We start from the raw sequence: 57,671 nt of genomic DNA on the forward strand, positions 1-57,671 counted from the left end.
GAACCTGCTCAACCAGCACAATTGCCAGCAGAGTCAGAAGAAGGTCAAACGGCGAATGTGGTTGAACTCGATACGGCGAACGAGCAGGCTCAGCCAGAGCAGCCTGTGATCGCTCAGCCAGCACCAGTGCAATACGACTTGATCTATAAGTGGAAGGCGCCTGTGCGTACTCAAGCTGAGCCAGTAGAGGAAGAGTCAGAAATCGCGCCAGTGCTAGAAACAGACGTGGTTGAAGATCATCTGACTTAACTCGTGTTCAATAAAAAACGAACAAAAAAGAGTCGCCTAGTGCGACTCTTTTTATGTATGTACCGTCCTAAATAAGGTAGCTACATTTCCAACATTACATTGGTGAATATCATGCAGACACTGAAGCTGGATGTCTCTGAGCTTATTACTTATTACTTATTACTTATTACTTATTGAACTTCGCTTTCTCTTCTTTCTCAACTTGAGACAAGCGTTTTAGCTTCAAACCTAATTCTTTACCTCGTGCTCGTGCAAACAGGATATTGCCGACGAAGCCAAGTGAGGTAAGCGCTAACTCCACAACGGCTAACCATCGCTCACCGCCATCAACATACAGAATCGTTAGGGCGTGCAAGAAGTAAAGCATTAAGACGAAGTTTGCCCACGCGTGCGTGTAAGGCTTGCCCGCAAGGATACCCGGAAGCGGCAATAATAGAGGGATACACCACGCAATCGCCAGCGTAGTGCTGCTTAGATGCGGGTGAGGGGAAAGGGCTAGTTGCCAAATTGCGACCCAAGCCAATAACGCCAAATTGCCAAATAGTGCCATGTAGCGATAGGTTTGGGTGCGTGTGCTGAGAGGTGGTTGGTCGATAATGTCAGACATCGATTTACTTATCCTTGAGCTTACTGACTTCCTTTGAGCTTTTGCGCTGCGGTTGCCAGTCGTTTTCCTAATTGTTGTGCGAGACGAATCTCTTCTGCAGTAAGGCTTGGTTCGTGTCCTACACTGCTTGCCCCGTAAGGCGTACCACCAGACTTTGTGGTGTGCAGTTCGGGCTCTGAGTAAGGAATACCCAACACCATCATGCCGTGATGCAGAAGTGGGGTCATCATGCTCTGCAGCGTCGTCTCTTGACCACCGTGCATTGAAGACGATGAGGTAAACACACAGGCTGGTTTATCGATAAGGTCGCCATTCACCCACAAAGGTGTGGTTTGATCCCAAAAGTGCTTGAGCGGCGCTGCCATATTGCCAAACCATACTGGGCTGCCAAACGCGAGACCATCGCACTGCTTCAATTCATCTAGAGTAACAATTGGATCAGAAGGGGTATGTGAGTGAGGTGACAATTCTTCAACTGTACGCAAAATCGCTTCGCAATGAGGAGTCGATTCGACCCCTCTTGCTATCTGTCTTGCCAGCTGTTTTGTTGAGCCATGACGGCTGAAATACAAAATGAGGATCTGGCAATCCATTTACAGAATTTCCAACACTTGCTCTGGTGGACGACCGATCTTCGCTTTCCCGTTTGCAACCACAACAGGGCGCTCGAACAGTTTAGGGTTTTGCGCCATTGCATGGAAAAGCTGCTCATCAGTCACTGAGGCGTCACCAAGTGCTAGCTCTTTGTAAATGTCTTCTTTGGTACGCATCATTTCGCGTACTGAAGAAAAACCAAGTTGAGCGTAAAGTGCTTTCAGTTGTTCAACATTAAGCGGTGTATCTAGGTATTTAACCACTTCCGGTGTTACACCATTTTGCTCAAGCAGTTCGAGAGTTTGACGGCTCTTCGAGCAACGAGGGTTGTGATAAATCACGACTGACATGGTTTTCTCCATTTCGTTATTGTAATGCCATGAATCGATCTCTTTGGATCATCAGTTGGTCGATACGAGCATCATATCGAGCTTGTTTCAAGCTGCCCAACTCAGCAATTTTACTTGCTTCACTATAATACTGGATCGCTTTGTTCCAGTTTGCTCGCAATGCCAAAATTTCGGCACGTGCGGCGAGTTCTTCATCATTGTTGCCCAGAGCGTGGTTGCCTTTTGAAAGCAGGTGCCAACCATTGGTATCTTCTGGGTTATCGTGAGTGTAGCGCTGCAGAATACGTACTGCTTCTTCGTCTTTCTTCGCCTCAAGTAATGCGTTGGCATAGTTGATGGTTAGGACGTTGTTTTGCGGATTACGTTTTAGTGCGCTGCTCAGCATATCGACCGCTTTTTGTGGCTTTTTCTGCGCAATGTACAAATCTGTCATTGCGTCTAAGTAGAATGGGTTGCCAGGGTCTTGTTGTAGCAGCTTTTTCAGCAGCGGTTCTGCTTCGCTCAGGCGTTTGTTATCTAAGTGAACCAGCGCACGTCCATAATCAAACGATGGCATGATTTCTGGTGAGGCTTTTTTCTGAGTACGTTTAAACCACCCCATCGCAGCTTGTCCATCGATACCTGCGTAACGCGCAACGATACGAGCTCGCGTCAAATGGTAGTCAATCGAAGGCATGATGCGCATTGGCGGGTAAGCTCGGGCACGTGCTCGGCTATCGGTAATACGGTCTTCTGGTAATGGGTGAGTCAGCAGCATTGGTGGTGGCTTGCTGGCGTAGCGATATTCATCCGCTAGGCGACCAAAAAAACGTGGCATTGCTTGTGCGTCAAAGCCTGCTTTTGCCAGTGTCGCGATACCAAAACGGTCGGCTTCTTTTTCGTTTGAGCGGGTGTAGTTGATTTGGCTTTGCATGTTGCCCGCGGTTGCTGCCGTTACGGCTGCCATGCCTGCTTCTGGGGCGGCAATGGCGAGTAACAGCGCGCCAGCTAATGCAGCCATCGTTGCCGGAGAACGACGTGCTTGCTCTTCCATGCTTCGTGCGAGGTGGCGCTGTGTGACGTGCGCGATTTCGTGCGCGACAACAGAGGCCAGTTCACTTTCGGTACGAGCATGTAAAAACAGACCCGAGTGCAGAGCAACGTAACCGCCAAAGAAGGCGAATGCGTTGATGTTGCGATCTCGAATCATGAAAAAATGAAACGGAGTTTTTACGTCATTCGCATTCGCGACCAAACGGTGACCGAGGGTGTCAATGTATTCATTGATGACAGGGTCGCTAACAATAGGACTGCTTGATCGAAGCATACGCATGTAGGCGTCGCCGTAAATCAACTCTTGATCGATTGTTAGCGTGCCCCCAGCTGCCGTACCAATATCAGGGAGGTCGAGACTATTGGCGTAAATCGGCGCAGGTGTACTCAATGCAGCAGCAAGGCATAAACAAACTAGCGAGCGAGTGCGTTTTAACATACGGTTTAAAGATTCTCCAAAATACCGAGTCTGTGCTTGAGAGATGAATTCCTTTCAACGTCAGCACAGGCTTTATGGTCATCCGTGTCGGATGAATATGCTAGCAATAAGACCGAAGATAAACGAATTGGTTTCGTAAATTGTCATACACATAACTTTAAATTGTTAATTTAGAAGTCATTGTCGTCTACGCTTAAATCACTAGCACCAGCTCAAAAAGCCGTTACAATACAACCCTATCACAAGTGCAGAGCAATACAATGGAATCCATGTTACTCGATTTGCGTGAGCAACGCTGCCCTATGGCACTGTTACTTGCTAAGCGTCACGCTGCAGATGTGTTTCAGGGAGAAACACCGCAATATCATCAGCTTGTCATTCAAGTGGTGGACAAAAGCTCTAAACACGACATCGTGAAGTATTTGCGTCACCAAGGTTATACGGTGGATTGCCAAGCTTCGCCAGAACACTTCACTTTGACAGTATTCAATAAGGAACCTTCATAAGATGCTTGAATGGTAAGTCGTTGGTATAAGCGACGCTTTTCTGACCCACATGCAGTGAGCCTAGTGGCGATCTTGCTGTTCGGTTTTATCACTATTTACTTCTTCGGGCATTTGATTGCGCCATTGTTGGTGGCGATCGTTCTTGCATACCTACTTGAATGGCCAGTGACACAAATGTGCCGTTTGGGTATTCCTCGTACCTTCTCTGTGATTACCGTCATTCTCATCTTTATTGGTTTGATGCTGATTGCCGTATTTGGTTTAGTGCCGACCATTTGGACTCAGGTCGGAAACTTAATCAACGACATCCCGAATATGTATGCGGGGCTGCAAAAGTTTATTGCAACTTTGCCACAGCGCTACCCTGAGTTAGCAAACTTACAAATTGTCGAAACCGTCGTGACTAACGCGAAGAACCAAGCGATTGGCTTGGGTGAGAGTGTTGTGAAGGGCTCACTGGCTTCTTTGGTTAGTTTGGCAACGTTAGCGGTTTACCTGATCCTTGTTCCGCTGTTGGTGTTCTTCTTGTTGAAAGACAAAGAAGAGATGATGAGCATGGCAAGTGGCATTCTGCCGAAAAACCGTAAGCTAGCGAACAAAGTGTGGCATGAGATGAACGAGCAAATCTCTAACTACATTCGCGGTAAAGTCTTAGAAATCCTTATCGTAGGTGGCGTGAGCTACGTGACGTTTGCGATTCTAGACCTGCGCTACTCTGCATTACTTGCTGTTGCGGTGGGTTTGTCAGTACTGATCCCATACATCGGTGCGGCTGCGGTGACTGTGCCTGTTGCGATTGTCGGTTTGTTCCAATGGGGTCTTACACCACAGTTCTACTGGTTATTGGTCGCTTACGGCATTATTCAGGCACTAGACGGTAATGTATTAGTCCCTGTGCTTTTCTCAGAAGCGGTAAACCTTCACCCTGTTGCTATTATCGTTGCTGTACTGGTATTTGGTGGATTGTGGGGATTCTGGGGTGTGTTCTTTGCGATTCCATTGGCAACGCTAGTGAAGGCGGTATGGAACGCCTTGCCAAGCACCGAAGAAAACGAGCCGATACAAGACTAGAAATGAATTCCAATAAAAAGCCCAGCGATTGCTGGGCTTTTTGATATGCGGATGAAAACTAAAGCTTACGCGTTTTCTTTTAAGTAGTTCACAACCACTTCATGGTGGTCTTTAGTTTTGAACTTGTTGAACACGTGTTCAATCACGCCTTCTTCGTTGATCAGGAAGCTGATACGGTGAAGACCATCGTACACCTTGCCCATGAACTTTTTCTCGCCCCATACGCCGAACTGGTCAGCAACCGCATGGTCTTCGTCAGAAAGTAGAGTGAAGTTCAGCTCATCACGTTCGATGAATTTACCAAGGCGTTTTACTGGATCGATACTAACGCCCAATACCACAACGTTGTGTGCGTCTAGCTCTGCTTTTACATCACGCAGACCTTTCGCCTGAGTGGTACAACCCGGCGTCATTGCTTTCGGGTAGAAGTAAAACAGAACTTTTTTACCTTTGAAGTCACCGAGAGAAACGGTGTTGCCATCTTGGTCGAGCAAAGAGAAGGCTGGCGCTGGCGAGCCTGCTGTCAGCGTATTCATGGTTATGTCCTTTACTTATAGATTATTTTTAATGAAATTCAGAGAACCTTGTACGTTGAGCGTGTTACAAAGTTCATCGAAATCTTCTTGTAATTGCATCAGATTGCAGTCAGCGCTCACTGAAGCGGTGATCGCGATGTGGAACTGATCCGCATCCAATTGGATTTTAGATTTACTGATGGTTTGCGCACTAAGAGAATGTAGGCCAATCTGTTTATCGGCGAAGAACTGTGTGAACTTTTCAGTTAGGCCGATGCGATCTTCAGATTCAATGAACACTTCCATCGTGTAGCTGTTGTCGAGCAACTCATGTGCTGACGTGCGTTTCATGATGGTAATGAGGTCGTGTTCTTGCCCAAGAAGTGGCAATTGTGTCTCGACGCGAGTGACATTACTGGCGTTCCCAGTAAGCAGCATGATAAGCGTAAATTCGTTACCAAAGATAGCGATACGGCTATCGACAATGTTACAGCCAGCTTGTGTGACGAGCTTAACCACTTGGTTACATATGCCCGGACGATCCTTTCCAACCGCTGTAAGTACCAGATGTTGCTTCATAAATGAGCTTCTTGTCCTTTCTTTCAATAGAGAGATGGTAGCACAGATACAGCACAGAAATGTCGAGTCAGTTCTTTTTTTAAACTTGTTAAAACGCTTTGTTGATTAAGTGAACAGTTTGCTTGCGAGGCGTTCTATTAATTCACTCAACGCTGACTTGAGCCTCATGACGAGAGAGTATATTCCGCGCCTAATTTAAAGTGGCGAGCTCAGCTTGCTCACGGCGTATCGCCATTAAACACAATTATCAGAATGGCTAGGATTGAGAACAAAATTCACATTTTAGTTGCGAGACCTCTAACAACTGATAATTATTCATTCATTTGTACTTTGTAAGCGAGTTTACGCTCTTGTGTTTGTCAATCGCATTACAGTACCATGCAGAAAGAGTAAAATGAGGGAGATAAACATGTTTTCAGGAAGTATCGTAGCGCTGATTACACCACTAAAAGCAGATGGTGAAGTAGACTTTGATAGTTTACAAAAGCTTGTTGAGTACCATGTTGAAGCAGGTACAGACGGTATTGTCGCAGTTGGCACCACAGGTGAGTCAGCGACTCTAACCATTGAAGAGCATGTAAAGGTCGTAAATAAAACCGTTGAGTTTGCAAACGGTCGTATCCCAGTGATTGCTGGTACGGGTGCAAATGCGACCCACGAAGCAGTTACATTCAGCAAATTATTGGCTGATTCTGGTATCTCTGGCTTCCTGAGCGTAACACCTTACTACAACAAACCAACTCAAGAAGGTTTGTTCCTACACTACAAAGCAATCGCAGAAGCGAGTGACGTACCTCTAATTTTGTACAATGTACCGGGTCGTACTGCAGTAGATATGTCTCCTGAGACAGTGGCACGCTTGTCAAAGCTTGATAATATCGTGGCACTGAAAGACGCGACAGGCGATTTGAGCCGAATTGCACTTCACCGTGAACTTTGTGGCGAAGATTTTATCTTACTAAGTGGTGATGATGCGACTGGCCTAGAATTTGTTAAACTTGGCGGTCACGGCGTTATCTCGGTAACGAACAATATCGCAGCGAAAGACATGGCAGACATGTTCCATTTGGCAAGTGAAGGTAAATTCGACGAAGCAGAAGTGATCAACGAACGTTTGATGACTCTGCATAAAAACCTATTCGTGGAATCAAGCCCAATCCCAGTAAAATGGGCAGCACACAAGCTTGGTTTAATTGAAGAGGGTGAATTGCGTCTTCCTTTGACCCCACTTTCTGAAAAATCGCAGCCAGTCGTGGAACAGGCGCTAACAGACGCCGGTATTTATTAAGATTGAGTTGCTAGGATTGAAGTTCATGCTGGGGGCAAGTAGGCCCTCAGTGTTTTAGGAGTATAAATGAAGCTTTCAAGCCAGTTAGTGTTAAGTTCACTAGCTGTATTCGTATTGACTGCCTGTTCAGGTGGTGCCAACCAGCGTCGTCAAGCAAAGGACGACTTCGAGTATTTGAACACACCAGCTCTGGAAGAGTGGAGTGTACCGGCAGGTGCTCAACCTCAGTTTTACCCTAACTACCGTATTCCTCAAGGAAACTATGCGGGTGGTACCGGTAAAGAAGTTGATATTCGTCCGCCTCAGCAAGTATTGGAATTGATCCCTGGTGCTCGCCTAGACCGCAGCAACGACGGTGAAGTGACACTATGGCTGCTTCGCAAGGATGAACTGGATAAAGTTTGGCAAACCGTTCAAGAGATGGTTTCAGAGAACAAGATCCCGGTAGAGAACCAAACGGACAATCGTATCGAGACAGGTTGGGTCACTTGGAACTCACCTGATGAAGACATGGAAATCGGTAGCCGCTACGAAATTACTCGTGGTGAGATGAACGGTCGCCATGGCTTTAAAGTAAGCTTGATTGATTGGCGTGAAGGCAACCAAGTGAAAGAAGTAACACGTACTAACCGTGAGCGTTACAACGTGTTTATGACTAACTTGGTGACGGCTCGTTACGACCAACATGTCCGCGAAGAAGCCCAGCGTAAAGCACAAGAGCTCGTGAAACACATCCCAATTACTATGGGTAAAGACCGCAGCGGTCTGCCAGTTATCATTGCTCGTGCTCAGTACAATGTGGTTTGGAACCGTCTACCAGATACGCTACCTAAGATGGGCTTCAAGATTGAAGAACGCAGCCAATCTCAAGGCACTGTGACTGCGAAGTACGCATCACCAGATGACGCGTTCTGGAATGACATAGGCGTGAAGCCAGTCGACCTAGCTCCTGGCAAGTACACCTTCCTACTTGGTGACTTGGGTAACCGTACTTCTATCAACATTACTGACTCTGCTGGTAAGCCAGTAGAAGAAGAGTTCTTGAAGTCACTGGCGCCAGTACTTGCTGCTGTTGTGAAAGAGTAATTGCTCTCTACAACTAAGTAGTCAGACACAGACAAACAAAAGGGACCTCAATGGTCCCTTTTTGCTGTTTGCTTTAACGAGAATGCTCGACGGGGTAGAGCGCCTGAAGTGTTATCAAGCTTGTCTTGAATTCACAGAGAGGTTAACGAGATTCGTCTTTCTTCTCTCCGTTTTCATCGTAGCGCTCTTTATCCAGTTCGTTCAGTTTGTCTAAATCGTTCTTGCGACCTTTATCCATCTGACCGAACTTCATTTTGGCGGTGTACTTGAGAGCAGCGATATTACCTACCACGATGCTGAGCACTATGATGATAATGACCCAAGGGTTGGTTAGTAATTCGATCATAGAGCCTCCGGCGGCGTGATATTGTGAATGAATTTGGTAACGACCTTATCCAAATTATTCAATATGACGTCGATCCCTGCAATGCTGTCGATCTGATTTTGCTCAATTAACTGATTTCTCAGCACTTCGGGCGTCAGATGAGTTAAGCATTGTAGCCCAACCGATTTATGACTGATGTGCCAAGGTTCAATCGCCACGCCACCCAAATCTTGGCGGTAAGGGAAGAAAAAACCAAAGCTATCTAGGTTGGCTTCCAACCATTGATAGAACGCCAACTGATGACCTTCTAAGTATTCCCACGGCTCCAATTGTAATTGCGTGCCTGGTGGTAACAAGTTGCGCGCGTAGACATCAAAATCACAACCCCAATGATGTCGGCTACCGCCGGGTAGGGCTGACCAGCGCAGGATCGCCATCAGCTTTTCTTCATCACTGAGCTTCGCTTTGTCTAAAGGTTGGGAGTGGGAATCTAAGATTGTTAAGTCACCGGCAAACTTACCGTTCCAGATGGCTTTTTGGCGATGAAAATCGCGAAAGCCGCTGGCGATTTCCATCTTAAAGCCAGCTTCGGTTGCGGCTTCAATCATCTTCAACAAACCATCGACGACTTCTGGATGAAGCATAAACGCCTTTTGACCCACTAACGTGGATTGAAGATGCGAATCGGTGATTCCGGTAAGTTGCTCTGGTGTCATGGTGTTCTCGTTAAATACTACTTGCTGCACTCGCAGGCGCTATTTTGCCAATAAGTGCTTTAGCGTGTTCTCGTACATGTCGGTCAATTTCTCTAGGTCATCGACTTTCACACACTCGTTCACTTTATGAATCGTCGCGTTTACTGGACCAAGCTCAACCACTTGGCCGCCCATGCGTGCGATAAAGCGGCCATCAGACGTACCACCTGTGGTCAGAAGTGCAGGCTTAGTGCTGTTCACCTCATCAACCGCCGCAACGACGGCATCAAGTAGCGCACCTGTATCGGTTAGGAACGGGTCGCCATTGAATGTCCACTTTAGATCGTAGTCTAGCTCGTGTTTATCCAGCGTTTCGGTGATGCGTTGAACAATCACTTCATTGCTCAATTCAGTACTGAAACGAAGGTTAAATTGAACGTTAAACTCACCCGGAATCACGTTAGACGCGCCAGTACCTGCCGAAACATTCGGGATCTGGAAGCTAGTCGGAGGGAAGTAGTCGTTACCTTGGTCCCACTCTGTGGTGGCAAGTTCATGGATAGCCATTAGAGACTGGTGAACTGGGTTGTTTGCAAGATGAGGGTAGGCCACGTGGCCTTGCGTACCTTTCACAGTTAGATCGCCGGTGATTGAGCCACGGCGGCCATTCTTCACGACATCACCAACCACTTCAGTACTTGAAGGTTCGCCAACGATACACATATCGATGTTCTCGCCGCGATCCATTAGCGTTTCAACCACGCGAACCGTACCGTTGATGAACGGGCCTTCTTCGTCTGACGTGATCAAGAAGCCGATCGAGCCTTTGTGGTCTGGGTTTTCTGCAATAAAGCGCTCAACCGCCACGACCATACATGCTAGCGAGCCTTTCATGTCTGCGGCGCCACGACCGTGAAGGTAACCATCGATAATAGTCGGCTCAAATGGGTGGGTGTCCCATTGTTCTAGCTTGCCTGCTGGTACGACATCGGTGTGACCGGCAAAAGCAAACAGTGGTGCTTCTGTACCACGGCGAGCCCAGAAGTTAGTGGTGTCCTCAAACACCATCACTTCGATTTCAAAACCAAGCGCCTTTAATCGCTCGATCATTACATCCTGACAGCCTGCATCTTCAGGCGTTACGGACTGGCGGCTGATCAGGTCTTTAGCGAGTGCCAGTACTGGACTGTCTGTCATCCTTGAGTGTTCCTTTAATTAAGAGTTAAAAATGGTCGCGTATTGGTCTGCTTTGAAACCAATATGAAGTTGGTCTTCAACTTTCAAGATAGGGCGCTTAATCATCGCTGGGTTTTCTACTAACAGCGCGATTGCATTTTCTTCGTTAAGAGCATCTTTTTGTTCTTGAGTCAGCTGACGGAAAGTCGTGCCACGCTTGTTCAGAACCTGCTCCCAACCTAGTGCGTTACAAAATTCAGTCACCATTGCCGCATCGATACCTTGTTTGCGGTAGTCGTGAAAATCAAAAGCAACGTTTTCCGCTTCTAGCCATTTCTTGGCTTTTTTAATCGTGTCGCAGTTTGGGATGCCGAACATGGTGATCGTCATATTATTTCCTTTTCTCTTTGTGCTTTACTTATCGGTTTGCGCTATGGAACGCCCGATTTTGCATTGTTTTTGGCTATTCAAGCATCCTATCAAGAAGCAACCACTGTGACAAAATCATGCGGCGAATATTTCACAGGTCAGTGCTCTATTGGGCCGTGCCCAGTCGCTCATTCCTCCACCAAACAGCGATAAGAATGATAAAAAACTTGGCTAAATAGCACGGAAAAGTCGAGTTATTGATCAAACGCAACATCTTGCTGAGCAAAAAAGAAATAATGAATCAGCACAATTTTAGGAGGTGTCAATGGAATTGAGTCCTGTTTTTGCAAGGCGGCTATATTTGGCCTTGTTGGTGGAAAACCTAGAAAGGCCAAATGTACCAAAATTGATCGAAAGAACGGGGTGGCCTCGTCGTACTATTCAAGATGTACTCAAGGCATTACCGGGGATCGGCATCGAACTCATCTTCGTTCAAGATGGCCGACGTCATAACGACGGCTATTACCAACTTTCGGATTGGGGACCTTTTGACAGTCAATGGGTTCTTGAGCGAGAGGGAGATATTGCTAGCAGTCTTGGATTTCGTGCATAAGCCAGCAATTGCTGGCTTTTTTTACGTCTGGAAAACGCTTATTGGCAGCGGTAGGCAGTACCTAGTACGCTGAAAGAAGTCACAAAGTCTTGTGGGGAGACCATGTAAACGGTGTCGGCCTCGAGCAAAGCGGCGTTGTTTTTCAAATCGGCCATCGCACCATGCATCATGGCATCGTTGGTGTAGAACAAGTAACTGTACCAGTGACCTTCGCTGCCCGTGACTTCACCTAAATACTCGCATTGCTCCGGATTGAACTGGCTATCAAAGCGAATCTGAACGCCATTACTTGATGCTGTTGGTAGCGTAGATGGTGACGAACAGCCCATCAAAGCTAGTGCGATGCTTCCTATCATCACATAACGTTGCATATTATTTCCCCATCACGATGTAAGCCACAAAACCAATCCAGCTCAGAACCAATAGTGCCCAAGGTAATACAGCTGGTTTGCTCGTTGGTGCTTCAATATTTATTGATTCTTGTTCAACGACGTCATCACGTTGACGCTGTTTTTCTCTCTGTTGTTTTTTCTTCGCTTTATCGGCTTGTCGATTACGTTCCTTCTGCTGTTTCTTGTACTGAGCGATGCCTTTTTCAATCCCCTGAGCGATCAGTTTCGTCTGCTCTTTGGTTTGCCCAGGCTTTTGGGTTGATTTGGCAATTTTCATTGCTTCAGTTTGGGTTTCTTGAGAAGGAGCGGGTGCTGCTGTGTTTTTCTTTTTCATGCTTTTTTATCGACGTCACTGTAAATCTTAACTTAGTTTACCTGCGTAAGATGACGAAATGAACTTTAGTTCTCATCTTTGCTGGGTTGCAACTCTTAAGCGATCGGTTAAAGTGGCGTTTTTATGAAACTAAGAAGACGATATTGTGCGTTACTCATTTGATCAGTACGACGCTCATGGATTTTTGAAAGCGCCAATTATGTTATGGCTAGGTTGGATGTTCCTAGCACGCTCTTGGGTGGTGTTTGCCATGGCTGGAGTAAGTAGAGACAGCGGTAGCAAGATACTATCGATTGTTTATCCCGACTCTAATACGTTATACCTCGGACTATCGATGGGTATTCCTAGCCTGTTGCTGATGTGGTTGATGGGCTTGCGTCATCCTGACAGAGGCTGGGTGAATCAAATTACCCGACATGGTCGCGCTATGACTTTGATCTTGTGCGGTATTCAATTGGCTCAGACCATGTATCATGTCTACCTCGAACATGGCGTATTCAACTGGGCGAACGCGCTCACAATTACCCTGTTAACTTGGTTTATGATCTATCTTCTAAATGGAAGATGGGTGAAAGACTGCTTCAACGTGCCACAAGTTGAGCACAGAGAAGAACAGCCATCAAAAAATTAAGAACAAAAATTTCCCGTACGGGGCAATAAAGAGGATATCTCAATGTCACAAGCTCAAACGGCGATTGTGCCTGAAGCAGGACCATTTGCACTTTACACTCAGTTAAAGGTGAACCAAAACCGTGAAAACGTACTGGCGAAACTGAAAGCGCTACCTGAGCTAGTAAATGAGCTAAATGCGAGTCAACCAGGTGCAGACCTAACGATTTCTATTGCATTCACTAAGTCTTTTTGGCAGCACCTAAACATGCAAATGCCAGAAGAGTTGATCGACTTCCCTGAGCTAGGTGAAGGCGACGTGATTGCGCCTGCATCTGATGTTGATGTACTGATTCACTGCCACTCAACTCGTCACGATTTGCACTTCTATGTACTGCGTAAATTCCTAGTGGATACAGCAGAAGATGTAACAGTCGTCGACGAAACTTACGGTTACCGTTACCTAGATGCTCGTGACATGACGGATTTCGTAGATGGCACAGAGAACCCGAAAGGTGATGCGCGTGCTGACGTTGCATTGATCAAAGACGGCGCTTTCGCTGGTGGTAGCTACGTGATGGTTCAACGCTTTGAGCACAACCTTCCTGCATGGAACCGTTTGAATGTCTCTGCTCAAGAGAAAGTCATTGGCCGTACTAAACCAGACTCTATCGAGCTAGAAGACGTTCCAGCTGCTTCTCACGTAGGTCGCGTAGACATTAAAGAAGAAGGTAAAGGTCTTAAGATCGTTCGCCACAGCTTGCCATACGGCACAGCGACTGGTGCACATGGTCTGCTGTTCATCTCTTACTGCAACACTATCCACAACATCAAAGTGATGCTTGAAAGCATGTACGGTGTGACAGATGGTAAGACTGACCAACTGCTTCGTTTCACTAAAGCGGTAACAGGCGCGTACTTTTTCGCTCCATCACAAGAAATGCTAGCGGAATTGGCGATTAAGTAATTCTTCGCTAACCCTCCAATGGTTAAAAAGGCAGAGTGATCTGCCTTTTTTGTTTCCCTTCATTCTTGCCTGATAAGACTAACTGACCGTCAGCGGTCTTTTGCCATCAATGGCGCCTTTCTCTAGTTCGTAAAGTGGGCTGGTGCTGTGGCTGCTCCAGCGATGATCTTCGCGTGACTTCTTACGATATTGCGTTGGTGTCACACCAATATAATTCTGAAAAGTCTCATAGAAACGGCTACTCGAGTTAAAACCTACCGTTAAGGCAATGTCCAATATTGTCCGGTCGGTATCACTCAGCAGTGCTCTGGCGTGGTTAATCCGCATCGCCGTTATGTATTGTTTGATGGTCATCTGCATGGTTCGTTGGAATACGTTCATCGCATAATTGGTATGCAGCCCAATATGCTCTGCGATGTCTTTGACCGTAATCGGCTGGTTATGGTGGGTGGCAATGTATTCCAGCATCTGACTGACGTAAAACTGCGAGTGTTTGGAGACGCCTTTTTTGGTCGACTTCTCTTGTCGATTGATGACCAGTTGCTCCCAGCCATCAAGGCACATTCGCTTTAACATGAGTCCGATTTCATCTATCGCTAATTGCTGACGGCTTTCTGAAGGGTGACTAATTTCTTCTGTCCAACGCGCTAACTCAAATTCACTGACCAATGCATTCGAACTGGACTGCAATACACAGCCATGAGTGATCTGATTGACGAAGTCTCGATTTAGCGTCCAAGACATAAAGTGGTGAATCGGAATATTGATGATCCCCATATTATGACTCTTGCCCGGGTCGGTGAGCCTATGAGGCACCGACGCCCAAAACAATCCTATCGAGCCTGCTTTCACCACTATTGGACTGCCGTTAATGATGTACTCGACATCATCCCCGAAAGGAATGTTTACCTCTACTTGTCCGTGCCAGTGATAACCCGGCATAGAGTGGGGCGGCCTGAGCTCAATATCGATATTTTCATAAGATGAGTACAACGACAGAGGGCTCACCGAGACATTGTCGGAGGAATATTTATCCTGAATGACCACTTTCAGTGCATCGGACTCTAACTTAGACATCACCCACCTCTTAGGAAACTGTATAACTCCCTTGTAGCAAATCTGCTAGAGCAAAACTCAGAACAGCCTCAAAAACACGGACTACTCCGTTTTATAAGATTTTATTATGTGACTTAAATCGTTGTGTCCGCTGGGCTCATCGTTAGGTTTCCTCTCTTTTATCCGTGATTTAAACAAAAATGTCCCATTTCCTAAGATTTTTTATTGGTTGATTTTAAATATTAGGAAACAGGAGAGTGATTGGTTTATCTGAGACGAATTCGGTCTTGCGACAGGTGTAACTTGAATGCATCGAAACAAAAGTATGAAAGCAAAAAGGATTCAACTATGAAAAGCCCTAAAATCACATTCATCGGTGCGGGTTCTACGATTTTTGTGAAGAACATTCTTGGTGATGTATTCCACAAACCGGCCTTCAAAGGGGCGCAAATTGCCTTGATGGATATTGATGAAATCCGTTTAGAGGAATCGCACCTTGTAGTGAGTAAGCTGATGGAATCATCGGGTGCTACGGGCACGATCACTTGCCACTTAAACCAAAAAGAAGCACTGCAAGGTGCAGACTTTGTCGTCATCGCGTTCCAAATCGGTGGGTATGAGCCATGTACTGTGACGGACTTTGAGGTTTGTAAGCGTCACGGTTTGGAACAAACCATCGCTGACACGTTAGGCCCTGGCGGCATTATGCGTTCATTGCGCACGATTCCTCACCTTTGGAGCGTGTGTGAAGACATGACGGAAGTGTGTCCAAATGCCACTATGCTCAACTACGTTAACCCAATGGCGATGAACACTTGGGCAATGTACGAGAAATACCCGCATATCAAACAAGTGGGTTTGTGCCATTCAGTGCAAGGCACGGCGGAAGAGCTGGCTCGCGACCTTGATATCGAATATTCAGACCTTCGTTATACCTGTGCGGGCATTAACCACATGGCTTACTACCTGACGCTCGAAAAGAAAAATGAGCAAGGAGAGTATGTTGATATCTACCCTGATCTGTTGGCAGCATTTGAATCTGGTAAAGCGCCGAAGCCGGGTCTGCACCACAATGGCCGTTGTACTAACTTAGTCCGCTACGAGATGTTTAAGAAGTTGGGTTACTTTGTGACTGAATCTTCAGAACATTTTTCTGAATACACACCATATTTCATCAAACCAAATCGCCCAGATTTGATTGAACGTTATAAAGTGCCATTGGATGAATATCCTAAACGCTGTGTAGAACAAATTGCTGACTGGAAAAAAGACCTCGAAGACTTCAAAAACGCGGATCAAATCACCGTCAAAGAGTCACATGAATACGCGAGTACCATCATGAACTCGATTTGGACAGGCACGCCGAGTGTTATCTACGGCAACGTGAAGAACGAAGCGTTAATTGACAACTTGCCACAAGGTTGTTGTGTGGAAGTGGCTTGTTTGGTGGACGCAAACGGCATTCAACCTATCAAAGCAGGACGCTTACCAAATCACTTGGCGGCATTAATGCAGACCAACATTAACGTTCAAACCCTTCTGACAGAAGCCATCTTGACGGAAAACCGCGATCGCATTTATCACGCAGCCATGCTTGACCCTCACACCGCTGCTGTACTCGGATTGGAAGAGATTTATGCACTAGTCGATGACTTGATTGAGGCACATGAAGGCTGGTTGCCAGCGTGGGTGCATCAGTAAATCCAGAATCACAAAATCAATATCAATAAAAAACGACAATAACGTGAATATACTGCGCCTTCTCGATGAGGAGGCGTAAGGAGCAACAAATGAGTATCTCTATGAATACCAAGCTAAGCTACGGCTTTGGCGCATTTGGTAAAGACTTCGCTATCACCATCGTTTACATGTATCTGATGTTCTACTACACCGATGTTGTTGGTATCTCGGCTGCCGCAGTGGGAACCATCTTTTTGGTGGCGCGTATTTGGGATGCGGTCAACGACCCGATTATGGGCTGGATCGTGAATAACACACGCTCTCGCTGGGGCAAATTTAAGCCTTGGATTTTGATCGGTACCATTACCAACTCGGTCGTGTTGTTGATGTTGTTTAGTGCGCATCACATCGAGGGACCATGGCTGCTTGCTTATGCTGCAGTGACTTACATTTTGTGGGGCATGACCTACACCTTAATGGATATCCCTTTCTGGTCACTGGTTCCAACACTGACACTAGACAAGCGCGAGCGTGAAGAGCTGGTTCCATACCCTCGATTCTTCGCCAGTCTTGCATGGATTGTGACGGCAGCTATCGCAATGCCATTCGTGAACTATGTTGGCGGCGACGACAAAGGCTTTGGGTTCCAAGTGTTCGCACTGCTACTTATTGGTTGTTTCCTTGTCTCAACTTACATCACACTACGTAACGTTAAAGAGCGCTATTCGACGGACAAACTGGATACTTCAAAACCTGAAGAAAAAGTCTCACTGAAGAAACTCCTCTCTCTTATCTACAAAAATGACCAGTTAACGAGCGTGCTTTGTATGGCACTGTCATACAACTTGGCCACGAACATCATCACAGCCTTTGCGGTGTATTACTTCACCTATGTGGTCGGTAATGAGGAGCTTTTCCCTTACTACATGGCGTATGCTGGTATTGCTAATCTAATTACTCTGGTTCTTTTCCCTAAACTGGCTCAAATGTTTTCTCGTCGAGTTTTATGGGCGTGCGCATCGAGCTTCCCAATCTTAGGCAGTGCAGTCCTTATCTATGTTGGCATGTACGACAAACAAAGCATCTTGCTGATCTCTACTGCGGGTGTGTTATTGCAGATCGGTACGGCGTTGTTCTGGGTGCTGAACGTCATTATGGTGGCGGATACGGTGGACTATGGTGAATACAAGCTAGGTTCACGCTGTGAGAGTATCGCGTACTCAGTTCAAACGCTGGTGGTGAAAGCGGGTTCTGCTTTTGCGGCCTTCTTCATCGGTATCGCGTTAACTGCGGTGGACTATGTTCCAAACATGGAGCAGAGCCCAGACACAGTATTTGGTATGCAATGCATCATGGTCGGCTTGCCTGCGTTCTTCTTTGCCATCGCTTTAGTAGTGTACTTCCGCTTCTACAAACTCAACGGCGCTTATCATCAGGAGATTCAAGATCATCTGACGGAGAAGTACGACCATATTACTGCGCAAGAGACGCCAAAAGATCTTACGCGCAAACCTGCCGAGCCGGCAGAAGCACTCTAATCCTAAACAGTCAGCGTAAGCTTGTGGCTTATGCTGACTGCATCAAAGACCTCTAATAACAACGATTCAATTCCAATAAAGAGAACAGTATGAAACTTAACGTCCTTGCTTCTGCCGTAGCGTGTGCCATCACACTATCCGCTGGAGCCTACGCACATCAAAACGAAAATCTGATCACCAACCCAACCTTTGAAAATAAAGGATTAGGTTGGAGCTATTGGTTCGCAAATATCAAAAGTGACCGTGTCCATGAGGGGGAATACCGAGGCCGTATCGCCCAAGGACAAAACCACCATATCAGTCAGGTGATCACTGTCCCTGAAACCGGATATTATGATTTGTCTGCTTATCTTATTAGCCCCGCGAGTGATGCTTTTATCGGGTTGAGTAACTTAACAGATGAAGTACTGGTGAAAGCATTTGTTAAACCAAGTGACAAATATAAACGCACTCAGCTAAAGCACATTCCTTTAGAGAAAGGTGAAATGCTGAAAGTGTGGTTCTCTGGCTCTGCACAGGGTGGGGTGAGTGTCGATAGTGTTTCCTTGGTCAAGAGCAATAAGAACAAGCCACTTAGCTTCAATCAAATCATCCAATTTAAAGCCGAGCAGCAGGAGGGCGTCTCCAGCATTGATAAAAACCAACATACACTCTCGTTCCATGTTCCATATGGTACGGACCTGAGTGCTATCAAGATAAGCAACCTTTTGATCTCGGAACAAAGCCGTTCAAATCTTGAGAGTGGTGATGTGGTGGATTTTACTCAGCCTGTTGAAGTGATCGTAACCGATGAAGCGGGCAAGCAAGACAAATGGACGTTTACGGCGATAGAAAAAGAGAAACAGGTCGTGGTCACGTCTTCCAACCAAAAACTGCAAGATTCCTTTGAGTGGGCGATTGATAAGACACGTCGCTTCGTTATGACGGGGCAGCATGATCTGGTTAATCGTGATGAGAACAATAATGATGGCGATGGCACGGCTGATTACATCCCATCTTATTGGGCGGGCTATTTTGACCGTACTGCTTTCTATTCCCGTGACTTCCTTCATCAAGCGAGCGGCGCCAAGATTGCTGGCTTGGATATCGAAAACTTTTCGATGTTTAAGACCTTCGCGAAGCATTCTACGGAATCAAGAAAGTGGTATACCTTGTGGGCGGTTAACTTTGATGGTACCCCGCACACTATTGATTACAAAGACGACAGCTGGTTTGTTCGTGAAGTACCTGCTCAATTTGAGTTCGTAGAAAAAGCCTGGAAACAGTACCAGTGGACAGGAGATGAGCGCTACATCAAAGACCCAGATTTATGGCGTTTCTACACCAAAGTTTTGACGGACTATATCGCGCTTCATGATGATCAAGACCCTAACGGCATTGCCGAAGGTTATGGTGGTATTTTTGAAGGCTCAGCAACTTACAATGAACGTGGTGAATTCCCAATCGAAGCCGGGGATGGTATCGGTTCACAATACCAAGCAACGGTCGCGTATGCAGCGATGCTAGAAGCTCGCGAAGAATACAGTGAGGCCGCAGTATGGCAAGAGAAAGCGCAGCAGCTTAAAACTTACTTTAATAAAGAATGGAGTATCGTGGATCCAAATAAACCGCAGGACAATTACGTGAATATCGTTCAGCGTGATGGCTTCCGAATGAATGACTTCGGCAAAGAAAACAGCTGGTTTATGCCAATGAAGTTGATTACCGAGCCCGGAGAGCGTAACGACCGCTATTTAGACTTCATTGCTGAAAACCTTGGCGATGGGATAGGCAGTACGCCGGAAGCGCCATACAACATTGAGGCTTACACTTATATCCCAGAAACCTACTTCCCTTACAACCGCAATGCGGAAGCGTGGAAGTGGATGCAGTACATCATGGATATTAAAGACGAGCCACATGAGCGTCCAACTCAAGGTACAAATGGTGATTATCCAGAAATCTCCTTTACCTTTATCTCGAATACCATTGAGGGCTTGATGGGCATCAAACCTGATGCGGCAAACCACCGAGTCATAACCGCGTCACATCTAACGACCGATATCGACTGGCTGCAAGTCGAGCAGCTTCCAATGGGAGAGCATGAACTAACCTTGCGTCATGATGGTTTGAATCGCTCTAAGCTTACTAACACTTCAAAGCAAAGCTTAGAGTGGGAAGTGTGGTTCTATGGCGATTACCCGACGCTTATTGTTGATGGGCAGTCTGTTCCTGCTGAGCACAAGCTCGTTAATGGACAACGAGTGAGTTATGTGACAGTTACTCTTGCGGCCAACTCAAGCAGTGAAGTAAGAAAATAATCTGAGTCGCCATTGCTCATAAATGCAAAGCCTAGTGTGCCATCACTAGGCTTTTTGCTATTTGTTGTCCCATCCTGAAATGTGTACCCCGATCTCTTTTTCAATAAAACACTAAACCTTTCTTCAATTTGGTCGATAAGTATTCAAAGCCTTAATTTCAGGACCTTTATTTGTGGCGATCACCGTTAATACCAATGTGGCAGCACTTGTCGCACAGCGTCATTTGACCAGTGCAACTGACATGCTGAACCAATCCATGGAGCGTTTGTCTTCAGGGAAGCGTATTAACAGTGCAAAGGATGACGCTGCGGGTCTGCAAATCTCCAACCGCTTACAGTCGCAAATGCGTGGTTTAGATGTTGCTGTGCGTAACGCGAACGACGGCATTTCCATCATGCAAACCGCAGAAGGGGCAATGAATGAAGTGACCAATATCATGCAACGTATGCGTGATTTGTCGCTCCAGTCTGCTAACGGTTCAAACAGCAAAGCGGAACGCACTGCATTGCAAGAAGAAGTGACGGCACTGAACGATGAGCTAAACCGCATTGCCGAAACCACCTCCTTTGGGGGGCGTAAACTTCTGAATGGCAGCTTTGGTAAGTCGGCATTTCAAATTGGTGCAGCGTCAGGTGAAGCTGTGCAAGTTGAATTAAAGTCGATGCGCAGTGATGGCATTGATATGGGCGGCTTTAGTTACATTGCAAACGGACGCGCAAACTCTGATTGGCAAGTAAAAGACGGTGCGAATGAGCTTAGCATGTCATTTACTAATCGTTTTGGTGAGACGGAAACCATTCAAATTAATGCTAAAGCTGGCGATGATATCGAAGAGCTTGCGACTTATATCAATGGTCAAACTGACAAAGTCACGGCCTCTGTCAACGAAGACGGCCAGTTACAGCTATTTATGGCTGGAGAAGAAACTTCAGGCACTTTATCGTTTTCAGGTGACTTAGCGAGTGAACTTGGGTTGCAGCTAAAAGGTTACGATGCGGTTGATAATATCGACATTACGTCTGTCGGTGGTGCGCAACAAGCTGTGGCTGTCCTAGATACTGCGATGAAGTACGTTGATAGCCATCGTGCTGAGTTAGGTGCGTATCAAAACCGCTTTAATCACGCGATCAATAATCTGGATAATATCCATGAAAACCTAGCGGCTTCGAACAGCCGTATCCAAGATACTGACTACGCCAAAGAAACCACGCAAATGGTGAAGCAGCAGATCTTACAACAAGTCAGCACTTCTATCCTGGCACAAGCAAAACAAGCGCCAAACCTTGCTTTGACGCTGCTTGGTTAATGATTCGTACCACACGAATTCAACGCAAAATCAGCCTTTATCGACAATTCGAAAAGAAGCTTTAGCGAAAAATGAAAGTTTTTTTGCTTTTTTATCCGCTTCGTCACGATTACCCCTCCAAACGAATTATTTTCAAAAAAATCTAAAATTTTTTCTAAAGAAAACAGGGCGTGCGCCGTTAATAAAAGTAACTTTGAGAGAACTACTTGGTTTTCCGAGACGTCGGAAACCGCTACATCGGAAAATCAATTGGAGAAATCACCATGGCAGTGAATGTAAACACAAACGTATCAGCGATGACCGCTCAGCGTTACCTAAACAACGCAAACTCAGCACAACAAACTTCTATGGAGCGTTTGTCTTCAGGTTTCAAAATCAACAGCGCGAAAGATGACGCTGCGGGTCTTCAAATCTCGAACCGCTTGAACGTACAAAGCCGTGGCCTGGATGTGGCTGTTCGTAACGCGAACGACGGTATCTCTATTGCACAAACTGCTGAAGGTGCAATGAACGAGACCACTAACATCCTACAACGTATGCGTGACCTGTCTCTTCAATCAGCAAACGGTTCTAACTCAAAAGCAGAACGTGTTGCGATTCAAGAAGAAGTAACAGCGCTGAACGATGAACTAAACCGTATCGCTGAAACGACCTCTTTCGGTGGTAACAAGCTTCTAAACGGTACTTACGGTACTCAGTCTTTCCAAATCGGTGCAGATAACGGCGAAGCGGTAATGCTGAACCTAAAAGACATGCGCTCTGACAACCAAATGATGGGCGGCGTGAGCTACCAAGCTGAAAACGGCAAAGACAAAAACTGGAACGTTGAAGAAGGCAAAAACGACCTGAAAATCAGCCTGACGGACAGCTTTGGTCAAGAGCAAGAAATCAACATCAGCGCAAAAGCGGGTGACGATATCGAAGAGCTTGCGACTTACATCAACGGTCAAACTGACCTAGTAAAAGCGTCAGTAGACCAAGACGGCAAACTGCAAGTGTTTGCGGGCAACAACAAAGTTGAAGGTGACGTTGAATTCTCAGGCGGCCTATCTGGTGAGCTAGGTCTAAGCGACGGCAATAACGTAACGGTTGATACTATCGACGTGACTTCTGTAGGTGGCGCGCAAGAATCTGTGGCTATCATCGATGCGGCACTGAAATACGTAGACAGCCACCGTGCAGAGCTGGGTGCTTTCCAAAACCGTTTCAACCACGCAATCAGCAACTTGGATAACATCAACGAGAACGTGAACGCGTCGAAGAGCCGTATTAAAGATACTGACTTCGCGAAAGAAACGACTCAAATGACTAAGTCACAAATTCTATCGCAAGCGTCAAGTTCTATCCTTGCGCAAGCGAAACAAGCGCCGAACTCAGCGCTAAGCCTACTAGGTTAATAACCTAAGGCGAGAACCCCATTGGCTCGTGGTGAGAGATGAGCGAGTAAACCCAGCTTCGGCTGGGTTTTTTTATGTCTATTTTTGAGGTTTGGACAAGCTTGAGTTACTTCTAGTTACAATATTAGAGATGCATCACACTTCAGTAAGCCAAAGAAATTAATCGCAAAAAATTGAAAATTTCTCCTAAAGGATATTTATAGGCCGCCGTTAAAGGGACTGAGAGAAATGAGATGTACCTAAGTGAGGTGAGAGACACGACGGTACATCAACTAAAGCCTTAAGGAGATCAACTATGGCGATTAACGTTAATACTAACGTTTCTGCGATGACCGCACAGCGTTACCTAAACCAAGCGGCTGAAGGTCAACAAAAATCAATGGAGCGTTTGTCTTCGGGTTATAAAATCAATAGCGCGAAAGATGATGCTGCAGGTCTACAGATTTCTAACCGTTTGAACGCACAGAGCCGTGGTCTAGACATGGCTGTGAAAAACGCGAACGACGGTATTTCTATTGCACAGGTTGCTGAAGGTGCAATGAATGAATCTACCAACATCCTACAACGTATGCGTGACCTATCGCTTCAATCTGCGAACGGTTCAAACTCGCGTTCTGAGCGTGTAGCGATTCAAGAAGAAGTAACAGCACTTAACGACGAACTAAACCGTATCGCTGAAACAACTTCATTTGGTGGTAACAAGCTTCTTAACGGTACTTACGGTACTCAATCTTTCCAAATCGGTGCGGACTCTGGTGAAGCAGTAATGCTTTCTATGGGTAACCTACGTTCTGATACTTCTGCAATGGGCGGTAAGAGCTACTCAGCAGAAGATGGCAAAGATGCATCTTGGGCAGTAGGTGATAACACTGAACTTAAGATGACTTACACCAACAAGCAAGGTGAAGAGAAAGAGCTGACTATCAACGCGAAACAAGGCGATGATATCGAGCAGCTAGCAACTTACATCAACGGTCAAAGCGAAGATGTAAAAGCATCTGTTGGTGAAGATGGCAAGCTACAAGTATTCGCTGCTACTCAAAAAGTAACAGGCGATGTAGAGTTCTCTGGCAACCTAGCGGGTGAAATCGGCTTCGGCGATGCAAAAGACGTAACGGTTAAAGACATCGACGTAACCACAGTTGCAGGCTCTCAAGAAGCAGTAGCGATCATTGACGGCGCACTAAAATCAGTAGACAGCCAACGTGCGTCTCTTGGTGCATTCCAAAACCGTTTCAACCACGCTATCAGCAACCTAGACAACATTAACGAGAACGTTAACGCGTCTAACAGCCGTATTAAAGATACTGACTACGCGAAGGAAACGACAGCAATGACTAAGTCGCAAATCCTTCAACAAGCAAGTACTTCAATCCTGGCACAAGCGAAGCAGTCACCATCTGCAGCGCTAAGCTTGTTGGGCTAATTGGGTCGACTCAGCCTAGTGATACCATCACCAAAGCGATAGACCTAATCGTTAGCTCATAAGGTGGAAGGGAGATTGTAATGGAAATATCCTCCTACACGTCGAACATCCAGCCTTACGGCACACCGAGTGGCACAAAAGTTGCTAAAGAAAATGGCATAGGCACGCCTAGCACAGCAAGTTCTAACGGCACCGTTCCCGTTGAAAAACCGAACGATGCCGAACGCGAACTCTCTGTTCAAGCTGCTATTGAAATGGCGGAATCTCGCCAAGAGCTGAACAAAGAAGAACGCGAAAAAATGGTCGAGCAAATGAATGAATTTGTGAGCGCCATGAATAAAGGGGTAGCGTTTCGAGTCGATGAAGAATCGGGCCGAGACGTTGTGACGATTTACGAAGCCACAACCGGTGATGTAATTCGTCAGATCCCTGATGAAGAAATGCTCGTGGTATTGCGTCGCCTAGCTGAGCACACAGCTAACCGCGGTTTGTTAGTTGAAAAGGTGTAAGTCGTTTTTGAGGTGATTTGATGAGTTTAGGCCCTTTGGGGATGTCTGGCGGCATGGATATCAATTCCATGGTCAGCAAAATTGTAGATGCCGAGCGTGTGCCAAAGCAGCAACGCATCGACAACGAGCGCGCGACAATTGACGCCAGCATCAGTGCCTATGGGCGACTCAGAGAATCGTTGGATACGATGAAGAATCTCATGACGAACTTTCGTCAGGAGAAGGCGTTTGCCGTTCGTTCTGTAGAGACAACGGACGACGCAGTCGTATCCGCGACCGCAACAACAGACGCTATAGCCGGTAAGTATGCTATCGATGTGTTGCAGCTTGCACAGAGCCATAAAGTGGCTTCTGACGTTTTGCCAGAAGACGCCAAGTTTGGCGCTGGTAAGCTGCAGATTTCTCTTGGTGATGACACCTTCGACGTTAATGTCCGTTCTAGCTCTAAGCTAGTTGATGTCGTTCGTGGAATTAACGGCGCTAAGGATAACCCTGGCGTACGTGCTTCCGTTATTAACGACGTAGAAGGGCCGCGTTTGATCCTTGCTTCGAATCTATCGGGCAAGGACCATCAAATTAAAGTCAGTGTGGATGCCGAAGCCGGCAATCCTCTGAAACATTTCGAATACAAAACTCTGGAAGACCGAGTGAACGCGCTTGAAGAAGCTCGTGAAGCGGCAGAAGCCGTACTTGGCCCCCTTAAAGAACCAGAGTCAAACACCGATGCAGACCAACCTGAACAGGTGGATGCAGACGGAAATCCTATACCTCCTGAAGAACAAAAAGCGGCAGAGAATGCGCAAGATGGCGCAACGGACGAACCGATCTCTGCAGCGGGTGCCGCTGCGGCGAAGGCAGGGCAAGAAGCAATTGATGCTGCCAATAAACGAGCGGGTATGCGTCCGCAAGACAGCATCCCCGGTTGGACAGAAACCGCTTCAGGCACACTTCTCGATTCTTACCGTCCGCCAGAATTAGAGCTGGATGAAGAAGCCATCGCGAAAGCACCAGACGTTCCGGGCTGGAACAATGCAGCCTCAGGTACGCTGACTGACTCTTACGTCACAACCAAAGAAGCTAAACAACAGCTCGAACAAGAGAAAGCGGAAATTGAGCAAAAGATTGCCGATGAAAAGCAAGAGCTTGACCAAAAGGTGGCTCGTGGTGAGCTGACGGAAGAACAAGCGAAGCAAATCCATCGCGCTAAACTAGAGCCAGAAGAGCGTGAGCGTCTTGAGAAAATCGACGTTGCAGAGGCTAAGATCGCAGAAGCACAAAAAGCCTTTGAAGTGTATTCAGGCATGACTGAAGTGCAAGCGGGGCAGGATTCACAAGTGATGCTTGATGGTGTTGCACAGCTTTCGAGCCACAACAACGTGATTGAAGACGCCATTGAGGGGGTGAACCTGACGCTGAAGGGCAAATCGGAACTGGGTAAGCCCCCGGCTGAGATTGGCGTTGAGTATGATCGCCAGAGTGTACGGTCAGATATTGAAAACTTCGTTTCCGCGTACAACTCGTTCTATCAAACCTCTAAAGCACTTGCCAGTGTCGACCCGACGACAGGCCAGAAAGGACCGTTAGCGGGTGACAGTACGGTACGTAACGCTGATGCACGTTTGAAATCGGTCTTTTCAACCTCGATAGAGAAAGCACCGGAAGATCTGAAATCCTTGACTGAGTTCGGTATCACCACTACACGTCAAGGTACGTTAGAAATCAACTATGACATGTTGGATCGCCAATTGAACAACAACTTTAACGAGTTGGAGAAGTTCTTTGGCGGTAACACAGGTTTCGCGAAACGCGTTGAAGACGCAATCCAAGGCATTACCGGTTTTACGGGTAGCATCCGTACGCGAGAGAAGAGCCTAACTGAACAAAACTACCGCCTTGGAGACGACCAAGCGGCATTAGATCGCCGCATGGACAGTTTAGAGAAGCGTACTCACGCTAAGTTCGCCGCGATGCAAGATGCAACGGGTAAGATGCAGGGCCAACTCGGGGCGCTGATGAACGCGTTGGGCCAATAGATGAAAGATGCACTCATAGAAATTAGTGATATTGATCAACTAATTACGCAAGAGCTGGAAAAAGTCGACTTTAATACTGAAGAAATCCTTCACTTGGTCGATATCAGGGAACGGTTATTGCAAAACCTGCTGTCCATTGTTGAGAACAATCCATTGGTGAAGCAGGAAGCAGAGTGGCAAGACTTGCTCACTCGTACCAAAAGTATTGTTGAGCTGATGCAAAACGAAACCACTAACGTCGGTAAAGAGCTTCACAAGTTCCGTTATGGTCAACGTTCGCTTCAGCAGTACAAAAAATTTATATAAAAGAGGAATACTATGCGCGGTTCTTTGCAAGCATACAAAAAGGTATCAGTCGATAGCCAGCTGAGTGCGGCGTCTCCGCACAAAGTCATTCAAATGCTAATGGCAGGTGCAATTGAGCGTCTGATCCAAGGTAAAGCAGCAATGCAAGCAGGCAACATTCCTGCAAAAGGTGAACGCTTGGGTAAGGCGTTGGACATCATCATCGCACTGCGTAGCTGTCTATCTATGGAAGATGGTGGTGACATTGCTTCAAACTTAGATTCACTTTACGAATTTATGATCACTCAGATCTCGGCTGCGAACCACCAGAATGATCCTCAACCAATTGATGATGTTATTGATATTATTCGCGAAATCAAATCGGCTTGGGACCAGATTCCTACTGAGTTCCACAACCTAACGGCAGCAGAAGTCGGCATTTAATCGATAAAACTATACCTTACTTAATGAGTAGGGTATTGTGCCAAATTGCATAGAAATGAGTTAGATAAAGTTACAATAGAGCTCACACCTCTTTATTGCTTGGTTGCCTTATTTTTTTATTCAAATAAAATAGAAGTCATTAGTGGCCCTAAGTTGCTTTTTTTGTTGCTGATTTTCCTATTTTGTCTATCGCTAATTGAGAGTGGTCCCCACTTTCTAACACTCAATTGCGCAAATCAAGGTCTGGCCGCAACAACCCCATAATAAAGGCAATCATTCTTACTTATGCAAGGTTTGGCAAAGCTGCTTGTAATCGATGACGATGCACCAAGTCGTTTGAATATAAGCAATATATTGGAATTTGTTGGAGAAAGTTGCGAAGCGGTCAGTTCTGATCAGCTAGGCGATGTTGACTGGTCAGCCGTTTGGTCAGGCTGCATTGTCGGTAACATCTCTGCGGGTCATTCTGCGACGGCGGTGATGGCTCACCTCAACGAAGCGTACCATATCCCACTTCTCGTCATGGGCTCTTTCCCATTGCCCGTTGATGATTTGCCAAACTTTGTCGGTGAATTAGAGCAACCGCTCAACTACCCGCAACTTAGCGAAGCGTTACGTCATTGCAAAGACTTCCTTGGTCGTAAAGGCGTAAACGTGGTAGCAAGCGCACGCAAAAACACGCTTTTCCGTAGCCTTGTCGGCCAAAGCCGAGGCATTCAAGAAGTTCGTCATTTGATCGAACAAGTATCAGGTACTGAAGCAAACGTACTTATCTTGGGTGAATCTGGTACAGGTAAAGAAGTGGTAGCACGAAACATTCATTACCATTCTGCTTACCGCAATGGTCCGTTTGTGCCTATCAACTGTGGCGCCATTCCCCCAGAACTATTAGAAAGTGAACTGTTTGGTCACGAAAAAGGCGCATTTACTGGCGCTTTAACAGCGCGTAAAGGCCGTTTTGAACTGGCTGAGGGTGGCACTATCTTCCTTGATGAAATTGGCGATATGCCGATGTCGATGCAAGTGAAGTTATTGCGTGTACTGCAAGAGCGTTGCTTCGAGCGTGTTGGTGGTAATACGACGATCAAGGTGAACGTTCGAGTGGTAGCAGCAACACACCGAAACCTAGAAGGGATGATCGACGATGGCACATTCCGTGAAGATCTTTTCTACCGTTTGAATGTCTTCCCAATTGAAATGCCAGCGCTAAAAGCGCGTAAGCAAGACATCCCTTTGTTGCTACAAGAGCTAATGACGCGTTTGGAAGCAGAAGGCGGGCAACCAATTTGCTTCACACCTCGTGCAATCAACTCATTGATGGAGCATAACTGGCCGGGTAACGTCCGCGAGCTTGCTAACCTTGTTGAGCGTATGGTGATCCTGTACCCGAATAGCCTAGTGGACGTGAATCACTTACCCACCAAATACCGTTACAGCGATATCCCAGAATTCCAGCCAGAAGGTAACCCATTCACCTCTGTGGAAGAGCAAGAACGCGATGTGTTCCAAGATATCTTCTCTGAGAACTTCAGCTTTGATGAGCAGAACGATCTGGACCACAACATGAATGCACCTCAAGGATTGCCACCAGAAGGGGTGAACTTGAAAGAGCTGCTTGCGGATATGGAAGTCAACATGATCAGCCAAGCGCTTGAAGCACAGGGTGGTGTGGTAGCAAGAGCTGCAGATATGCTAGGGATGCGACGCACAACACTGGTTGAGAAAATGCGCAAGTACAACCTTCAACGCTAGGGTCACCCTGGCGTTAAAGCGGTTGAATCTCAGGCAACTTGTTATCTTTTCTGACAATAAAACCGCACATTTCTTAGTGTCAACTTCTTGTCGATGACATAACGCTATGATAAATATAGAAAACAGCTTGGTACGCTAATTGCTTGCCAAGCTGTTTTAGTATTTAAATGGCGATATTTCGACAGGCAGTGAATGGACAATAACACCAACCAATCCCATTTAGACTCAGTAGAGAATCAAGTAGAGCGTTATAAGCAGGTTTTGGACGTGATGCCCGCTGGTGTGATCTTACTAGATACCCACGGTGTGGTGCGTGAAGCCAACCCAGAGGCGCACCGCATTCTTGAAATTCCACTGGTCGACGAGAAATGGTTCAACATCATCCAAGCGGTGTTTGATCCGCGCGAAGATGATGGTCATGAAGTCTCACTGCGCAATGGTCGTAAAGTTCGTCTAGCGATCTCGGCATCGGCGACTGGCCAACTCATTTTGATCACCGATCTAACGGAAACGCGTTTACTGCAATCTCGCGTGAGTGACTTACAACGTTTGTCATCGTTAGGCCGTATGGTGGCGTCTTTGGCACACCAAGTCAGAACACCATTATCGAGCGCCATGTTGTATGCATCTAATTTAGCAGCACCAAATCTCCCTCCGGCGACAAAAGATAGATTTCAAAGCAAATTAATGGATCGACTGCACGATTTGGAAAAGCAGGTTAATGATATGCTGCTTTTTGCTAAAGGTGGTGATAATAAAGTCATTAAGCCTTTTAACATTTCTCAGTTAGTTGCTGAATATCAGCCAATGGTCGAAACCGCGCTGAAGAACAACAACATTGACTACTTCCTAGAAGTGGAAGAAGAACACACTGAGCTGTTAGGCAACGCTAACGCCATTGCTTCAGCACTGAGTAACTTAGTGATGAACGCGATTCAGATGTCAGGAAAGGAATCGCAGATAGATGTCTTTTTCCGCCCTGTGAACGGTGAATTGCGCATTTCTGTGCAAGACAGCGGTCCGGGTGTACCAAAAGAACTGCAAGCAAAAATTATGGAGCCATTCTTTACCACGCGTTCTCAAGGAACCGGGTTAGGGCTCGCTGTGGTTCAAATGGTTTGCCGTGCCCATGACGGCCGATTGGAACTTATTTCAGAGCAGGGTGATGGAGCCTGCTTTACCATGTGCATTCCGCTAGAGCGAGTGCAAGCAGAAGCGCAGTAAGTAGCTTTTGTCGATAACAATTACTGGAGAATCATAATGGCGCAAAGCAAAGTGCTGATCGTAGAAGACGATGAAGGTCTTCGTGAAGCCCTAGTGGATACTCTGGCTCTGGCAGGGTACGAGTGGTTAGAAGCCGATTGTGCGGAAGACGCGTTGGTTAAGCTGAAGTCGAACGCGGTAGACATTGTGGTTTCTGACGTGCAAATGGCAGGCATGGGCGGTTTGGCTCTGCTACGCAATATCAAACAGAATTGGCCAAACATGCCAGTTCTTCTTATGACGGCTTACGCAAACATTGAAGACGCTGTGTCGGCAATGAAAGAAGGTGCGATTGATTACATGGCGAAGCCATTTGCACCAGAAGTTTTGCTCAACATGGTGAGTCGTTACGCACCAATCAAAAGTGATGACAATGGTGATGCAGTCGTAGCAGACGAGAAGAGTCTGCGTCTATTGGCTTTGGCTGACAAAGTGGCGCGCACCGATGCTAACGTGATGATCTTGGGCCCAAGCGGCTCGGGCAAAGAAGTCATGTCTCGCTACATTCACAACGCTTCAAACCGTAAAGACGGCCCTTTTGTTGCGATCAACTGTGCAGCGATTCCAGACAACATGCTGGAAGCGACACTATTTGGTTACGAGAAAGGTGCATTTACTGGCGCGGTACAAGCGTGTCCGGGTAAATTCGAACAAGCCCAAGGCGGTACTATTTGCTGGATGAAATCAGTGAGATGGACCTAAACCTACAAGCGAAACTGCTGCGCGTTCTTCAAGAGCGTGAAGTGGAGCGTTTGGGCAGTCGTAAGAGCATCAAACTGGATGTACGTGTATTGGCAACCAGTAACCGTGACCTTAAGCAGTATGTGTCGGAAGGCAACTTCCGTGAAGATTTGTACTACCGCTTGAATGTTTTCCCAATCTCATGGCCTGCACTGTGTGAACGTAAAGGTGACATCTCGCCATTGGCTCAGCACTTAGCAGAACGTCATTGCAGCAAGATGGGCATGCCTGTGCCGAAGTTCTCTCAAGTCGCGTTAGATAAGCTGCTTCAATACCCTTGGCCGGGTAACGTTCGTGAGCTGGATAACGTGGTTCAACGTGCTCTGATTTTGAGCGAAAACGGTGACATTGATGCAGAACACATTTTGCTGGAAGGTGTAGATTGGCAAGATGCGAGCAGCTTGCAATCTGTGGTTCAAAACGCTGAAGTCTTGGTGCCCGACGTTAAGCCTGTAGCACAAGTTGAATCAATCAACCGTGTTGCCGCTGGTGGCGAAGGTCTCGGCGGTGAACTGCGCGATCAAGAATACGCGATCATTTTGGAAACCTTGATCGAGTGTAACGGTCGCCGTAAAGAAATGGCAGAGAAACTGGGCATCAGTCCGCGTACTTTGCGCTACAAACTCGCCAAAATGCGTGACGCTGGTATCGATATTCCGGCTTAGTCTCCACATCAATAGCCATAGGACAAAAGTGTGGGTACACTACGGCACTATTTGTCTTATGGCACATTAATTGCTGTGTCAATAATCAGTTTTAGTTAATAGTCAAACTTTTGGCTTAGAGGTGACAATGAAAGTTGATGGTATTCAAGCAGAAATGCGCGCCATGATGGTAGAAGCGACCAACACCGCGCCTACCGCAACGGGTGCGAAAGTTGGGGCAGATTTTGGCGATCTCCTAACAAAAGCCATCAATAACGTAAACTCACTTCAAAAAGCATCGGGCGATCTGCAAACGCGCTTCGACCGTGGTGATGCCGATGTTTCCCTTTCTGACGTTATGATTGCTCGTAACAAGTCCAGTGTTGCCTTCGACGCCACTGTTCAAATCCGTAATAAGCTCGTTGAGTCCTACAAGGATCTCATGAACATGCCAGTGTAATTTAGGTAATAAGTGTGGCAGAAAAGTCTACAGATTTAACCGTCACTGATGGCGGCGCTGATGGTGCACTGATTGCTGGCTCAGATCTGGATGTGGAAAGCCAAAACCCAGATCTTGAAGAGCGCAGTGCGTCAAAATTCGATATGGCAGTGGGCGACCTCGATTTACTTCGTCAGGTTGTATTAGTGCTGTCTATCTCTATCTGTGTTGCGTTGATCGTGATGCTGTTCTTCTGGGTGAAAGAGCCGGAAATGCGCCCACTTGGTGCATACGAAACGGAAGAACTGATCCCTGTGCTGGATTACCTCGACCAGCAAAAAATCAATTACAAGCTAGATGGCAATACCATTTCGGTTGAATCGAGTGATTACAACTCGATTAAGCTAGGCATGGTGCGTGCAGGTGTCAACCAAGCAACAGCGGCGGGCGATGACATTCTGCTGCAAGACATGGGCTTTGGTGTATCACAGCGCTTGGAACAAGAGCGTTTGAAACTCAGCCGTGAACGTCAACTTGCACAAGCCATCGAAGAGATGAAGCAGGTGCGTAAAGCGCGTGTTCTTCTCGCTCTACCAAAACACAGTGTGTTTGTTCGTCACAACCAAGAAGCGTCTGCTTCGGTATTTTTGACGCTCTCTACAGGCGCAAACCTGAAACAACAAGAAGTGGATTCCATCGTTGATATGGTGGCGAGTGCTGTTCCGGGAATGAAGACTTCTCGTATTACGGTAACCGATCAACACGGTCGTCTACTGAGCTCAGGCTCCCAAGACCCAGCATCTGCTGCGCGTCGTAAAGAGCAAGAGCTAGAACGCAGCCAAGAGCAAGCGCTGCGCGAAAAGATTGATTCAGTACTTCTGCCTATTCTAGGTTTTGGTAACTACACCGCTCAAGTAGATATCCAGATGGATTTCAGCACCGTCGAGCAAACTCGTAAAAACTTCGATCCGAATACGCCGTCTACGCGCAGTGAATATGCGCTGGAAGATTACAACAACGGCAACATGGTTGCGGGCATTCCAGGTGCATTGAGTAACCAACCGCCAGCGGATGCGTCTATTCCTCAAGATGTGGCGCAGATGAAAGACGGCACATTGACTGGTCAAGGCTCAGTACGTAAAGAATCGACGCGTAACTTCGAGCTTGATACCACCATCAGTCATGAACGCAAGCAAACCGGCACGTTGGCTCGTCAGACCGTTTCGGTAGCGATCAAAGACCGTCGCACCGTAAACCCAGATACGGGTGAGGTGACGTACACGCCGCTATCAGAATCTGAAATCAACGCGATTCGCCAGGTGCTGATCGGTACCGTTGGCTTTGATGAGAACCGCGGTGACTTGCTCAATGTACTGAGTGTGAAGTTTGCTGAGCCAGAGCTTGAGCAAATGGTTGATCCACCTATTTGGGAACATCCAAACTTCAACGATTGGGTTCGTTGGTTTGCAAGTGCGCTAGTGATCATCGTGGTTATCTTGGTTCTGGTTCGCCCTGCAATGAAGAAATTGCTCAACCCAGCAAGTGGCGACGAAGACGAAATGTACGGACCAGATGGCTTGCCAATTGGTGCGGATGGCGAAACCAGCTTGATTGGTAGCGACATCGAAAGCGGTGAACTGTTTGAGTTTGGTTCAAGCATTGATCTGCCTAACCTTCACAAAGATGAAGATGTACTCAAAGCAGTACGTGCTCTGGTGGCAAACGAGCCAGAGCTTGCTGCTCAAGTTGTGAAAAACTGGATGAACGAAAATGGCTAACGATATCGTACCTCAAGATGAAAACGGCGCAGGTTTGCCAGCGGAGTTTGATGTCTCTAGCATGACAGGCGAAGAGAAAGCGGCGATTTTGCTGCTGAGCCTGAACGAAAACGACGCGGCTGGCATCATCCGTCACCTAGAACCAAAACAGGTTCAGCGTGTGGGTAGCGCAATGGCGCGAGCGAAAGACCTAAGCCAAGACAAAGTGTCTGGTGTGCATCGCGCGTTTCTAGAAGACATCCAGAAATACACCAACATCGGTATGGGCAGCGAAGACTTTATGCGTAATGCGCTGGTGGCTGCTCTGGGTGAGGACAAAGCAAACAACTTGGTTGACCAAATCCTATTGGGTACTGGCTCGAAAGGTCTGGATTCACTGAAGTGGATGGATCCTCGCCAAGTGGCAAGCATCATTGTCAACGAACACCCTCAAATCCAAACCATCGTACTTTCGTACTTGGAAGCGGACCAATCGGCAGAAATCCTTTCTCAGTTCCCAGAGCGTGTGCGTCTGGATCTGATGATGCGTATTGCCAACCTAGAAGAAGTTCAGCCATCAGCACTGGCAGAGCTGAACGAAATTATGGAGAAGCAGTTCGCGGGTCAAGCGGGTGCACAAGCGGCGAAGATTGGCGGCCTGAAGGCAGCAGCAGAAATCATGAACTACCTAGACAACAACGTCGAAGGTATTTTGATGGAGCAGATTCGCGACCAAGACGAAGACATGGCGACACAAATCCAAGATCTTATGTTCGTATTCGAGAACTTGGTGGAAGTGGACGACCAAGGTATTCAGAAATTGCTGCGTGACGTTCCTCAAGACGTTCTGCAAAGAGCACTTAAAGGTGCCGACGATTCTCTACGTGAGAAAGTGTTCAAGAACATGTCTAAACGTGCCGCTGAGATGATGCGCGACGATATCGAAGCAATGCCTCCGGTTCGCGTAGCAGACGTAGAAGCGGCGCAGAAAGAAATCTTGGCGATTGCTCGTCGTATGGCAGACGCTGGCGAAATCATGCTGTCTGGCGGCGCAGACGAGTTCTTATAATCCTTTCTTGTTCCTCCTGTTTAGGCGGGAGGAGCGCACTTCTGTAGTAATGCACTTTTTCAAAGCACTTTATTTTCAAAATCAATTTCAACATAGACAGATTGTAGGTTAAGCATGGCTGGCGATAGAAAACGTGGATTTATCCGTCCTGATGAAGACGATGCGATGATCGAACCTCAACGCTGGGGTTTGCCTGATTACGGTGAGCCGAAAGCAAAGCAAGCCAAACAAACTGCGTTTAACTACGATCCAGGTTGGGTACCAAACTTTGACGAACCAGAAGAAGAGCAAGTTCTTGAGTTGACAGAAGAACAGATTGAGTTGATCAAGCAAGGTGCTTATCAAGAAGGTCTGTATCAAGGTCAAGAAGCGGGCTTCAAGCAAGGTTACGACAAAGGCAAGGAAGAAGGTATTCAAGCTGGTCATGCAGAAGGTCTCGAACTCGGAAAAGCGGAAGGTGTTACCGCTGGGCAAGAGTACATTCAGCAACAGGTGGAAAGCTTTATGAACTTGGCAAACCAGTTCGCTCAACCTTTGGAGCTGATGAACGCTCAGGTTGAAAAGCAGCTGGTGGACATGGTGCTGTGCCTAGTTAAAGAAGTTGTGCATGTGGAAGTGCAAACCAACCCTCAAATTATTCTCGATACTGTAAAACAATCTGTCGAAGCGCTGCCAATTTCTGGCCATCCAATTACTTTGCACCTGAACCCAGACGATGTGGCGATCATTCGCTCCGCATACGGCGAAGAAGAGCTTGATTGTCGTAATTGGACATTGGTTGCAGAGCCTGCATTAAATCGCGGTGATGTGCAAATTGCTGCTGGCGAATCGAGCATTAACTACCGCATGGAAGAGCGCGTGAAAAGCGTGCTGAACAGCTTCTGTGGCGCAAATCGCCATCAAGGGAGCGAATAATCCATGCAAGCCTTGGCTGACCGTTTAAAGAACTACAAAGTTGAAGGGTTGACCACGCGTCCGGTTGCTTCAGGCAAGCTTGTTCGCGTTGTTGGCTTAACCTTGGAAGCGACAGGTTGTCGTGCTCCGATTGGCAGTTTGTGTTTGGTCGAAACCATGTCCGGTCATATGGAAGCGGAAGTGGTGGGTTTTTCTGGTGATAACCTTTTCTTGATGCCGAGTGAGCAGATCACGGGCATCTTACCGGGCGCGAAAGTGACGCCGTTGACCAGTGAGGCGGGTTTGCCCGTTGGTATGGAGCTACTTGGGCGTGTGATTGACGGTGTGGGTAATCCACTGGATGGCCTTGGCCCGCTTTATACCGATCACCGTGCTTCGTTCAATGCTGAGCCAATTAACCCACTAGCGCGTAAGCCCATTTCTGAGCCACTTGATGTGGGCTTAAAAGCCATCAACGGCTTGTTGACGGTGGGTAAAGGTCAGCGTATCGGTCTGTTTGCCGGTTCTGGTGTGGGTAAATCGGTCACCCTTGGCATGATGACGCGAGGCACGACGGCGCAAGTTGTTGTCGTTGGTCTGATTGGTGAACGTGGACGCGAAGTAAAAGAATTCATCGAAGAAATTTTGGGTGAAGACGGACGCCGCCGTTCTGTGGTGGTGGCTGCACCTGCCGATGCTTCACCTTTGATGCGCTTGAAGGGCTGCCAAACTGCACTGACGATTGCGGAATACTTCCGTGACCAAGGACTAGATGTTCTTCTACTGATGGACTCTTTGACGCGTTTTGCTCAAGCACAGCGTGAAATTGCATTGTCTGTGGGTGAGCCGCCTGCTACCAAAGGTTACCCGCCTTCGGTATTTGCTAAACTGCCAGCGTTGGTAGAGCGAGCGGGTAACGGTGGCGATGATCAAGGTTCGATCACTGCGTTCTTTACCGTTCTGACCGAAGGTGACGATCTGCAAGATCCGATCGCCGATGCATCACGTGCGATCCTTGATGGTCACATTGTCTTGTCTCGTGAAATGGCGGATGCAGGTCACTACCCAGCCATCGATGTCGAGAAATCGGTGAGCCGTGTTATGCCACAAATCACCACAGAAGAGCACGTGTTGATGTCGAAAGCGGTACGTCAGGTATTGTCGATTTGCCGCAAAAACCAAGATTTGGTGTCGATTGGCGCTTATAAACCGGGGACTGACCCTGCTATCGATGGCGCATTTACCCTCAAGCCAAAACTGGACGAATACTTGCAGCAGCGCATGAAAGAGTCTGTGCCTTATGACATGTGCGTCAACATGTTGAAGAGCATCTTGGGTGGGTAATAGCGTATGAATAACGCGATGGAATTCCTACTCGAGCAAGCAAAAGAACGCGAAGACCAAGCGGTGTTGGCGCTCAACAAAGCACGCTCAGAGCTAGATGATTACTACCGCCAAGTAGAGCAAATTGAAAAGTACCGCTTAGATTACTGCCAGCAGTTGGTAGACCGCGGTATGGCGGGACTCACCGCAAGCCAATACGGCCACTTAAACCGCTTCTTAACCCAGCTCGATGAAACGCTTTCCAAGCAAAAACAGGCAGAAAACCACTTTAAAGAGCAGGTGGTGAACTGCCAAGATTACTGGTTAAACATGCGCAAAGAACGGATGTCTTACGAGTGGATGATTGAAAAGCGCGAGAAAGAAAAGCAAATGGCGGAAGCGAAGCGTGAACAAAAACAAATGGATGAGTTTTCTACCTTGCTTTACAGCCGAAACCCGCAACGTTTCTAAGCGTTTCTCATGGTTATATTGCGTTAGTGCTGCTGGTTACATCTCTACTGATTCAAGCAAGGTTACTTTGACGGAGTCTTGCTCTATCAACTCAAACACTTTTGGTCGAATCTCGCTAATCCACCACTCATTGTAAGTCTCTGCGTATATCGTTTGTCGCGCTTGTTCACTGTCGAACTCACGTAACCAGACAAAGTAATCATGCCCATCTTCACCCGTGTGAACATAGGTGTTTAGGACACGCATGCCTTTGGAGCGTTGGTAGGGCAGCAACTCGTCTTTCATCCACGTTAACCATTGTTCAGTTTTGCCAGTTTTAATTTTATATTGGCGGAGTTCTGTGACTTTCAAAGCGATTCCTTATTGGCTGAGCAAGGCTTCTGTTTACTCTCTAACGAACCGCCAGTCAAATTGCAAAGGCCTTTGTGTCTGCTGCAAGTTTGATCTTTGTTCCATCAGTATCCCTGATTCGTACCGTCAGAAAATCCACGCTGAGCGTTGGCGTGATTTTTGCAATTTATCCGTCAGTATCGGGTCTTTTGACCTAAGTTTGCCGCCCATGTGCAATCCGACAGCGACTTGCTCAACGCTGCCGATGACGAGAGTTTCTATATGAATGTGAATTTATCCAATGTTTCTGCAACCAATAAGGCGTCGGTTTCCGATTCTTCAAATAAAGTTGATGCAGAAAACCCTGAAAGCAAAGGTTTTTTTGAAACCTTAGCCGGGGTATTCACTGATTCACAAAAAGCCGAAAAAGCAGTTGCGAAATCTGATGCACCAGACGCTGCTGCAGAAACCTCGGAGGAGGCTGGGAAGGTGGTATCCCAGAACTCACAAGGTGAGAGCCAAGAAAAAGTCGCGCAAGATACAGGCAATGCGACCTCGACAGAATCAACCGATGAGTTGCTTGCTCAAGGGGAAGGGAAACAAGCGACGAGTAGTTCTGTTGAATCTTCAGAAAATGCCGCCTCTTCTAGCAATGTTAAGGCATCAAATTCATCAGACGACACAAGCCTAAGTGAAACGAAAGTGAGTAAAACTGGTGTCTCTGATCAAGCCTCCGATTCTCAAGTAAAAAATGCAATGGGAGAGGGACAGCAGTTATTGGGTCGCATAGAGCAAGCAAACCAAACGCTTAAGCCTAATGAGCAATTAGTTGATAGCGGCAAAGCATTGCCACCAGAGGCAGCCCAAACCCAAGGTGCCTCTCAACAAGTCAAAGACCATCTGGTTACTTCAGATCAACAAGCGGCATCAACCTTCGTGAAATCTGTCGAGCAAGGTGATGTTTTACCAATCCGTGCTGCAGAAAAAGTAGCATTGGATGCAAATGGTAAACCTATTACAACAGCGGTAGAGGTTTCACCAAATGCACAAACAAGCAACGTGGCGCAGAGTACTGCGTCTACACAAATTGACTGGAATTCACCAAGCTCTCAAGCCGCCCATAATGAAGCGATGGTAAATGCTACGACGCAAGCGGCGGTTAACGGCCAAGTTGTGGCACAAGGCGCGCAGGTGTTAGCGGGAACAGAAGCGCTACAATCCGTATTGCCAGCAGATGCACAGACAATGAACACCAAGGTTGCGGACGTAAAGCTTATCTCACTGGATGAGCTGCAAGTTATCGACACTAAACTTGCTCAAGGAAAGCCACTGTCTCAGCAAGAACTTGATGTGATTGAGGGGTTAAAAACGGGTGAGCTGGTGGCTGATATTCCGGTACAAGAATTAGCGCAATTCGTCGCTTTACCAAGTGATGTCAAAGTGGCGATGGCGGAGCATCAAGCTGCCCATAACCAAACTCGTGTCGCCGCTTCAACTGTGGCGGCTCAACAAGCTCATCAGCTAGCCACGCAGGACATGAAGCACGCTGCAGCTCAAGCGAGTGCGCAGGTAGTCGTATCCCCAAATGCTGACAAAGCCGCGTTATCTGCTATGCCAGAAGCGCTAGTGGCAGCGAATTTAAACCCAGCAGCGCAAGCGGCTTCTAGTGCAGAGCTGAGTAAGAAAGTGATGAATGCTGGCCTTGCGGCAGGCGCATTGAAAGGTGCAACGAATAAGCAAGATAAGCCTGACCCACAACATGGTTTGGCGGGACAAATTCAAGCGGCTGCGGGTCAACAAGGCGTGACAGCTCAGCAACAAGCTCGTGTCGATGCTGCCCAGCAAGCACAACTACCGTTGCAACTAACCAAAGAACTGGCCAATGACCAAGTTGCCGAGAAAGTACAAATGATGATGTCGAAGAACTTAAAGAACCTCGATATCCGTCTTGATCCGCCTGAACTTGGTCGTATGCAGATCCGCATGACAATGAACAACGATCTCGCTAACGTTCATTTCACGGTGGCAAACCCACAAGCTCGTGACTTGATTGAACAAACGCTGCCTCGACTAAGAGAAATGTTGGCTCAGCAAGGCATGCAATTGGCAGATTCTTCGGTTCAACAACAAAGCAGTGGTCAGCAACAAAGTGGTTACGCGAATGCGGAACAAAACGGTCAAGGCTCTCAAGGTCGTGGATTTTCTGGTCAGTCAGATGAAAACTTTGATGCCGACACGAATCTTGATTTGAATGTGGTTTCAAAGCGTGATGGAATTAGTTTTTACGCATAAAATAGCGGCCTAAAAACAGAACAATAAGAGACAGTAATGGCAGAAGAACAGCTACAAGGTGCGGATGCACCAAAAGGAAAAAGTAAGTTACTGATCATCATTATCGCAGTGGTGGTTTTGCTCCTCGGTGGTGGTGCAGCAGCCTTCTTTTTGATGGGGTCTGATGAACCTGCGCAAGCCGCACAAGCGGAGCAAACACAAGCGCAAACGGCAGCCGCGCCAATCGCGTATGTGAACATCGCACAACCGTTTATTTTTAACGTGACGGGTGACCGTCGTGACAGACTAGTACAAATCAAAGCCCAGCTGATGGTGCGCGGCAGTGAGAATGAGCAACTAGCTCGTTATCACTCTCCACTGATCGAAAGCTCACTGCTATCGACGTTTGCTTCTGCGACGGTAGAGCAACTGCGTTCACCAACCGGTCGTGTGGAATTGCGAGACCGTGCTTCTGATGACATCAAAGCGGCATTGAACGCTGCGGTGGGTAAGCCAGTGATTGAAAAAGTACTGTTTACAGATTTTGTAATTCAATAGGTATAACGTGACCGATCTATTAAGCCAAGACGAGATTGATGCGCTACTGCACGGGGTTGACGACGTTGATGACGTTGATGAACCCATGGATGCCGGCGACGAGAGTGCCGTCAGTTTCGACTTCTCGTCTCAAGACAGGATTGTCCGTGGTCGGATGCCGACGCTCGAACTTATCAACGAGCGCTTTGCCCGACACATGCGAATCAGCCTGTTTAACATGTTGCGTAAAACCGCTGAGGTGTCGATTAACGGCGTACAGATGATGAAGTTTGGTGAATACCAAAATACGCTGTACGTACCGACAAGTTTGAACATGGTGCGCTTCCGTCCACTAAAAGGCACGGCGCTGATCACCATGGAAGCACGCTTAGTGTTTATTCTGGTAGAGAACTTCTTTGGTGGCGATGGTCGTTTCCACGCCAAAATTGAAGGTCGTGAATTTACCCCAACTGAGCGTCGCATTATCCAGCTTCTGCTGAAAATTGTTTTCGAAGACTACAAAGAAGCGTGGTCGCCAGTGATGGGTGTGGAATTCGAGTATCTCGACTCTGAAGTGAACCCAAGCATGGCTAACATCGTGAGCCCAACCGAAGTGATCGTGGTGAGCTCATTCCATATTGAAGTCGATGGCGGCGGTGGTGATTTCCACGTTGTCATGCCGTACTCAATGGTGGAACCGATCCGTGAATTGCTCGATGCGGGTGTTCAATCTGACAAGATGGAAACCGACGTACGTTGGAGCTCTGCTCTGCGTGAAGAGATCATGGATTGCCCAGTTAACTTCCGTGTGAATCTGCTAGAGAAGGACATCTCACTGCGCGATTTGATGGAGCTGCAACCAGGCGATGTCATCCCGATTGAGATGCCTGAGCACGCGACCATGTTCATCGAAGATTTACCGACTTACCGCGTGAAGATGGGTCGCTCCGAAGATAAGATGGCGGTACAAATCTCCGAAGAGATTGAACGCCCTCACGTGGTAAAAACCGATTTAGCGTTCTTGGGCAAAGACATCATGTCTGAACTTGAGCACGACGACGATAAAGACGATTAAAACCCTTACTCAATACCATCGCCTCGCTTCTGACTCTCAAACAAACGGTCACGAAGTAAGAAATAGGGCGCAAGTAAGGTTTAACACAGGACAGAAAAATGGAACCAAGTGACGATCAAAAGCTAGCAGACGAATGGGCAGCCGCTCTTGGCGAAGACCCGTCTGCACCTTCAATTGATGTTGATGAAGTATTGGCAGCGCCACTGGAAGAGTTGAAAGACACCTCTAGCCCAATCACGGATGATGAGCGTCGTAAGCTCGACACCATCATGGATATTCCAGTGACCATTTCGATGGAAGTGGGCCGTTCACAAATTAGCATCCGTAACCTGCTGCAGTTGAACCAAGGTTCGGTTGTCGAGCTTGACCGCCTTGCGGGTGAATCGCTCGACGTATTGGTGAACGGCACTTTGATTGCACACGGCGAAGTCGTGGTCGTCAACGATAAGTTTGGTATTCGTCTTACCGACGTGATCAGCCAAACTGAACGCATCAAAAAGCTACGTTAATATGAGCAGTTCAATCAAAACTCGATTGAAGCAAATCACAGGAGCACTTGGCTTAACGCTAAGTGCTCCTTATGCATTTGCTGCCGCGCCAAGTAATTTAGATTTGGCGACAACACTGGGTTCTTTAGTGTTGGTTATTGGTGTGATTCTTCTGCTTGCTTGGATGTTGAAACGCATGCAAGTGCCAGCACTAGGTCAGCAAAAAGGGCTGCGCATTGTTAGTCAGCTACCCGTTGGTACGAAAGAACGAATTGCGGTCGTCCAAGTCGGTGAAGAGCAGTTTTTGGTGGGCATCACTAGCCAATCTATTCAAACGCTTGCCAAACTTGAAACGCCATTGAAAGAGGAAGAGTTGGCTTCCGGTGCTTTTGCTAGCCAGTTCAGCCAACTAATAAAAAAACATGACAAAGGATAACTCAATCCGCCTGATGCTCAGCACCTTTGTGTTGCTGATTGGCGTACTGTTTTCTTCGCTTTCGTTTGCTCAAGCAGAGGAATCCGCGCTTCCTGCTAATCTGGCTCAAGGCGATAGCGTGACAGTAAAAGCGATGGAGAACGAGTCGAGTTCCAGCCGCAGCATGTCGGTGGGCAATGGTGGAGGCATTCCGGCCTTTACCATGACGACCAATGCCGACGGCAGCGAAGACTACTCGGTGACGCTGCAAATTCTTGCGTTGATGACCATGCTTGGCTTCTTGCCAGCGATGGTGATTTTGATGACTTCATTCACCCGTATCGTGGTGGTGATGTCCATCTTGCGACAAGCAATGGGTCTGCAACAAACGCCTTCGAACCAAGTCATCATTGGTATTGCACTCTTTCTTACCTTCTTCGTGATGTCGCCGGTTCTGAATGAGATCAATGACAACGCGATTCAGCCTTATTTGAATGAGCAAGTGACGGCGCGCCAAGCGTTCGATGCTGCGCAAGTTCCGATGAAAGCCTTTATGCTTAAGCAGACACGAATCAAAGACCTAGAGACCTTTGTGAACATGTCTGGTGAGCAGGTAACGAACCCAGAAGATGTCTCTATGGCAGTATTGATTCCGGCATTCATTACCTCTGAGCTCAAGACTGCGTTCCAAATCGGCTTCATGTTGTTCCTGCCGTTTTTGATCATCGACTTGGTTGTTGCATCGGTGTTGATGGCGATGGGTATGATGATGCTTTCACCAATGATCGTATCGCTGCCATTTAAGTTGATGTTGTTTGTGCTGGTGGACGGTTGGAATCTGATATTGTCGACACTCGCCGGCAGTTTTGCCCATTAGATTGGCACAGAGAGAAGAGGGTAAGACATGACTCCTGAAATGTTTGTCGAGCTTTTCCGTGATGCACTGTGGATGGTGCTGATCATGGTCTGTGCCATCATTATCCCAAGTTTGCTTATTGGTCTTGTCGTCGCTATTTTCCAAGCGGCAACCTCTATCAACGAACAAACGTTGAGTTTCTTACCACGTTTGATTGTCACCTTGTTGGCACTGATGCTGTTTGGCCACTGGATGACACAGATGTTGATGGAATACTTCTTTGGTTTGATTGAACGTCTGCCACAGGTGCTTTACTAGAGGCGCGTATGGAGTATCCGACCCATATCGTCCTCGACTGGATCGCAAACTACTTTTGGCCCTATACCCGTATCTCTGCCATGTTGATGGTGATGACGGTAACTGGGGCACGCTTCGTCTCGCCTCGAATTCGGCTCTATCTTGGTCTCGCGATTACTTTTGCGGTCGCGCCTGCGATTCCTGCCGTGCCTCAAGACATTGAATTACTCTCTTTCCGTGGTTTTATGACCATTGCAGAGCAAATCGTTATTGGCGTTGCGATGGGCATGGTGACCCAGTTTATGATTCAAACCTTTGTTCTACTTGGTCAGATCTTGGGTATGCAATCGAGCTTGGGTTTTGCCTCGATGGTGGACCCCGCGAACGGTCAAAACACGCCTTTGCTTGGTCAGCTGTTTATGTTTTTGGCGACCATGTTCTTCCTCGCTACCGACGGGCATTTAAAAATGCTGCAATTGGTGGTGTTCAGTTTTAAAACCTTGCCGATTGGGTCCGGCTCGCTCAATGCGGTCGACTTCCGTGAAATGGCAAGTTGGCTTGGCATCATGTTTAAGACGGCACTCAGTATGTCGTTGTCGGGCATTATCGCGCTGCTGACGATTAACTTGTCTTTCGGTGTAATGACACGTGCCGCACCACAGCTGAACATCTTCTCGCTTGGTTTTGCCTTCGCCTTGATGGTGGGCTTGTTACTTTGTTGGTACATCTTGGCTGGTTTATACAGTCATTATGAATTGTTCTGGGCAGTGGGTGAGGAACAGATTTGTAACCTCATTCGCTTGGATTGCTAGGAGGCTGGATTGGCAGAGTCAGACGGTCAGGAACGCACCGAAGAAGCCACGCCCCGACGGTTACAACAAGCCAGAGAGAAGGGGCAGGTTGCTCGGTCTAAAGAGCTCGCATCGGCATCAGTGCTGATCGTGGGCGCTATCGCCTTGATGTGGTTTGGCGAGTCTTTGGCGCGCTCGTTGTTTTCAATTATGAGTCGCTTGTTTGACCTTACTCGTGATGAAATCTTCGATACCGCAAAGCTATTCGATATTGCCTTTGGAGCAATGACGGATCTGCTGTTCCCATTGTTCCTTATTCTTATCACTTTGTTTGTTGCCGCCATGATTGGTGCAGCGGGCGTCGGTGGTATTAGCTTTTCTGCCGAAGCGGCGATGCCAAAGCTCTCCAAGATGAACCCGCTTAGTGGTTTAAAGCGCATGGTAGGGATGCAGAGTTGGGTCGAGCTGATTAAATCAATTCTGAAAGTCGCATTGGTGACGGGGATGGCGATCTATCTGATCCAAGCGTCGCAAGCGGATTTGATTCAGCTAAGCATGGATGTGTACCCGCAAAATATCTTCCACGCTTTGGATATTTTGCTCAACTTCATCCTGCTGATCAGTTGCTCCTTGCTTATCGTCGTGGCGATCGATATTCCGTTCCAGATTTGGCAACATGCTGATCAGCTTAAAATGACCAAACAAGAGATCAAAGACGAATACAAAGAGACCGAAGGTAAGCCGGAAGTTAAAGGTCGTATTCGTATGTTACAGCGAGAAGCGGCTCAACGTCGAATGATGGCCGATGTGCCGCAGGCCGACGTTATTATTACCAACCCGGAGCACTTTTCTGTTGCGTTGCGTTATAAGCAGAAAACCGATCGAGCTCCAGTGGTGATCGCCAAAGGTACCGACCATATGGCGATGAAGATCCGAGAAGTGGCACGTGAACACGACATTACCATTGTGCCAGCTCCGCCATTGGCGCGTGCGCTTTACCACACCACAGAGTTAGAGCAGGAAATTCCAGACGGTTTATTTACTGCCGTTGCACAAGTTCTGGCGTTTGTGTTCCAACTTAAACAGTACCGTAAGCGTGGTGGGCAACGACCGAAAATTCAGGATTACGACTTACCAATCCCACCTGAACATCGTCACTAATGAAAATAATTGCATGGTGTGATTAGACAAAAATTCACATTAGATCAAAGGATTGTGATTTCTTTGAGCAACCAGTCATTATTTTGGCGTTAATCATGGTACACACATTGCTTATATCGTGCTAATCAACAACAATACCTAAACTTTTAGGCGAAAGCCGTCGCGTAATACTAGTGACATGTGTGTACTCACATGCTTCTTTACGTGATGCTCCAGACCGATTGAGACACCTCGCAGTATGAAGTTAAGCCTGCCATTTGCAGATAAATTACCAAGAATTCCACAGCGTTCCATGCCTGCCATTGGTGCGCCTGTTATGGTATTGGCCACCCTTGCAATGGTGGTGCTACCTATACCTGCATTCCTGCTGGATTTATTCTTCACCTTTAACATCGCCTTGGCCATGGTGGTGTTGTTAGTGACCGTTTACACACGTCGTCCACTCGACTTTGCGGCGTTCCCAACCGTTCTGCTTATCGCGACGTTATTACGTTTGGCGCTGAACGTAGCGTCAACCCGTGTCGTACTTCTGTATGGTCATGAAGGGGGCAATGCGGCTGGTAACGTAATCGAAGCCTTCGGTAACGTTGTTATCGGTGGTAACTACGCCGTCGGTCTGGTGGTCTTCCTTATCTTGATGATCATTAACTTCATGGTTGTGACCAAAGGTGCGGGTCGTATTTCTGAGGTAAGTGCTCGCTTTACCTTGGATGCCTTGCCGGGTAAGCAGATGGCGATCGATGCGGACTTGAACGCTGGTTTGATTGACCAAGACCAAGCGCGTTTACGCCGTTTTGAAGTGACCAAAGAAGCGGACTTTTACGGCTCAATGGACGGTGCGTCTAAATTCGTAAAAGGTGATGCGATTGCGGGTATTTTAATCCTGTTCATCAACATCATTGGCGGTCTATCGATTGGTATGGCGCAATACGGTTTGGGCTTCTCTGAAGCAATGCAAATCTACACCTTGCTGACTATCGGTGACGGCTTGGTGGCACAAATTCCATCGCTGTTATTGTCTATCGCGGCTGCGATGATGGTAACGCGTCAAAATACTGATGAAGACATGGGCGAACAGCTGATTTTCCAGATGTTCGACAACCCGAAAGCCCTCATGATCACTGCAGCCATCCTTGGTGTGATGGGTATCGTACCGGGCATGCCTCACTTCTCATTCTTGTCATTAGCTGCTTTAGCTGGTGGTGCAGCTTACTGGCTCGACAAGAAGCAAAAACAAAAAGCCAAAGAACCCGCCTTACCCGCTAAAGCAGAAGATGGCAGTGAACCGATTTCTCAACGCGAATTGTCGTGGGATGACGTACAACCCGTCGATATCATCGGTCTAGAAGTAGGCTATCGCCTGATTCCATTGGTGGATCGTGACCAAGGTGGCGAGCTGCTAGAGCGCGTGAAAGGGGTGCGTAAAAAGCTCTCTCAAGACTTCGGTTTTTTGATTCCTGCGGTGCATATCCGTGACAACCTAGAACTTACACCGAACAGCTACCGCATTACCTTGATGGGGGTTGCCGTGGGTGAGGCAGAAATTCGCCCAGATCAAGAGCTGGCGATTAACCCCGGTCAGGTTTACGGCATGATTGAAGGCGAGCCGACCATGGACCCTGCATTCGGCTTAGAAGCAGTTTGGATTCGTGAAGAGCAACGTGAACATGCTCAAGCATTAGGTTACACCGTGGTGGACTCATCGACGGTACTGGCCACCCATTTGAGCCAACTACTGACCAACAACGCGTCACAATTGATTGGTCATGAAGAAGTACAGAACCTATTGGAAATGCTCGGTCGCAGTGCGCCTAAATTGGTGGAGAACTTTGTTCCTGATCAGTTGCAACTTGGCGTGGTGGTGAAAGTGTTGCAAAACCTGCTTAACGAAGCTATCCCAATTCGCGATATTCGAACCATCGTGCAAACCTTGGCGGAGTACTCGAGTAAGAGTCAAGAACCTGACATTTTGACTGCCGCAGTTCGTATCAGTTTGAAACGTCTAATTGTTCAGGAAATCAATGGTATAGAGCCTGAATTGCCAGTGATAACACTCATTCCTGAACTGGAACAAATCTTGCATCAAACCATGCAGGCTTCAGGCGGCGAATCCGCTGGTATTGAACCGGGATTAGCTGAGCGACTTCAGTCCTCTCTGAGCCAAGCGACACAAGAGCAAGAACTGAAAGGCGAGCCTGCGGTTCTGCTGACATCTGGCGTATTGCGTTCCACATTAGCGAAGTTCGTTAAGAACACAATACCGAACCTCCGCGTACTGTCTTACCAAGAAATACCGGACGAAAAGCAGATCAGAATTGTGCAAGCCGTGGGCAACTAAGCCTGCGCATCATTAATGGATTTATAGTTTGAAAATTAAACGATTTTTTGCCAAAGACATGCGAACAGCGCTGCTCCAAGTGAAAGAAGAGCTTGGTGCAGAAGCGGTGATCATGTCGAACAAGAAAGTGGCAGGCGGTGTAGAGATCGTAGCGGCAATCGATGGTGAGTCGAACGCAGCACCAACTTCGCAAGCACACTCTCTTCCTAATCGTGGCGCAGCTCAACCAAATCGTTATAGCGAACAACGTCAATTGCCGTCATCCGCAGCAGAGCGTTATCAAGATCGCCGTTTGGATGAAGACAGAATTAGCCTAAACGCAAACAGCGAAAAATCAGGCTCAATGACGCAACGTTTCGCCAACATGCTCAAGCAATACAGCGGCGGGGCAGCAGAATCCGATGACCATGTGGCAGAGAACGAAGACTCTTTGTCGGCATTGCTGCAGCGCCAAAATAAGCACCGTGAAAGCTATAACCAAGAGAAGCCAGCGCCCTATCAACCAGACTCGCCATTGGCGAAGCTGATTGCGCAAGATAACCGATTCGACCGCCCAACGCCTAAGTTGGATCCAACGCGCTATGACCGTCGTCGTCCATCGGATGAGCGAGAAGATTCAGAAAGTGAGCTGGAGAACATGCGCGAAGAGATGACGTCGATTCGTCGTCTGTTGGAGCATCAAGTGTCAGGCTTAATGTGGCAAGAGGTAGAGCGTCGTGAGCCATTGCGTGCGATGTTGATTAAGCGTTTGGAACGCATGGGTGTATCACCTGAGCTTGCAGACCAGATGGCTTGCTACATTCCAGAAGATACCAAACCGGCGCGAGCTTGGAAGGCACTGCTTTCTCTCGTGGCGGATCAAATCAGCATTCCAAAACAAGACATCCTCAAGCGTGGCGGTGTGGTTGCACTGCTGGGCCCAACGGGTGTTGGTAAAACGACCACGGTTGCAAAACTTGCAGCGCGTGCGGCGATGGAGTTTGGTGCCGACAATGTGGCCCTTGTGACAACCGACACATATCGCATAGGTGCACATGAGCAGCTCTCAATTTACGGAAGAATTATGGGTTGTCCCGTAAGAGTTGCTAAAGATTCTAACGAGTTAGCCGATGTTATATATCAGCTACGAAACAGAAGACTGATTTTGGTCGATACGGCAGGGATGGGGCAACGAGATGTAAGACTCTCTGAGCAGCTTGATACCCTAATGCAAGAGAGCGGAGAAGTGATTCACAGCTACCTTGTTTTGCCAGCTACCGCACAACGTCGTGTTCTACAAGAAACACTGGATCATTTCCGACGCATTCCGTTGTCGGGCTGTATTTTGACTAAGCTTGATGAATCGTTGAGTTTAGGTGAATTCATCAGCGTGGTGATTCAGAACGCGATGCCAGTGGCCTACATTGCCAATGGTCAGCGCGTGCCAGAAGACATTGTGATAGCACAACCAAAATACATGATTGCGAAAGCAAATGAACTGTTAGAGAAGTCGACAGAGAACGAACCTCACTTTTGGAACAGTGACAGCGAAGGACTCTAGGGCGGCGGACTACTATGACTGAGAATATGATACACGATCAAGCAAGCGGCCTCCGTCGCTTAACACAACCATCATTGACTAAAGTAATTGCTGTTACTGGCGGCAAAGGTGGCGTGGGTAAATCAAACGTAACACTGGGTCTGGCGATCTGTATGGCTCGCCAAGGCAAAAAGGTGATGGTTCTCGATGCTGACCTAGGTCTAGCCAATGTGGACGTTATGCTCGGAATCCGTTCAAAACGTAACCTAGGGCATGTCCTTGCGGGTGAATGTGAGCTAAAAGATGCGATTGTTGAAGGTCCTTATGGTATAAAGATAGTCCCTGCAACTTCTGGCACACAAAGCATGACCGAGCTGTCTCACGCTCAACATGCTGGACTCATCCGTGCATTTGGTAGCCTTGAAGAAGAAATGGACGTCCTGCTGATTGATACAGCAGCGGGCATTTCTGACATGGTGATTAGCTTTTCACGTGCAGCTCAAGATGTTGTGGTTGTTGTCTGCGATGAGCCGACTTCCATCACAGATGCCTACGCATTAATCAAGCTGTTGAGTAAAGAACACCAAGTTCAGCGCTTCAAAGTTGTTGCAAATATGGTCAGAAGCTACCGTGAAGGCAGAGAATTATTCGCAAAGTTGACACTAGTCACAGAGCGCTTCTTGAATGTCAGCCTTGAACTCGTAGCATGTATTCCATTGGATGACAAAGTACGTCAAGCCGTGAAAAGACAGAAGATTGTTGTGGATGCATTCCCTCGTTCTCCTGCGGCTTTAGCGATCAGCTCATTAGCGAACAAAGCTCTGACGTGGCCACTGCCAAAAACACCAAGTGGACACCTAGAGTTTTTTGTCGAAAGACTGTTAAATCGTACTGAATTCACAGAGGACCCTTTTGGTGAATAAAGCGATTACCTATGACCAACATGGCAAATTTAACAGCCAGCAGGCGTTCATTGAACGTTACTCGGTGTTGGTTAAGCGTATTGCTCATCACCTGTTAGGCCGTTTACCGCCGAGTGTTCAGGTAGAAGATTTAATTCAGGCCGGCATGATCGGCCTTATCGAAGCTCAGCAGAATTATGATGGTTCTAAAGGTGCGAGCTTTGAAACTTATGCAGGTATCCGAATTCGCGGTGCAATGTTAGATGACATTCGCAAAGGCGACTGGGTGCCTCGTTCTGTTCATAAGAACAATCGCGAAATTAACCAAGCGATCGCAGAGCTGGAAGGCGTACTAAATCGTGACCCATCGGACTCAGAAGTAGCAGCGCATCTTGGTATGACACTAGACCAATATCATAGTGCACTTACCGACATAAACTGTTCAAAACTGGTGGGAATTGAAGATTTAGGCGTCTCTGATGATGTGATTTCACCGGCTGATGAAACTGATGACAGCAACCCATTTAAGGGCGTTGCTGATGAATCGTTCAAAAAAGCACTGGTTGAATCAATAAAACAACTTCCAGAGCGTGAAGCGCTAGTACTTTCGCTTTATTATGACGAAGAACTCAATTTGAAAGAGATTGGCGACGTGTTGGGTGTAAGCGAATCTCGCGTAAGCCAAATACTGAGTCAAGCGATGCAACGTTTACGCACCAAGCTCAGTGCGTGGACACAAAATGACTAAACACACTGATTTTACGATTCAGTGGAGGCAATTTTGAATAAAAACATGAAGATCCTTATTGTTGATGATTTCTCAACAATGCGCCGTATTGTTAAAAACCTGCTTCGTGACTTGGGTTTCAATAACACTCAGGAAGCGGACGATGGTTTAACCGCATTACCTATGCTGAAAAAAGGTGACTTCGACTTTGTTGTAACTGACTGGAACATGCCAGGTATGCAGGGCATCGACTTGCTGAAACACATCCGTGCCGATGCAGAACTTAAGCACCTACCTGTTCTAATGATCACAGCGGAAGCAAAGCGTGAGCAGATCATCGAAGCAGCTCAAGCAGGCGTTAACGGTTACATCGTTAAGCCATTTACGGCTGCAACGCTAAAAGAAAAACTAGATAAAATCTTCGAACGTTTATAACTCTTTCTTTCTCTTTGTTAACCGAGTCATCACTCCTAATACTTAATACTAAAGGGTGGCTCGTTTGACGCTAAAAAAGCGAAAAGGAAGAACTAAACGTAAAAAAGGGTCTATTCAGGATGATCTCACTAGAGCAGGCGAAGTCGCTCGTTCAGATGCTAGAAAGCGGGGAACAAGATCAAGCGAATGCGCTTGTTGCCTCGATATATGAAAGCGATGGGAATCCGATGTTAAAAGAAATCGGAACATTAACCCGCGACCTTCATGATTCACTTAAGCACTTCAATATTGATCAACGCATGACAGAAATTGCCAGGGCGGAAATCCCTGATGCAAGAGACCGTCTGCAATACGTGATTGATAAAACTGAGTTAGCAGCAAATAAAACGATGGACGCGGTAGAGTGCTGTCTGCCTATCGCCGATAACCTGCATGAGTGCCTTCAACAAGTTCGCCCTCAGTGGAACGAACTCATGCACGGACGCATTGAATTAAGCGATTTTAAAGCGCTTTGCCATCGTATTGACGAGCTGTTAGTTCAGGTCGAAGGTGATAGCACTGAATTGCGCGGTCAGCTGACCGAAATTCTTATGGCACAAGACTTCCAAGACTTAACGGGTCAAATCATTCGTCGCGTGATCACGCTTGTCAATGAAGTGGAAGATCGCCTGGTTGAGATCTTGACCGTCTTTTCTGGCAATAAACCAGAAGAACAGACTCAAGTTTTGCCAGAACCGTCAGATAAAAAGATAAAACAATCAAGCGAAGCAGAAGGCCCAATTCTTAATCCTGAGCAAAGGGAAGATGCGGTCTCGTCGCAGGACGAAGTCGACGACTTGTTGTCCAGTCTTGGATTTTAAAGGTAACGTATGAGCTACGATTTAGACGAAGATATTCTTCAGGACTTTCTCATTGAGGCTGGAGAAATCCTAGAGCTGCTGTCTGAGCAGCTTGTTGAACTGGAAAACAATCCAGAAGACAAAGATCTCCTAAACGCGATTTTCCGCGGCTTCCACACAGTGAAAGGCGGTGCTGGTTTCCTATCATTAGCGGAGCTGGTGGATACTTGTCACGGTGCAGAGAACGTGTTCGACGTGTTGCGAAACGGTCAACGTTCAGTGACGCCAAGCCTGATGGACACCATGCTGAAAGCGCTTGATACGGTTAACCATCAATTCCAAGCGGTACAAGATCGTGAACCTCTAGACGCGGCAGATCCTGCGTTGCTAGAAGAGCTTCACCGCCTATGCAAACCAGAGTCTGAAGACGAAGTGGTCGCTGCAGTTGAAGCGCCAGTCGTAACGCCAGAACCTGTGATTCCTGAGCCTGTCATCGAGCAACCAGCTGCGCTAGTTGAGTCTGCACCTGCATCTTCAAGCGTTGGCTCTGTTGACGAAATCACCCAAGACGAATTTGAAAAGCTATTGGACGAGCTGCACGGTAAAGGTTCTGCTCCGGGTGCGTCTGCACCAGCGCCAGTAGCTCCAGCTGCACCTGTTCAGGCAAGTGCGCCTGCAGCGGACAGCGGCGACATCACTGATGATGAATTTGAACGTCTATTGGACGAGCTGCACGGTGTGGGTAAGAGCCCATCAGCATCAGATGTTGCTCCAGTAGAGCCGCCTAAAGCGCCAGAGCCAGCTGCTCCAGCAATGTCAGCATCCACTGACGGCGATCTGATGACTGACGAAGAGTTTGAAAAGCTGCTCGACGAATTGCATGGTGCGGGTAAAGGTCCATCTATCGAAGAATTAGACTTTGCGACCAAACCAGCATCAGAAAATGTGGTACCTGAAGCGCCAAAACCGGCACCAGTACCTCAGCCAGCTCCAGTAGCGGCTGCGCCTTATCCAGCACCTGCTCCGGCTCCTAAGCCAGAAGCAAAACCGGTTGCGGTAAAAGAAGAAGCAAAAGCACCTGCGGTTAAGAAGCCACAAGCGGAAGCAACGGTACGTGTTGATACTTCGACGTTAGACACCATCATGAACATGGTTGGTGAGCTTGTATTGGTGCGTAACCGTCTACTAAGCCTTGGTTTGAACAGCAACGACGAAGAAATGTCGAAAGCGGTAGCAAACCTAGACGTCGTGACTGCAGACCTTCAAGGTGCAGTGATGAAAACGCGCATGCAGCCAATCAAGAAAGTATTTGGCCGTTTCCCACGCGTTGTTCGCGACTTGGCGCGTAACCTAAATAAAGACATCGTGCTTGAAATGCGCGGTGAAGAGACCGACCTAGATAAAAACCTAGTAGAGGCGCTAGCGGATCCATTGATCCACTTGGTGCGTAACTCGGTTGACCACGGCATCGAAATGCCAGACGACCGCGCGAAAGCCGGTAAATCTCGTACTGGTAAAGTCATCCTGTCGGCATCACAAGAAGGCGATCATATCGAGCTGGCTATCGTTGACGATGGCGGCGGTATGGATCCGAACAAACTTCGTGGCATCGCAGTGAAACGCGGCATGATGGACGAAGATGCGGCAGCGCGTCTATCAGACAAAGAGTGTTTCAACCTGATTTTTGCGCCAGGTTTCTCAAGTAAAGAGAAGATCTCAGACATCTCTGGTCGTGGTGTAGGTATGGACGTGGTGAAGACTGCGATCAACACGCTAAACGGCTCTATCGATATCGATTCAGAGCTGGGCAAGGGCACCAAGATCACCATCAAGGTTCCACTGACACTGGCAATTCTTCCAACATTGATGGTCGGCGTTGGCGGTCATCCGTTCGCTCTGCCATTGGCGTCGGTGAACGAGATTTTCCACTTAGATCTAAGCCGTACTAACGTGGTGGATGGTCAGTTGACGATCATCGTACGTGATAAGTCTATCCCACTGTTCTACTTGCAGAACTGGTTGGCGTCTAAGTCTCCTCGTGTACAAGAGCGTACAGGCCACGGCCATGTCGTTATCGTACAGATCGGCAGTCAACGTGTTGGTTTTGTTGTGGATACATTGATCGGCCAAGAAGAAGTGGTGATCAAGCCACTAGACAATCTATTGCAAGGCACGCCAGGAATGGCAGGTGCGACGATCACCAGTGATGGACACATCGCATTGATTCTTGATGTGCCAGACCTACTTAAGCAATACGCTGCAGCTTCGCGCATCTAAGCGAAGCTGGAGTCGATAAAAGGAATAAGATGGCGATTAAAGTACTAGTCGTTGATGATTCGAGTTTTTTCCGTCGTCGCGTAAGCGAAATCATCAACTCAGAATCGCGCCTAGAAGTGATTGACGTTGCGGTTAACGGTAGAGAAGCGGTTGAGAAAGCCAAAACTCTGAAACCTGACGTCATCACAATGGATATTGAAATGCCAGTCATGGACGGCATCACTGCCGTTCGTGAAATCATGGCTGCGTCTCCTACGCCAATCCTGATGTTTTCGTCCCTGACTCACGATGGGGCGAAAGCAACGCTTGACGCACTAGACGCTGGTGCGCTGGATTTCTTACCGAAAAAATTTGAAGACATTGCTCGTAACCGTGATGAAGCGGTATCACTGCTTCAACAGCGTGTGATTCAAATCGCTTCTAAACGAGCGTTTATGCGCCGTCCAATTGCCCGACCAGCAGCAACGGCGACCAGTTCAACAGCGCGCCCTTTGGCTTCTCGCACTGCTGCGCCGATTGTATCTGCGCCAAGCCGTCCGATGGCAGCGAAATTCCGCGCATCAGGTAAGAAGTATCAGCTAACGGCGATTGGTACGTCGACTGGCGGTCCTGTCGCGCTACAAAAAATTCTGACCCGTTTGCCAGTTAACTATCCGCACCCAATTGTGCTTATCCAGCACATGCCTGCGACATTTACCGCGGCGTTTGCAAGCCGTCTCAACACGCTTTGCAAAATCCAAGTGAAAGAAGCGCAAGATGGTGATGTGTTGCAAGCGGGTGTGGCCTATCTTGCCCCAGGCGGCAAACAGATGATGGTTGACGGTCGTGCAGGTGCTGCTCGTCTTCGTATTATCGATGGCGGCGACCGCATGAACTATAAACCATGTGTTGACGTGACCTTCGGCTCGGCAGCAAAAGTCTACGGCGACAAAGTTCTGTCGATGGTACTGACCGGCATGGGTGCTGATGGTCGTGAAGGTGCACGCATGCTGAAATCAGCAGGCTCTACCATTGGGCGCAAGATGAAGAAAGCTGTGTGGTTTATGGCATGCCACAAGCGGTTGCGAAAGCGGGCATCTCTACTGAAGACTTACCACTCGATCGCATTGCTGAGCGCATGCTGGTGGAAGTGGGCTTAGCGTAGGAAAGATCATGATCGTTTGGAGTGTAGCTAACCAAAAAGGTGGGGTAGGGAAAACCACATCAACCGTGACATTGGCCGGTCTACTTAGCCAAAAAGGTCATCGTGTTTTGATGGTGGATACCGATCCGCACGCGTCGCTGACGACTTATCTTGGTTATGATCCGGATGCAGTAACATCAAGCTTGTTCGATCTTTTCCAACTCAAGACGTTTTCACGTGAGACGGTGAAACCGTTGATCTTAGAAACCGAGCTTGAAGGTATGGACATCATTCCCGCGCACATGTCGCTTGCTACGCTAGATCGCGTAATGGGCAACCGCAGTGGAATGGGTTTGATCTTGAAGCGCGCATTACAAGCTGTCGCTCAAGACTACGATTATGTCTTGATTGATTGTCCGCCGATTCTAGGTGTGATGATGGTTAACGCACTAGCAGCCAGTGACCGAATCTTGATTCCGGTTCAAACCGAATTCCTTGCAATGAAAGGTCTGGAGCGCATGATTCGCACCCTGACCATCATGCAAAAGTCTCGTCCGGGTGGCTTCAAAGTGACTATCGTTCCGACTATGTACGATAAGCGCACGAAAGCCTCGTTGCAGACACTGACTCAGCTTAAGAAAGACTACCCGAATCAGGTGTGGACTTCGGCAGTACCGATTGACACCAAATTCCGCGATGCGAGCTTGAAGCATTTGCCTGCATCGCATTTTGCTTCTGGCAGTCGTGGCGTGTTTGCTTATAAGCAACTGTTAATTTACTTGGAGAGGTTAGCGTTCGATGAGCAATAACGACGTACTTTCCAGTGAACAAGCACTTGATGATTACTTCAGTGCTTTGCTTGGCGAAGAGGTCGAAGTTATTGAGCAAGAAGAAGAGCTTGACTTGCTCGCTCAAGAACTATCATCTGCAGAGCCAGAGCCAGAGCCAGAGCCAGAGCCAGAGCCAGAGCCAGAGCCAGAGCCAGAGCCAGAGCCAGAGCCAGAGCCAGAGCCAAAATTACAGCTGCAATACGCAGAACCGGAGTCGTATCAATACAGTGATTCGTACTCGCCAGAATTAGAAGCGCCTAATCTGGAAGACGTTCAGCGATTGCTTAGCCAACTTGAGTCAACCAATGTGGTGGCAGAGTTGGATATCGATGACATT

The 57,671-nt window shown here is 47.5% G+C and carries 58 protein-coding genes and 2 pseudogenes (2 of these 60 only partly in view); 46 read left to right on the forward strand and 14 right to left on the reverse strand.

Annotated features, from left to right (window positions below; translation table 11 throughout):
* A protein-coding gene (locus KHO06_RS05215; RefSeq protein WP_212582206.1) for a DUF2066 domain-containing protein crosses the window boundary here: on the forward strand, positions 1-249 show its final stretch. Its footprint begins 1,032 nt before the window's first position; 249 of the gene's 1,281 nt are visible here — the last part of the coding sequence; its start codon lies beyond the left edge, outside the window; it ends in the stop codon at positions 247-249.
* 166 nt (positions 250-415) lie between these two features.
* Here KHO06_RS05215 and KHO06_RS05220 read toward each other — a convergent pair whose 3' ends face one another.
* The 4 genes from KHO06_RS05220 to KHO06_RS05235 are packed head-to-tail and all read right to left on the reverse strand — an operon-like array spanning position 416 to position 3,271.
* Positions 416-856 (reverse strand): DUF2069 domain-containing protein, encoded by a 441-nt coding sequence (locus tag KHO06_RS05220; RefSeq protein WP_005432995.1) that lies wholly within the window; start codon positions 854-856, stop codon positions 416-418.
* Between the two features lie 20 nt (positions 857-876).
* Positions 877-1,449, reverse strand: coding sequence for an NAD(P)H:quinone oxidoreductase (wrbA, locus tag KHO06_RS05225; RefSeq protein WP_005433010.1), 573 nt, complete (start codon positions 1,447-1,449; stop codon positions 877-879).
* A complete protein-coding gene (gene arsC, locus KHO06_RS05230) occupies positions 1,450-1,800 on the reverse strand; it encodes an arsenate reductase (glutaredoxin) (protein ID WP_212582207.1) in 351 nt (116 codons plus the stop codon). It lies immediately after the preceding gene.
* A 16-nt stretch (positions 1,801-1,816) separates the two neighbouring features.
* Positions 1,817-3,271: a M48 family metallopeptidase gene (locus KHO06_RS05235; protein ID WP_005433075.1), complete on the reverse strand. Its 1,455-nt coding sequence runs from the start codon at positions 3,269-3,271 to the stop codon at positions 1,817-1,819.
* Between the two features lie 269 nt (positions 3,272-3,540).
* Between KHO06_RS05235 and KHO06_RS05240 the strand changes: the two genes are divergently transcribed.
* Complete coding sequence (locus KHO06_RS05240; RefSeq protein WP_005433029.1) at positions 3,541-3,777, forward strand: sulfurtransferase TusA family protein; 237 nt, start codon at positions 3,541-3,543, stop codon at positions 3,775-3,777.
* A gap of 9 nt (positions 3,778-3,786) precedes the next feature.
* A complete protein-coding gene (locus KHO06_RS05245) occupies positions 3,787-4,848 on the forward strand; it encodes an AI-2E family transporter (RefSeq protein ID WP_182053575.1) in 1,062 nt (353 codons plus the stop codon).
* Positions 4,849-4,913: 65 nt separating this feature from the next.
* Here the strand turns inward: KHO06_RS05245 and bcp are convergent, their stop codons facing one another.
* Both bcp and KHO06_RS05255 read right to left on the reverse strand, forming a co-directional pair.
* A complete protein-coding gene (gene bcp / locus KHO06_RS05250) occupies positions 4,914-5,384 on the reverse strand; it encodes a thioredoxin-dependent thiol peroxidase (RefSeq protein ID WP_005433058.1) in 471 nt (156 codons plus the stop codon).
* A gap of 15 nt (positions 5,385-5,399) precedes the next feature.
* Positions 5,400-5,942 (reverse strand): glycine cleavage system protein R, encoded by a 543-nt coding sequence (locus tag KHO06_RS05255; protein ID WP_005433038.1) that lies wholly within the window; start codon positions 5,940-5,942, stop codon positions 5,400-5,402.
* A 409-nt stretch (positions 5,943-6,351) separates the two neighbouring features.
* Between KHO06_RS05255 and dapA the strand changes: the two genes are divergently transcribed.
* Both dapA and bamC read left to right on the forward strand, forming a co-directional pair.
* On the forward strand, positions 6,352-7,230 hold the full coding sequence (dapA, locus tag KHO06_RS05260; protein ID WP_103410638.1) for a 4-hydroxy-tetrahydrodipicolinate synthase: 879 nt from the start codon (positions 6,352-6,354) through the stop codon (positions 7,228-7,230).
* A 66-nt stretch (positions 7,231-7,296) separates the two neighbouring features.
* Positions 7,297-8,316, forward strand: a complete 1,020-nt coding sequence (gene bamC / locus KHO06_RS05265) for an outer membrane protein assembly factor BamC (protein WP_212582208.1) — start codon at positions 7,297-7,299, stop codon at positions 8,314-8,316.
* Between the two features lie 142 nt (positions 8,317-8,458).
* Here bamC and KHO06_RS05270 read toward each other — a convergent pair whose 3' ends face one another.
* From KHO06_RS05270 to KHO06_RS05285, 4 genes are read right to left on the reverse strand one after another with little or no spacing between them, the layout of a single operon-like run.
* Complete coding sequence (locus KHO06_RS05270; protein ID WP_005433031.1) at positions 8,459-8,662, reverse strand: DUF2897 family protein; 204 nt, start codon at positions 8,660-8,662, stop codon at positions 8,459-8,461.
* The gene (locus KHO06_RS05275) at positions 8,659-9,357 is read right to left on the reverse strand and encodes a M15 family metallopeptidase (RefSeq protein WP_212582445.1); all 699 of its coding nucleotides are present in this window, start codon (positions 9,355-9,357) and stop codon (positions 8,659-8,661) included. The genes KHO06_RS05270 and KHO06_RS05275 overlap by 4 nt, the downstream gene beginning before the upstream one ends.
* Before the next feature lie 39 nt (positions 9,358-9,396).
* Positions 9,397-10,533 carry a succinyl-diaminopimelate desuccinylase gene (gene dapE, locus KHO06_RS05280; protein ID WP_010650096.1) on the reverse strand — a complete coding sequence of 379 codons (1,137 nt, stop codon included), beginning with the start codon at positions 10,531-10,533 and terminating at the stop codon, positions 9,397-9,399.
* 18 nt (positions 10,534-10,551) lie between these two features.
* Complete coding sequence (locus KHO06_RS05285; RefSeq protein WP_005433033.1) at positions 10,552-10,902, reverse strand: ArsC family reductase; 351 nt, start codon at positions 10,900-10,902, stop codon at positions 10,552-10,554.
* A 304-nt stretch (positions 10,903-11,206) separates the two neighbouring features.
* Here KHO06_RS05285 and KHO06_RS05290 point away from each other — a divergent pair, with 304 nt between their 5' ends.
* Complete coding sequence (locus tag KHO06_RS05290; protein ID WP_005445349.1) at positions 11,207-11,494, forward strand: helix-turn-helix domain-containing protein; 288 nt, start codon at positions 11,207-11,209, stop codon at positions 11,492-11,494.
* Between the two features lie 38 nt (positions 11,495-11,532).
* Here KHO06_RS05290 and KHO06_RS05295 read toward each other — a convergent pair whose 3' ends face one another.
* Both KHO06_RS05295 and KHO06_RS05300 read right to left on the reverse strand, forming a co-directional pair.
* Positions 11,533-11,865, reverse strand: coding sequence for a DUF4156 domain-containing protein (locus KHO06_RS05295; protein WP_045421707.1), 333 nt, complete (start codon positions 11,863-11,865; stop codon positions 11,533-11,535).
* Between the two features lies 1 nt (position 11,866).
* Complete coding sequence (locus KHO06_RS05300; protein WP_212582209.1) at positions 11,867-12,220, reverse strand: DUF2956 domain-containing protein; 354 nt, start codon at positions 12,218-12,220, stop codon at positions 11,867-11,869.
* Positions 12,221-12,365: 145 nt separating this feature from the next.
* Between KHO06_RS05300 and KHO06_RS05305 the strand changes: the two genes are divergently transcribed.
* Positions 12,366-12,851: a DUF2919 domain-containing protein gene (locus KHO06_RS05305; protein WP_050905836.1), complete on the forward strand. Its 486-nt coding sequence runs from the start codon at positions 12,366-12,368 to the stop codon at positions 12,849-12,851.
* A gap of 42 nt (positions 12,852-12,893) precedes the next feature.
* Positions 12,894-13,796, forward strand: a complete 903-nt coding sequence (locus KHO06_RS05310) for a Dyp-type peroxidase (RefSeq protein WP_010449646.1) — start codon at positions 12,894-12,896, stop codon at positions 13,794-13,796.
* A 78-nt stretch (positions 13,797-13,874) separates the two neighbouring features.
* Here the strand turns inward: KHO06_RS05310 and melR are convergent, their stop codons facing one another.
* On the reverse strand, positions 13,875-14,873 hold the full coding sequence (gene melR / locus KHO06_RS05315; RefSeq protein ID WP_212582210.1) for a transcriptional regulator MelR: 999 nt from the start codon (positions 14,871-14,873) through the stop codon (positions 13,875-13,877).
* Positions 14,874-15,200: 327 nt separating this feature from the next.
* On the opposite strand from melR, the gene KHO06_RS05320 reads away from it, so the two are divergent.
* From KHO06_RS05320 to fliJ, 19 genes and pseudogenes are all read left to right on the forward strand, one after another.
* Positions 15,201-16,553 (forward strand): alpha-glucosidase/alpha-galactosidase, encoded by a 1,353-nt coding sequence (locus KHO06_RS05320; protein WP_045400490.1) that lies wholly within the window; start codon positions 15,201-15,203, stop codon positions 16,551-16,553.
* A gap of 89 nt (positions 16,554-16,642) precedes the next feature.
* A complete protein-coding gene (gene melB, locus KHO06_RS05325; protein WP_045453739.1) occupies positions 16,643-18,070 on the forward strand; it encodes a melibiose:sodium transporter MelB in 1,428 nt (475 codons plus the stop codon).
* Positions 18,071-18,159: 89 nt separating this feature from the next.
* Positions 18,160-20,370, forward strand: coding sequence for a hypothetical protein (locus KHO06_RS05330; RefSeq protein WP_212582211.1), 2,211 nt, complete (start codon positions 18,160-18,162; stop codon positions 20,368-20,370).
* A gap of 172 nt (positions 20,371-20,542) precedes the next feature.
* Positions 20,543-21,676 (forward strand): flagellin, encoded by a 1,134-nt coding sequence (locus KHO06_RS05335; RefSeq protein WP_005433027.1) that lies wholly within the window; start codon positions 20,543-20,545, stop codon positions 21,674-21,676.
* Positions 21,677-21,939: 263 nt separating this feature from the next.
* Positions 21,940-23,073 (forward strand): flagellin, encoded by a 1,134-nt coding sequence (locus tag KHO06_RS05340; RefSeq protein WP_005425615.1) that lies wholly within the window; start codon positions 21,940-21,942, stop codon positions 23,071-23,073.
* A 295-nt stretch (positions 23,074-23,368) separates the two neighbouring features.
* Positions 23,369-24,499: a flagellin gene (locus KHO06_RS05345; RefSeq protein WP_005531042.1), complete on the forward strand. Its 1,131-nt coding sequence runs from the start codon at positions 23,369-23,371 to the stop codon at positions 24,497-24,499.
* 80 nt (positions 24,500-24,579) lie between these two features.
* Complete coding sequence (gene flaG / locus KHO06_RS05350) at positions 24,580-25,008, forward strand: flagellar protein FlaG (protein ID WP_010643439.1); 429 nt, start codon at positions 24,580-24,582, stop codon at positions 25,006-25,008.
* A 20-nt stretch (positions 25,009-25,028) separates the two neighbouring features.
* Positions 25,029-27,041, forward strand: a complete 2,013-nt coding sequence (gene fliD, locus KHO06_RS05355; RefSeq protein ID WP_005433055.1) for a flagellar filament capping protein FliD — start codon at positions 25,029-25,031, stop codon at positions 27,039-27,041.
* Positions 27,042-27,347, forward strand: coding sequence for a flagellar protein FliT (locus KHO06_RS05360; RefSeq protein ID WP_005531053.1), 306 nt, complete (start codon positions 27,042-27,044; stop codon positions 27,345-27,347).
* Between the two features lie 12 nt (positions 27,348-27,359).
* Positions 27,360-27,770 (forward strand): flagellar export chaperone FliS, encoded by a 411-nt coding sequence (gene fliS / locus KHO06_RS05365; protein WP_005433081.1) that lies wholly within the window; start codon positions 27,360-27,362, stop codon positions 27,768-27,770.
* 285 nt (positions 27,771-28,055) lie between these two features.
* Positions 28,056-29,522, forward strand: coding sequence for a sigma-54 dependent transcriptional regulator (locus KHO06_RS05370; protein ID WP_005433062.1), 1,467 nt, complete (start codon positions 28,056-28,058; stop codon positions 29,520-29,522).
* Between the two features lie 192 nt (positions 29,523-29,714).
* Complete coding sequence (locus tag KHO06_RS05375; RefSeq protein WP_005433015.1) at positions 29,715-30,746, forward strand: ATP-binding protein; 1,032 nt, start codon at positions 29,715-29,717, stop codon at positions 30,744-30,746.
* A 36-nt stretch (positions 30,747-30,782) separates the two neighbouring features.
* Positions 30,783-32,191: pseudogene (locus tag KHO06_RS05380) on the forward strand (sigma-54 dependent transcriptional regulator).
* Positions 32,192-32,318: 127 nt separating this feature from the next.
* Positions 32,319-32,630: a flagellar hook-basal body complex protein FliE gene (gene fliE, locus KHO06_RS05385; protein WP_012128639.1), complete on the forward strand. Its 312-nt coding sequence runs from the start codon at positions 32,319-32,321 to the stop codon at positions 32,628-32,630.
* 8 nt (positions 32,631-32,638) lie between these two features.
* Positions 32,639-34,387, forward strand: a complete 1,749-nt coding sequence (fliF, locus tag KHO06_RS05390; RefSeq protein WP_038892770.1) for a flagellar basal-body MS-ring/collar protein FliF — start codon at positions 32,639-32,641, stop codon at positions 34,385-34,387.
* Entirely contained in the window at positions 34,380-35,435 is a 1,056-nt protein-coding gene (gene fliG, locus KHO06_RS05395) for a flagellar motor switch protein FliG (protein WP_005433061.1), read from the forward strand. Before fliF ends, fliG begins: the two co-directional genes overlap by 8 nt.
* Before the next feature lie 114 nt (positions 35,436-35,549).
* Entirely contained in the window at positions 35,550-36,350 is an 801-nt protein-coding gene (gene fliH / locus KHO06_RS05400; RefSeq protein ID WP_212582212.1) for a flagellar assembly protein FliH, read from the forward strand.
* 3 nt (positions 36,351-36,353) lie between these two features.
* A complete protein-coding gene (gene fliI, locus KHO06_RS05405; RefSeq protein WP_005433019.1) occupies positions 36,354-37,673 on the forward strand; it encodes a flagellar protein export ATPase FliI in 1,320 nt (439 codons plus the stop codon).
* 6 nt (positions 37,674-37,679) lie between these two features.
* Entirely contained in the window at positions 37,680-38,123 is a 444-nt protein-coding gene (gene fliJ / locus KHO06_RS05410; protein ID WP_212582213.1) for a flagellar export protein FliJ, read from the forward strand.
* Between the two features lie 36 nt (positions 38,124-38,159).
* Here fliJ and KHO06_RS05415 read toward each other — a convergent pair whose 3' ends face one another.
* A complete protein-coding gene (locus KHO06_RS05415; RefSeq protein WP_045369513.1) occupies positions 38,160-38,474 on the reverse strand; it encodes an NIPSNAP family protein in 315 nt (104 codons plus the stop codon).
* Between the two features lie 261 nt (positions 38,475-38,735).
* On the opposite strand from KHO06_RS05415, the gene KHO06_RS05420 reads away from it, so the two are divergent.
* From KHO06_RS05420 to KHO06_RS05510, 19 genes and pseudogenes are all read left to right on the forward strand, one after another.
* Positions 38,736-40,745 carry a flagellar hook-length control protein FliK gene (locus tag KHO06_RS05420; protein ID WP_212582214.1) on the forward strand — a complete coding sequence of 670 codons (2,010 nt, stop codon included), beginning with the start codon at positions 38,736-38,738 and terminating at the stop codon, positions 40,743-40,745.
* A gap of 36 nt (positions 40,746-40,781) precedes the next feature.
* Complete coding sequence (gene fliL / locus KHO06_RS05425; protein WP_005433006.1) at positions 40,782-41,282, forward strand: flagellar basal body-associated protein FliL; 501 nt, start codon at positions 40,782-40,784, stop codon at positions 41,280-41,282.
* Positions 41,283-41,289: 7 nt separating this feature from the next.
* Positions 41,290-42,336 carry a flagellar motor switch protein FliM gene (gene fliM / locus KHO06_RS05430; RefSeq protein ID WP_005433073.1) on the forward strand — a complete coding sequence of 349 codons (1,047 nt, stop codon included), beginning with the start codon at positions 41,290-41,292 and terminating at the stop codon, positions 42,334-42,336.
* A gap of 98 nt (positions 42,337-42,434) precedes the next feature.
* Positions 42,435-42,845 carry a flagellar motor switch protein FliN gene (gene fliN / locus KHO06_RS05435; protein ID WP_005433003.1) on the forward strand — a complete coding sequence of 137 codons (411 nt, stop codon included), beginning with the start codon at positions 42,435-42,437 and terminating at the stop codon, positions 42,843-42,845.
* A gap of 1 nt (position 42,846) precedes the next feature.
* Positions 42,847-43,260 carry a flagellar biosynthetic protein FliO gene (gene fliO, locus KHO06_RS05440; RefSeq protein WP_005531095.1) on the forward strand — a complete coding sequence of 138 codons (414 nt, stop codon included), beginning with the start codon at positions 42,847-42,849 and terminating at the stop codon, positions 43,258-43,260.
* Positions 43,247-44,116, forward strand: a complete 870-nt coding sequence (gene fliP, locus KHO06_RS05445) for a flagellar type III secretion system pore protein FliP (RefSeq protein ID WP_122019937.1) — start codon at positions 43,247-43,249, stop codon at positions 44,114-44,116. The genes fliO and fliP overlap by 14 nt, the downstream gene beginning before the upstream one ends.
* A gap of 27 nt (positions 44,117-44,143) precedes the next feature.
* The gene (gene fliQ / locus KHO06_RS05450) at positions 44,144-44,413 is read left to right on the forward strand and encodes a flagellar biosynthesis protein FliQ (protein WP_005433008.1); all 270 of its coding nucleotides are present in this window, start codon (positions 44,144-44,146) and stop codon (positions 44,411-44,413) included.
* An 8-nt stretch (positions 44,414-44,421) separates the two neighbouring features.
* Complete coding sequence (gene fliR, locus KHO06_RS05455) at positions 44,422-45,204, forward strand: flagellar biosynthetic protein FliR (RefSeq protein WP_005433005.1); 783 nt, start codon at positions 44,422-44,424, stop codon at positions 45,202-45,204.
* 9 nt (positions 45,205-45,213) lie between these two features.
* Positions 45,214-46,344: a flagellar biosynthesis protein FlhB gene (flhB, locus tag KHO06_RS05460; protein ID WP_005433060.1), complete on the forward strand. Its 1,131-nt coding sequence runs from the start codon at positions 45,214-45,216 to the stop codon at positions 46,342-46,344.
* Between the two features lie 238 nt (positions 46,345-46,582).
* Entirely contained in the window at positions 46,583-48,682 is a 2,100-nt protein-coding gene (gene flhA, locus KHO06_RS05465; protein WP_010643420.1) for a flagellar biosynthesis protein FlhA, read from the forward strand.
* 28 nt (positions 48,683-48,710) lie between these two features.
* Positions 48,711-50,222: a flagellar biosynthesis protein FlhF gene (gene flhF, locus KHO06_RS05470; RefSeq protein ID WP_005531106.1), complete on the forward strand. Its 1,512-nt coding sequence runs from the start codon at positions 48,711-48,713 to the stop codon at positions 50,220-50,222.
* 14 nt (positions 50,223-50,236) lie between these two features.
* Positions 50,237-51,124 carry a MinD/ParA family protein gene (locus KHO06_RS05475; RefSeq protein ID WP_005433167.1) on the forward strand — a complete coding sequence of 296 codons (888 nt, stop codon included), beginning with the start codon at positions 50,237-50,239 and terminating at the stop codon, positions 51,122-51,124.
* Positions 51,117-51,851, forward strand: coding sequence for an RNA polymerase sigma factor FliA (locus KHO06_RS05480; protein WP_005433165.1), 735 nt, complete (start codon positions 51,117-51,119; stop codon positions 51,849-51,851). The genes KHO06_RS05475 and KHO06_RS05480 overlap by 8 nt, the downstream gene beginning before the upstream one ends.
* Positions 51,852-51,896: 45 nt before the next feature.
* Positions 51,897-52,265 carry a chemotaxis response regulator CheY gene (gene cheY, locus KHO06_RS05485; RefSeq protein WP_017635949.1) on the forward strand — a complete coding sequence of 123 codons (369 nt, stop codon included), beginning with the start codon at positions 51,897-51,899 and terminating at the stop codon, positions 52,263-52,265.
* 119 nt (positions 52,266-52,384) lie between these two features.
* Positions 52,385-53,125, forward strand: a complete 741-nt coding sequence (locus KHO06_RS05490; protein WP_005433162.1) for a protein phosphatase CheZ — start codon at positions 52,385-52,387, stop codon at positions 53,123-53,125.
* A gap of 9 nt (positions 53,126-53,134) precedes the next feature.
* The gene (locus tag KHO06_RS05495; protein ID WP_212582215.1) at positions 53,135-55,381 is read left to right on the forward strand and encodes a chemotaxis protein CheA; all 2,247 of its coding nucleotides are present in this window, start codon (positions 53,135-53,137) and stop codon (positions 55,379-55,381) included.
* A 29-nt stretch (positions 55,382-55,410) separates the two neighbouring features.
* Positions 55,411-56,525, forward strand: a pseudogene (locus tag KHO06_RS05500) (chemotaxis response regulator protein-glutamate methylesterase).
* A gap of 8 nt (positions 56,526-56,533) precedes the next feature.
* The gene (locus KHO06_RS05505; protein ID WP_005531116.1) at positions 56,534-57,313 is read left to right on the forward strand and encodes a ParA family protein; all 780 of its coding nucleotides are present in this window, start codon (positions 56,534-56,536) and stop codon (positions 57,311-57,313) included.
* A protein-coding gene (locus KHO06_RS05510; protein ID WP_212582216.1) for a chemotaxis protein CheW crosses the window boundary here: on the forward strand, positions 57,303-57,671 show its 5' end (the start). 741 nt of this gene lie beyond the right edge of the window; 369 of the gene's 1,110 nt are visible here — the first part of the coding sequence; its start codon is at positions 57,303-57,305; its stop codon lies off the right edge, out of view. The genes KHO06_RS05505 and KHO06_RS05510 overlap by 11 nt, the downstream gene beginning before the upstream one ends.

This window comes from Vibrio sp. B1FIG11 (genome assembly GCF_905175335.1).
GTDB classification, from domain to species: Bacteria; Pseudomonadota; Gammaproteobacteria; order Enterobacterales; family Vibrionaceae; genus Vibrio; species Vibrio campbellii.

Excerpts from the sequence above, each read along its gene's own strand:
- KHO06_RS05220 (WP_005432995.1), bottom strand. The coding sequence starts at position 856 with ATGTCTGACATTATCGACCAACCACCTCTCAGCACACGCACCCAAACC.
- wrbA (WP_005433010.1), bottom strand. The coding sequence starts at position 1,449 with ATGGATTGCCAGATCCTCATTTTGTATTTCAGCCGTCATGGCTCAACA.
- arsC (WP_212582207.1), bottom strand. The coding sequence starts at position 1,800 with ATGTCAGTCGTGATTTATCACAACCCTCGTTGCTCGAAGAGCCGTCAA.
- KHO06_RS05235 (WP_005433075.1), bottom strand. The coding sequence starts at position 3,271 with ATGTTAAAACGCACTCGCTCGCTAGTTTGTTTATGCCTTGCTGCTGCA.
- KHO06_RS05240 (WP_005433029.1), top strand. The coding sequence starts at position 3,541 with ATGTTACTCGATTTGCGTGAGCAACGCTGCCCTATGGCACTGTTACTT.
- KHO06_RS05245 (WP_182053575.1), top strand. The coding sequence starts at position 3,787 with ATGGTAAGTCGTTGGTATAAGCGACGCTTTTCTGACCCACATGCAGTG.
- bcp (WP_005433058.1), bottom strand. The coding sequence starts at position 5,384 with ATGAATACGCTGACAGCAGGCTCGCCAGCGCCAGCCTTCTCTTTGCTC.
- KHO06_RS05255 (WP_005433038.1), bottom strand. The coding sequence starts at position 5,942 with ATGAAGCAACATCTGGTACTTACAGCGGTTGGAAAGGATCGTCCGGGC.
- dapA (WP_103410638.1), top strand. The coding sequence starts at position 6,352 with ATGTTTTCAGGAAGTATCGTAGCGCTGATTACACCACTAAAAGCAGAT.
- bamC (WP_212582208.1), top strand. The coding sequence starts at position 7,297 with ATGAAGCTTTCAAGCCAGTTAGTGTTAAGTTCACTAGCTGTATTCGTA.
- KHO06_RS05270 (WP_005433031.1), bottom strand. The coding sequence starts at position 8,662 with ATGATCGAATTACTAACCAACCCTTGGGTCATTATCATCATAGTGCTC.
- KHO06_RS05275 (WP_212582445.1), bottom strand. The coding sequence starts at position 9,357 with ATGACACCAGAGCAACTTACCGGAATCACCGATTCGCATCTTCAATCC.
- dapE (WP_010650096.1), bottom strand. The coding sequence starts at position 10,533 with ATGACAGACAGTCCAGTACTGGCACTCGCTAAAGACCTGATCAGCCGC.
- KHO06_RS05285 (WP_005433033.1), bottom strand. The coding sequence starts at position 10,902 with ATGACGATCACCATGTTCGGCATCCCAAACTGCGACACGATTAAAAAA.
- KHO06_RS05290 (WP_005445349.1), top strand. The coding sequence starts at position 11,207 with ATGGAATTGAGTCCTGTTTTTGCAAGGCGGCTATATTTGGCCTTGTTG.
- KHO06_RS05295 (WP_045421707.1), bottom strand. The coding sequence starts at position 11,865 with ATGCAACGTTATGTGATGATAGGAAGCATCGCACTAGCTTTGATGGGC.
- KHO06_RS05300 (WP_212582209.1), bottom strand. The coding sequence starts at position 12,220 with ATGAAAAAGAAAAACACAGCAGCACCCGCTCCTTCTCAAGAAACCCAA.
- KHO06_RS05310 (WP_010449646.1), top strand. The coding sequence starts at position 12,894 with ATGTCACAAGCTCAAACGGCGATTGTGCCTGAAGCAGGACCATTTGCA.
- melR (WP_212582210.1), bottom strand. The coding sequence starts at position 14,873 with ATGTCTAAGTTAGAGTCCGATGCACTGAAAGTGGTCATTCAGGATAAA.
- KHO06_RS05320 (WP_045400490.1), top strand. The coding sequence starts at position 15,201 with ATGAAAAGCCCTAAAATCACATTCATCGGTGCGGGTTCTACGATTTTT.
- melB (WP_045453739.1), top strand. The coding sequence starts at position 16,643 with ATGAGTATCTCTATGAATACCAAGCTAAGCTACGGCTTTGGCGCATTT.
- KHO06_RS05330 (WP_212582211.1), top strand. The coding sequence starts at position 18,160 with ATGAAACTTAACGTCCTTGCTTCTGCCGTAGCGTGTGCCATCACACTA.
- KHO06_RS05340 (WP_005425615.1), top strand. The coding sequence starts at position 21,940 with ATGGCAGTGAATGTAAACACAAACGTATCAGCGATGACCGCTCAGCGT.
- KHO06_RS05345 (WP_005531042.1), top strand. The coding sequence starts at position 23,369 with ATGGCGATTAACGTTAATACTAACGTTTCTGCGATGACCGCACAGCGT.
- flaG (WP_010643439.1), top strand. The coding sequence starts at position 24,580 with ATGGAAATATCCTCCTACACGTCGAACATCCAGCCTTACGGCACACCG.
- fliD (WP_005433055.1), top strand. The coding sequence starts at position 25,029 with ATGAGTTTAGGCCCTTTGGGGATGTCTGGCGGCATGGATATCAATTCC.
- KHO06_RS05360 (WP_005531053.1), top strand. The coding sequence starts at position 27,042 with ATGAAAGATGCACTCATAGAAATTAGTGATATTGATCAACTAATTACG.
- fliS (WP_005433081.1), top strand. The coding sequence starts at position 27,360 with ATGCGCGGTTCTTTGCAAGCATACAAAAAGGTATCAGTCGATAGCCAG.
- KHO06_RS05370 (WP_005433062.1), top strand. The coding sequence starts at position 28,056 with ATGCAAGGTTTGGCAAAGCTGCTTGTAATCGATGACGATGCACCAAGT.
- KHO06_RS05375 (WP_005433015.1), top strand. The coding sequence starts at position 29,715 with ATGGACAATAACACCAACCAATCCCATTTAGACTCAGTAGAGAATCAA.
- fliE (WP_012128639.1), top strand. The coding sequence starts at position 32,319 with ATGAAAGTTGATGGTATTCAAGCAGAAATGCGCGCCATGATGGTAGAA.
- fliG (WP_005433061.1), top strand. The coding sequence starts at position 34,380 with ATGGCTAACGATATCGTACCTCAAGATGAAAACGGCGCAGGTTTGCCA.
- fliH (WP_212582212.1), top strand. The coding sequence starts at position 35,550 with ATGGCTGGCGATAGAAAACGTGGATTTATCCGTCCTGATGAAGACGAT.
- fliI (WP_005433019.1), top strand. The coding sequence starts at position 36,354 with ATGCAAGCCTTGGCTGACCGTTTAAAGAACTACAAAGTTGAAGGGTTG.
- fliJ (WP_212582213.1), top strand. The coding sequence starts at position 37,680 with ATGAATAACGCGATGGAATTCCTACTCGAGCAAGCAAAAGAACGCGAA.
- KHO06_RS05420 (WP_212582214.1), top strand. The coding sequence starts at position 38,736 with ATGAATGTGAATTTATCCAATGTTTCTGCAACCAATAAGGCGTCGGTT.
- fliL (WP_005433006.1), top strand. The coding sequence starts at position 40,782 with ATGGCAGAAGAACAGCTACAAGGTGCGGATGCACCAAAAGGAAAAAGT.
- fliN (WP_005433003.1), top strand. The coding sequence starts at position 42,435 with ATGGAACCAAGTGACGATCAAAAGCTAGCAGACGAATGGGCAGCCGCT.
- fliO (WP_005531095.1), top strand. The coding sequence starts at position 42,847 with ATGAGCAGTTCAATCAAAACTCGATTGAAGCAAATCACAGGAGCACTT.
- fliP (WP_122019937.1), top strand. The coding sequence starts at position 43,247 with ATGACAAAGGATAACTCAATCCGCCTGATGCTCAGCACCTTTGTGTTG.
- fliQ (WP_005433008.1), top strand. The coding sequence starts at position 44,144 with ATGACTCCTGAAATGTTTGTCGAGCTTTTCCGTGATGCACTGTGGATG.
- fliR (WP_005433005.1), top strand. The coding sequence starts at position 44,422 with ATGGAGTATCCGACCCATATCGTCCTCGACTGGATCGCAAACTACTTT.
- flhA (WP_010643420.1), top strand. The coding sequence starts at position 46,583 with ATGAAGTTAAGCCTGCCATTTGCAGATAAATTACCAAGAATTCCACAG.
- KHO06_RS05475 (WP_005433167.1), top strand. The coding sequence starts at position 50,237 with ATGACTGAGAATATGATACACGATCAAGCAAGCGGCCTCCGTCGCTTA.
- cheY (WP_017635949.1), top strand. The coding sequence starts at position 51,897 with ATGAAGATCCTTATTGTTGATGATTTCTCAACAATGCGCCGTATTGTT.
- KHO06_RS05490 (WP_005433162.1), top strand. The coding sequence starts at position 52,385 with ATGATCTCACTAGAGCAGGCGAAGTCGCTCGTTCAGATGCTAGAAAGC.
- KHO06_RS05495 (WP_212582215.1), top strand. The coding sequence starts at position 53,135 with ATGAGCTACGATTTAGACGAAGATATTCTTCAGGACTTTCTCATTGAG.
- KHO06_RS05505 (WP_005531116.1), top strand. The coding sequence starts at position 56,534 with ATGATCGTTTGGAGTGTAGCTAACCAAAAAGGTGGGGTAGGGAAAACC.